General features: G+C 52.4%; 40 protein-coding genes and 1 tRNA gene (1 of these 41 only partly in view). 19 read left to right on the top strand and 22 right to left on the bottom strand.

Annotated elements, in window-relative coordinates; all coding sequences use genetic code 11:
- From WNY38_RS12960 to WNY38_RS12935, 6 genes are all read right to left on the bottom strand, one after another.
- The coding region (locus WNY38_RS12960) for an acetyl-coenzyme A synthetase N-terminal domain-containing protein (RefSeq protein WP_342857094.1) at positions 1–146 on the bottom strand (146 nt) is incomplete at its 3' end.
- An 85-nt stretch (positions 147–231) separates the two neighbouring features.
- The gene (locus WNY38_RS12955; protein ID WP_342857766.1) at positions 232–996 is read right to left on the bottom strand and encodes an ABC transporter ATP-binding protein; all 765 of its coding nucleotides are present in this window, start codon (positions 994–996) and stop codon (positions 232–234) included.
- An 11-nt stretch (positions 997–1,007) separates the two neighbouring features.
- Positions 1,008–1,769, bottom strand: coding sequence for an ABC transporter ATP-binding protein (locus WNY38_RS12950; protein WP_342857765.1), 762 nt, complete (start codon positions 1,767–1,769; stop codon positions 1,008–1,010).
- A gap of 13 nt (positions 1,770–1,782) precedes the next feature.
- Positions 1,783–3,006 carry a branched-chain amino acid ABC transporter permease gene (locus WNY38_RS12945; protein ID WP_342857764.1) on the bottom strand — a complete coding sequence of 408 codons (1,224 nt, stop codon included), beginning with the start codon at positions 3,004–3,006 and terminating at the stop codon, positions 1,783–1,785.
- Between the two features lie 3 nt (positions 3,007–3,009).
- Positions 3,010–4,041 (bottom strand): branched-chain amino acid ABC transporter permease, encoded by a 1,032-nt coding sequence (locus WNY38_RS12940; RefSeq protein WP_342857763.1) that lies wholly within the window; start codon positions 4,039–4,041, stop codon positions 3,010–3,012.
- Between the two features lie 182 nt (positions 4,042–4,223).
- Positions 4,224–5,567, bottom strand: a complete 1,344-nt coding sequence (locus WNY38_RS12935) for a substrate-binding protein (protein WP_342857762.1) — start codon at positions 5,565–5,567, stop codon at positions 4,224–4,226.
- Positions 5,568–5,838: 271 nt separating this feature from the next.
- Here WNY38_RS12935 and WNY38_RS12930 point away from each other — a divergent pair, with 271 nt between their 5' ends.
- The 9 genes from WNY38_RS12930 (at position 5,839) to WNY38_RS12890 (ending at position 16,758) form a co-directional block, all read left to right on the top strand.
- Positions 5,839–7,224, top strand: coding sequence for a short-chain fatty acyl-CoA regulator family protein (locus WNY38_RS12930; RefSeq protein ID WP_342857761.1), 1,386 nt, complete (start codon positions 5,839–5,841; stop codon positions 7,222–7,224).
- A gap of 200 nt (positions 7,225–7,424) precedes the next feature.
- Positions 7,425–7,835, top strand: coding sequence for a response regulator (locus tag WNY38_RS12925; RefSeq protein ID WP_342857760.1), 411 nt, complete (start codon positions 7,425–7,427; stop codon positions 7,833–7,835).
- Positions 7,828–8,154, top strand: coding sequence for a hypothetical protein (locus WNY38_RS12920; protein WP_342857759.1), 327 nt, complete (start codon positions 7,828–7,830; stop codon positions 8,152–8,154). The genes WNY38_RS12925 and WNY38_RS12920 overlap by 8 nt, the downstream gene beginning before the upstream one ends.
- Positions 8,155–10,860 carry an ATP-binding protein gene (locus tag WNY38_RS12915; protein ID WP_342857758.1) on the top strand — a complete coding sequence of 902 codons (2,706 nt, stop codon included), beginning with the start codon at positions 8,155–8,157 and terminating at the stop codon, positions 10,858–10,860.
- 165 nt (positions 10,861–11,025) lie between these two features.
- A complete protein-coding gene (locus WNY38_RS12910) occupies positions 11,026–12,162 on the top strand; it encodes a FliM/FliN family flagellar motor switch protein (RefSeq protein ID WP_342857757.1) in 1,137 nt (378 codons plus the stop codon).
- Positions 12,163–12,571: 409 nt separating this feature from the next.
- Entirely contained in the window at positions 12,572–12,760 is a 189-nt protein-coding gene (locus WNY38_RS12905; RefSeq protein ID WP_342857756.1) for a hypothetical protein, read from the top strand.
- 35 nt (positions 12,761–12,795) lie between these two features.
- A complete protein-coding gene (locus tag WNY38_RS12900; RefSeq protein WP_342857755.1) occupies positions 12,796–13,023 on the top strand; it encodes a hypothetical protein in 228 nt (75 codons plus the stop codon).
- 115 nt (positions 13,024–13,138) lie between these two features.
- Positions 13,139–15,244, top strand: coding sequence for an enoyl-CoA hydratase-related protein (locus tag WNY38_RS12895; RefSeq protein WP_342857754.1), 2,106 nt, complete (start codon positions 13,139–13,141; stop codon positions 15,242–15,244).
- Positions 15,245–15,780: 536 nt separating this feature from the next.
- Positions 15,781–16,758: a molybdopterin biosynthesis protein gene (locus WNY38_RS12890; RefSeq protein ID WP_342857753.1), complete on the top strand. Its 978-nt coding sequence runs from the start codon at positions 15,781–15,783 to the stop codon at positions 16,756–16,758.
- Between the two features lie 164 nt (positions 16,759–16,922).
- On the opposite strand, the gene infC is transcribed toward WNY38_RS12890, so the two are convergent.
- Positions 16,923–17,468 (bottom strand): translation initiation factor IF-3, encoded by a 546-nt coding sequence (infC, locus tag WNY38_RS12885; protein WP_342857767.1) that lies wholly within the window; start codon positions 17,466–17,468, stop codon positions 16,923–16,925.
- A 201-nt stretch (positions 17,469–17,669) separates the two neighbouring features.
- Between infC and WNY38_RS12880 the strand changes: the two genes are divergently transcribed.
- Positions 17,670–18,509: a translation initiation factor 3 gene (locus WNY38_RS12880; RefSeq protein ID WP_342857752.1), complete on the top strand. Its 840-nt coding sequence runs from the start codon at positions 17,670–17,672 to the stop codon at positions 18,507–18,509.
- 159 nt (positions 18,510–18,668) lie between these two features.
- Here the strand turns inward: WNY38_RS12880 and WNY38_RS12875 are convergent, their stop codons facing one another.
- The 5 genes from WNY38_RS12875 to WNY38_RS12855 all read right to left on the bottom strand — a co-directional run bounded on the left by WNY38_RS12875 (position 18,669) and on the right by WNY38_RS12855 (position 22,750).
- Entirely contained in the window at positions 18,669–19,502 is an 834-nt protein-coding gene (locus WNY38_RS12875) for a ferredoxin--NADP reductase (protein WP_342857751.1), read from the bottom strand.
- A 108-nt stretch (positions 19,503–19,610) separates the two neighbouring features.
- Positions 19,611–19,997, bottom strand: coding sequence for a DUF934 domain-containing protein (locus WNY38_RS12870; RefSeq protein WP_342857750.1), 387 nt, complete (start codon positions 19,995–19,997; stop codon positions 19,611–19,613).
- Positions 19,994–20,791, bottom strand: a complete 798-nt coding sequence (locus WNY38_RS12865) for a phosphoadenylyl-sulfate reductase (RefSeq protein ID WP_342857749.1) — start codon at positions 20,789–20,791, stop codon at positions 19,994–19,996. The genes WNY38_RS12870 and WNY38_RS12865 overlap by 4 nt, the downstream gene beginning before the upstream one ends.
- Positions 20,781–22,451 carry a nitrite/sulfite reductase gene (locus WNY38_RS12860; RefSeq protein WP_342857748.1) on the bottom strand — a complete coding sequence of 557 codons (1,671 nt, stop codon included), beginning with the start codon at positions 22,449–22,451 and terminating at the stop codon, positions 20,781–20,783. The genes WNY38_RS12865 and WNY38_RS12860 overlap by 11 nt, the downstream gene beginning before the upstream one ends.
- 2 nt (positions 22,452–22,453) lie before the next feature.
- On the bottom strand, positions 22,454–22,750 hold the full coding sequence (locus WNY38_RS12855) for a DUF2849 domain-containing protein (RefSeq protein WP_342857747.1): 297 nt from the start codon (positions 22,748–22,750) through the stop codon (positions 22,454–22,456).
- A gap of 142 nt (positions 22,751–22,892) precedes the next feature.
- On the opposite strand from WNY38_RS12855, the gene WNY38_RS12850 reads away from it, so the two are divergent.
- Positions 22,893–23,354 (top strand): Lrp/AsnC family transcriptional regulator, encoded by a 462-nt coding sequence (locus WNY38_RS12850; RefSeq protein WP_342857746.1) that lies wholly within the window; start codon positions 22,893–22,895, stop codon positions 23,352–23,354.
- 24 nt (positions 23,355–23,378) lie between these two features.
- Here WNY38_RS12850 and trpE read toward each other — a convergent pair whose 3' ends face one another.
- The 3 genes from trpE to WNY38_RS12835 all read right to left on the bottom strand — a co-directional run bounded on the left by trpE (position 23,379) and on the right by WNY38_RS12835 (position 28,047).
- Positions 23,379–24,893: an anthranilate synthase component I gene (trpE, locus tag WNY38_RS12845; RefSeq protein ID WP_342857745.1), complete on the bottom strand. Its 1,515-nt coding sequence runs from the start codon at positions 24,891–24,893 to the stop codon at positions 23,379–23,381.
- A gap of 32 nt (positions 24,894–24,925) precedes the next feature.
- Positions 24,926–26,776: a SurA N-terminal domain-containing protein gene (locus WNY38_RS12840; protein ID WP_342857744.1), complete on the bottom strand. Its 1,851-nt coding sequence runs from the start codon at positions 26,774–26,776 to the stop codon at positions 24,926–24,928.
- 74 nt (positions 26,777–26,850) lie between these two features.
- On the bottom strand, positions 26,851–28,047 hold the full coding sequence (locus WNY38_RS12835) for an aminotransferase (protein WP_342857743.1): 1,197 nt from the start codon (positions 28,045–28,047) through the stop codon (positions 26,851–26,853).
- 318 nt (positions 28,048–28,365) lie between these two features.
- On the opposite strand from WNY38_RS12835, the gene WNY38_RS12830 reads away from it, so the two are divergent.
- Positions 28,366–28,647, top strand: a complete 282-nt coding sequence (locus WNY38_RS12830) for a hypothetical protein (protein ID WP_342857742.1) — start codon at positions 28,366–28,368, stop codon at positions 28,645–28,647.
- Positions 28,648–28,766: 119 nt separating this feature from the next.
- Here WNY38_RS12830 and gpt read toward each other — a convergent pair whose 3' ends face one another.
- The 3 genes from gpt to fabI form a co-directional block, all read right to left on the bottom strand.
- A complete protein-coding gene (gene gpt, locus WNY38_RS12825) occupies positions 28,767–29,270 on the bottom strand; it encodes a xanthine phosphoribosyltransferase (RefSeq protein ID WP_342857741.1) in 504 nt (167 codons plus the stop codon).
- Positions 29,271–29,294: 24 nt separating this feature from the next.
- Positions 29,295–29,921, bottom strand: a complete 627-nt coding sequence (locus WNY38_RS12820; RefSeq protein ID WP_342857740.1) for a LysE family transporter — start codon at positions 29,919–29,921, stop codon at positions 29,295–29,297.
- A 103-nt stretch (positions 29,922–30,024) separates the two neighbouring features.
- Complete coding sequence (gene fabI / locus WNY38_RS12815; RefSeq protein ID WP_342857739.1) at positions 30,025–30,828, bottom strand: enoyl-ACP reductase FabI; 804 nt, start codon at positions 30,826–30,828, stop codon at positions 30,025–30,027.
- Between the two features lie 202 nt (positions 30,829–31,030).
- On the opposite strand from fabI, the gene pdxH reads away from it, so the two are divergent.
- The 6 genes from pdxH (at position 31,031) to WNY38_RS12785 (ending at position 38,014) form a co-directional block, all read left to right on the top strand.
- A complete protein-coding gene (pdxH, locus tag WNY38_RS12810) occupies positions 31,031–31,639 on the top strand; it encodes a pyridoxamine 5'-phosphate oxidase (RefSeq protein WP_342857738.1) in 609 nt (202 codons plus the stop codon).
- A gap of 154 nt (positions 31,640–31,793) precedes the next feature.
- The gene (locus WNY38_RS12805) at positions 31,794–32,375 is read left to right on the top strand and encodes a cold shock domain-containing protein (RefSeq protein ID WP_342857737.1); all 582 of its coding nucleotides are present in this window, start codon (positions 31,794–31,796) and stop codon (positions 32,373–32,375) included.
- A 118-nt stretch (positions 32,376–32,493) separates the two neighbouring features.
- On the top strand, positions 32,494–32,964 hold the full coding sequence (locus WNY38_RS12800; RefSeq protein ID WP_342857736.1) for a DUF192 domain-containing protein: 471 nt from the start codon (positions 32,494–32,496) through the stop codon (positions 32,962–32,964).
- Between the two features lie 41 nt (positions 32,965–33,005).
- Positions 33,006–33,082: transfer RNA gene (locus WNY38_RS12795), tRNA-Pro, on the top strand.
- A gap of 970 nt (positions 33,083–34,052) precedes the next feature.
- Positions 34,053–37,742 carry a vitamin B12-dependent ribonucleotide reductase gene (locus WNY38_RS12790; RefSeq protein ID WP_342857735.1) on the top strand — a complete coding sequence of 1,230 codons (3,690 nt, stop codon included), beginning with the start codon at positions 34,053–34,055 and terminating at the stop codon, positions 37,740–37,742.
- Positions 37,743–37,753: 11 nt separating this feature from the next.
- Positions 37,754–38,014, top strand: coding sequence for a hypothetical protein (locus WNY38_RS12785; protein ID WP_342857734.1), 261 nt, complete (start codon positions 37,754–37,756; stop codon positions 38,012–38,014).
- Positions 38,015–38,255: 241 nt separating this feature from the next.
- On the opposite strand, the gene WNY38_RS12780 is transcribed toward WNY38_RS12785, so the two are convergent.
- Positions 38,256–38,531, bottom strand: coding sequence for a hypothetical protein (locus WNY38_RS12780; RefSeq protein WP_342857733.1), 276 nt, complete (start codon positions 38,529–38,531; stop codon positions 38,256–38,258).
- A gap of 263 nt (positions 38,532–38,794) precedes the next feature.
- On the opposite strand from WNY38_RS12780, the gene WNY38_RS12775 reads away from it, so the two are divergent.
- Complete coding sequence (locus tag WNY38_RS12775; protein ID WP_342857732.1) at positions 38,795–39,643, top strand: helix-turn-helix transcriptional regulator; 849 nt, start codon at positions 38,795–38,797, stop codon at positions 39,641–39,643.
- An 88-nt stretch (positions 39,644–39,731) separates the two neighbouring features.
- On the opposite strand, the gene ilvN is transcribed toward WNY38_RS12775, so the two are convergent.
- The 3 genes from ilvN to WNY38_RS12760 form a co-directional block, all read right to left on the bottom strand.
- Entirely contained in the window at positions 39,732–40,298 is a 567-nt protein-coding gene (gene ilvN / locus WNY38_RS12770; RefSeq protein WP_342857731.1) for an acetolactate synthase small subunit, read from the bottom strand.
- Positions 40,299–40,309: 11 nt separating this feature from the next.
- Positions 40,310–42,058, bottom strand: a complete 1,749-nt coding sequence (locus WNY38_RS12765) for an acetolactate synthase 3 large subunit (protein ID WP_342857730.1) — start codon at positions 42,056–42,058, stop codon at positions 40,310–40,312.
- Positions 42,059–42,540: 482 nt separating this feature from the next.
- Positions 42,541–42,561, bottom strand: the final stretch of a protein-coding gene (locus WNY38_RS12760; protein ID WP_342857729.1) for a hypothetical protein. 105 nt of this gene lie beyond the right edge of the window; the window shows 21 of its 126 coding nt (coding positions 106–126); the start codon falls outside the window, past its right edge; its stop codon occupies positions 42,541–42,543.

Genomic DNA, 42,561 nt, shown 5'->3' with positions numbered 1-42,561 from the left:
TCGATCCAATCCAAGATTTTGCCCTGCTCGCCCCAAAACGCCTCAGGATCCGCCACAGACGCCGCATACATCGCATCGTATCCCGCGCGATCAACATAAGCAGACGCCGTAAATGCGGCATCAGGTGAATAAGTCTTCGTCGTCATGATCGTCCTCCCCAGAATATTGTTGGTGTGCACGGTGGCAGTGCGGTTTGCCCCGCCGACCAAACTATGGAGGGCAGGGCATTATTTAAATTGCGAGGTATTCAGCGCGCAGGGCCTCGTTTTCGAGCACCTCTTTGGCTGAGCCGTCGTAAACAACGGTCCCTGTGTCAAGGATGACCGCACGATCCGCAAGGTTCAATGCACGAACTGCGTTTTGTTCGACCAAAATCGTCGTGATGCCCTGCGCCTTGATGATCCGAAGCGTTTTTTCGATCTCATCGACGATCACAGGGGCAAGACCTTCATAGGGCTCATCCAGCAACAGCACCTTGATGTCGCGCGCCAAAGCACGGGCGATGGAGAGCATCTGTTGTTCACCACCAGACAGGGTCACACCCTCTTGTTTGCGGCGTTCGCGCAGGCGTGGGAACAACTCGTAAATGCGCTCCAAGGACCAACCGATGGGTTCGACGATTTGTGCCAGTTGCAGGTTTTCTTCGACTGTGAGCCCCGCGATGATACGCCGATCTTCGGGGACAAGACCAAGGCCTGCGATGGCCGCTTCATGCGATTTCATCGTGTGCAGGTGCTGATGATCAAGCCAAATTTCGCCATGGGTCAGCATCGGTTCATCGAGGCGGGCAATGGCGCGCAAGGTTGAGGTTTTGCCCGCGCCATTGCGACCTAAAAGAGCAAGAATCTCGCCCTCATGAACGTTGAACGAGATGCCTTGCACGATGTAGCTTTCGCCGTAGTAGGCGTGCAGGTCCCAGACCGAGAAATACGCAGGCGCACTTTCAGCATGGTTCGCGGCGATATTTGTGGCGGGTGTGTACTGTTTTTCAGCCATGATGAGCGCTCCTAAACTTCCTGCGTTTCGCCCAAGTAGGCTTCTTTAACCTTTGGGTGGCCTTTGATGTTGTCCGGCGTGTCCTCAACCAGAGGGGTGCCTTGGGCCAGAACGGTGATGCGGTCGGCAAGGGAAAAGACCACATGCATATCGTGTTCGATGATCGCCATGGTGATATCGCGTTCTTCTTTGATCTGTTTGAGCAGATCGATGGTGTTGTTTGTATCAGCGCGTGCCATGCCTGCTGTCGGCTCGTCGAGCAACAACAGACGCGGGTCTTGCGCCAGACACATGGCCATCTCGAGGCGACGTTTGTCACCGCGCGACAGGGATGAACCCTTCATGTGACGCTTGTCGATCATATTGACATCGATCAGCATTTGTTCGGCCTTGTTCATGATGTCTGGTTCTTGTTCGATGCTCTCATAGGCGTGCATCCGAAACGCGCCATCGCGTTTGGCAAAACAGGGGATCAACACGTTTTCCATCACCGTTAGATCGCCAAAGATCTCAGGGGTTTGAAAGACACGACTGATGCCCATCTGATTGATTTCATGCGGCTTTCGCCCCAGAACGGATTTGCCATCGAATGTTACTGACCCCGTATCTGGGATGAGTTTGCCGACCAAACAGTTGAGCAAAGTTGATTTGCCTGCCCCGTTTGGCCCGATGATGGCGTGGACTGTGTTCTCTTGCACCGACAGATTGACATCTCCCAAGGCTTGCAAACCACCGAACCGTTTTCCGACGCCTTTGACTTCAAGAATTCCCATATCTGATAACTCCTTAAACGACGGTTTTTGACGGTGTGGGTGTGTGCTCGGGGTCGGGGGCATCCAATTTGTCTTTGGGTTTGTCCCCGCGGTTGATCAGTTTTTTGATGCGCTTGATGCCCTCAACCAGACCACCCGGTAGGAAGGTCACGACCAACATAAAGGTCAGACCCAAAGTGAGGTGCCAGCCTTCGCCAGTAAAGCGCGCAAAGACCCAAACCACAACCTCTTCCAAACCATCAGGCAACCAATGGAACCAAGAATGCAAAACCGTCTCGTTAATCTTTGAGAAGATGTTCTCAAGGTATTTGATCACGCCTGCGCCCAACACCGGCCCCATCAATGTGCCAGCACCACCAAGGATCGTCATGATGACAACCTCGCCAGAGGCCGTCCAAAGCATACGGTCAGCGCCCGCCAAAGGGTCCATCGCCGCAAGCAAACCGCCAGCCAGACCAGCATACATGCCAGAGATCACGAAGGCTGCCAAAGTGTAGGGCTTGGTGTTCAGGCCCATGTAGTTCATGCGCTGTTGGTTGGATTTCACAGCCCGCAGCATCATCCCGAAAGGCGAGCGGAACAGGCGAATGGCAATGTAGAACGCGATGATCGCGATGACAGCACAGAAGTAAAAGCCAACATTGAAGGTGAACACGCGGTTCAGTGCCTCAAGTTTGTAAGAACTGTTCATCGCCAAACCAAACAGATTGGTTACAGGCAAAGAAGAACTTTCCGTGGCGCCATCCAAGATGCGCGGATCGCTCAAAGATAGCTGCAAGCCTGTTTCACCGTTGGTGATTGGTGTCAGCACGGAATAGGCCATCTTGTAGCACATTTGCGCGAAAGCCAGCGTCAGGATCGAAAAGTAAATCCCAGAGCGGCGCAGGGAGATGTAGCCAATGATCACAGCCAAAAGGCCAGAGACGATCATCGCCAAAAGAATGGCAGGGATCACGTTCATGGTCAGCAGTTTGAACATCCACACGGCCGAGTAAGACCCCATGCCCAAGAAGGCCGCATGGCCAAAGGACAGGTAGCCAGTAAGGCCAAACAAGATATTGAACCCAACAGCAAAGATGCCAAAGATAGCAACTTTTTGCATCAAATCAGGGTAGCCGCCGTTGAACTGGTCAAGACCAGAATCCGCTGCAAAAGGTTGCATCAAGAAGGGGGTAAACAAAGTCAGCAAGATGACAATCAGCAAGAACTTTGAGTCAGTTTTGTTTAATCCAAGCATGGTTTACTCCTCCATCACGCCGCGTTTGCCCATCAATCCGCGTGGGCGGGTCAATAGAATGATGATGGCGACGACGTAGATTACGATTTGGTCGATGCCGGGAAGAATGGATTTCACTTCGTTCATAGACGCAAAACTCTCAAGGATGCCAAGCAAGAACCCTGCGGCCACAGCACCAGGCAATGAGCCCATGCCGCCAACAACAACAACCACAAAGGACAGCACCAAGAAGTCCATGCCCATGTGATAGTTCGGCGACAAAATAGGCGCGTACATAACGCCCGCCATGCCCGCGACAGCGGCCGCCAAGCCGAACATGATGGTGAAGCGACGATCAATGTCGATGCCAAGCAAGCCGACAGTTTCGCGGTCTGCCATGCCTGCACGCACAACCATCCCGAAGGTGGTGAAGCGCAAGAAGGAAAATACGCCGCCGATCACAACAGCTGCAAACAGGAAATAGACCATGCGCCAGTAGGGGTAGATGATTGCGTTCGGATCAAATCCAAACATAACGCCAAAATCGAACGAGCCTTTGAACACTTCAGGGGCAGGGGTCGAAATGGGGTTGGCGCCGTAGAAGTACTTGATCACTTCTTGCAACACGATCGCCAAGCCGAAGGTCACAAGGATCTGATCCGCGTGAGGACGCTTGTAGAAATGCTTGATCAACCCGCGTTCCATGATGAAACCAACGGCAATCATAACCGGAATGGAAAAAATGATCGCAAGGGGCACAGCCCAGTCGATCAACGCACCACCAAATTCAGGGCCAAACCACGCCTCAACATAGGGTGTTTTGAATGTGGCAGGATTGCCAAGAAAGTCGGTCTTTGTCGGATCAATCGTTTCAAACGAAATCGACAAAATACGCGACAGTGTCACCGCACAAAAAGCCCCGATCATAAAGATCGCGCCATGCGCAAAGTTGACCACGCCAAGCGTGCCAAAAATAAGTGTAAGCCCAAGCGCAATCAGCGCATAGGCCGAGCCCTTGTCGAGCCCGTTTAGGATCTGCAGTAGGATGGCGTCCATGGTCCCCACCTGTTCATTTCTTCCGGCAAATTTCTCTCATTCCGCGCGGGAAAATGCCCCGTGCAGTGCGATGGAAAAGATCCAGATTTTGGTTGAGTTGTTGTCGTTGGGTCGCTTTTTATTATGTTGGCTGGGCGCGCAAGCCGCGCGTCCAGCCGAAACTTGGCAAAAACCAAAGTCCCTTATGCGCCTGGGTTACAAGCGCCCAATGCACCACCAGCAAACATCGGGTGGTCAGCAGGGTATGTAACTTGCGCCGCAGGTGTGACTTCCACAACTTCCAAAAGATCGAACTCGGATGTTGGGTTTTCTTTACCGCGCACAACCAGAACGTCTTTGAAGCACTGGTGATCGTCCGCACGGTAAAGTGTTGGTCCGTTGCCCAAACCGTCGAATTCGAAGCCTTCGAGCGCTTCGCCGACTGCACATGGGTTGAACGATCCGCCACGCGCCACAGCATCTGCGTAAAGTAGTGTTTGACAGTAAACGGTGTGTGCCGCTTGGGATGGTGGGAAACCGTATTTGGTGCCAAAGGATTTCACGAAAGCTTTGGATGCATCGTCTTGCAAAGACCAATGCCAGTTTGTGGATCCGTGGATACCTGCCACGTTTTTACCAGCACCGCGCGCCATGAGACGAGAGTAGAGCGGCACAACGATTTCGAAGTTTTTGCCGTTCACTTGCTTGTCACGCAGACCGAACTGCACAGCGTTTGTCAAAGAGTTGACCATGTCTCCGCCATAGTGGTTCAAGACCAAAACATCTGCGCCAGAGTTCAACACAGGCGCGATATAGGATGAGAAGTCACCAGCGCCAAGCGGCGTGCGCACTTTCTCAGCTGTTTTCCAACCCATTGCTTCGGTCGCGGCTGCGATGGATTCTTCTTGGGTCCAGCCCCATGAGTAATCGGCCGTCAGGTGGTAGGCTGTGCGATCTTTGCCGTAAAGTTTTTCAAGCACGGGGGCCAATGCTGCCGCAGACATGTAAGCGTTAAAGAAGTGGCGGAAGCCATTCGCTTTTTTGTCTTTGCCTGTTGTGTCGTTTGAGTGTGTGAGACCCGCCATAAAGATCACGCCAGCTTCTTGGCACAGACCTTGAACCGCAATCGCCACACCAGAAGACGAGCCGCCAGTGATCATCACTGCGCCGTCTTTTTCGATCATGGATTTTGCAGAGGCACGCGCCGCATCAGATTTTGTTTGCGTGTCGCCTGTGACGAACTCGACTTTTTTGCCAAGAATGCCGTTGCCTTCCAGCACTTTCGAGCTGAATGTATTGAGCATGCCGCCGTCGCCACCGCCGTTGAGGTGCTCAACTGCAAGCTCGTATGCACGCAACTCATCTGCGCCCTCATCTGCATAAGCACCAGACTGTGGCACGTTAAAACCAAGTGTGACAGTGCCACCCATTGGCTCGTTGGTGAACGCCGAGGCACCGGATGTGAAAATCGTGGGCAGTGCAAGACCCGCGCCAGCGACGGCACTTGTCTTTAGCAGACCGCGCCGCGTTAGAAGTGAATTGGACATGGAAATCCTCCCTTAGGGTTTCAGTCCGCAAGATCTGCGCCTCCTCGCGCCTATCTTGCGTTCCCTGCCGCGCCCTTAGCAAATGAGCTGTTAACAGGATGTCCAAGTATTGCGGGTGAAGTGAAAATGACTCAACAAGTGCTTTTGTTTAAAAGATTTTTTTGTTAACAAATACACAGATGACTTTATTTTGTTGTAAATTTATTTTCGCGCGTTCGCAGCATTGTCGTGTCGCGACTGCAGAAAACCATTGAAAGAACACGGGAAAACTATGCCACGCGCAGCGCTAACAGGAACACGCATTCGTGAACGACGGTCTTTAGAAGGCCTGAAACAGGCTGATTTGGCCCGAACAGTCGGTATTTCACCAGCATACCTTAACCTTATCGAGCACAACCGACGCAGAATCGGTGGCAAACTGCTTGTCGATTTGGCCCGTGAACTCAAAGTTGAAGTCTCTGCTTTAACCGAAGGTGCGCAGGCCCCTTTGATTGACGGATTGAAAAACGCGGTGGCTGAGAGCGGTGCGGTAAAGAACCCGATTGAAACCGACCGTATTGAAGAGTTTGCGGGACGGTTCTCGGGATGGGCTGGTCTTGTGGTGCAGCAACGTGAGCAAATCACCACTTTGGAACGACGTGTCGAGGCGCTCAGTGACCGATTGGCGCATGACCCGTTCTTGTCTGACGCCTTGCACGAGGTGATTTCGACCGTGACTGCGATCCGGTCCACTGCTGGGATTTTGAACAACGGTGGTGATATCGATCCCGAATGGCAAGTAAGGTTCCATCGTAATATGTATGAAGACAGCCAGCGTTTGGCGATGGGGTCGCAGGCATTGGTGAGCTATCTTGATACGGTCGGAAAAGTCGACGAAGCACCAAATGCGCCATTAGACGAAGTTGAAAGCTGGCTGGCCAGCACTGCCTATGCTTTGCCAGACATCGCAGCGCGTGATGATGCTCTCGATAATGTTGCTGAAACCTTAGAAGAAAGCGCAGATGTTGCACTGCAAAGCGACCTTTTGACCTCGCCTGCATCCAGATCTATGGCGGAGCGTTGGTTGACCCGCGCCCATGCTGATGCTGCCGTGATGCCGATTGAAGTCGTCGACGATGTCTTGGCCGCATGCGGTCCTGATCCGGCGGTCTTGGCGCAACGAACCGGTGCAGATTTAGCCGCCGCGATGCGTAGACTTGCAACACTACCGCCTGCCGAGGGGCGCGCCGATCTTGGGCTGGTGACTTGCGACGGGTCTGGAACTTTAACGTTTCGCAAGCCACTTGATGGATTTGCGCCTCCCCGATTTGGCGCAGCTTGCCCGCTTTGGCCGTTGTACCAAGCGCTGTTGCGGCCCTTGGCGCCTGTGCGGCGTGTGATCGAACAAATGGGTCAACCTCCGCGTCAATTTTTGGCCTATGCCGTCTGCCAGCCCGTCGTTCAATCTGGGTTTGATGCACCCGAGGTTGTTGAGGCTACGATGCTTTTTGTTCCATTGGATGTCGCGACTGCGACTTTGCCGAACGGGAAAAATTTGACGGCGTCTCAGATTTCTGGGGATGTCGTCGAGGTTGGCACCAACTGCCGTGTTTGCGCGCGTGTGGGCTGCCCTGCACGACGCGAGCCGTCCTTGTTGTTGGTCGAAAATAAAGCCTGAAAAGCGTCTTGGGCACAGATGTACAAGGCACAACACGCTTTGACATAACGCAGTAAGCGTCCTAAGCAGGATTAAATATACACTGTTTTTGACTCGATCTTTGGGAGAAGAAAGAGGCAAAGTGCTTGGATTAAAGCGAAGTGACACGCGATTTGAAAGATTTTTAGTCTTTGCAAACGTATTGGGAGAGGGGCAGTCAGATGAGCAAACGCGTCTTGCTGATCGAAGATGAACCAAACATTATTGAAGCGATTAGATTTATCTTATCGCGTGACGGGTGGATTGTGGAAACCCACTCAGACGGCTCTTCTGCAGTCTCTGCCGTGGTTAGAAAACGCCCCGACATCGTCATTTTGGATGTAATGCTGCCAGGCAAATCTGGGTTTGATATCTTACGCGAGTTACGTGGCTTGTCCGATCACGTGGACTTGCCGATATTAATGCTTACTGCGCGTGGTCAGAAAAAAGACCGTGACATGGCACAGGCCGTAGGTGTGTCGGCCTTCATGACAAAACCGTTTTCCAACTCAGATATGCTGGATGCTGTGAATGCATTGGTGCCATCACAGCCCGCGAAACCTCCGACTGCGGATGCGTCGAACGATGAATGAACCACGGCGTTCTCCGCTGTATTTAGAGCGTGCGTCTTACCGCAGACGGCGTTTGATCGATGCACAAAGACTTTTGCCTATCTTTTTGTTTTTATTATATTTAGTGCCGCTACTTTGGGGCGGAGCTGAAAGCGATGAACCCGTTGGCGGTGGCGTCCGAGGCTATGTGCATGTCTTTTCTGTTTGGATCGGTGCCATTGTTGCTGCGGGGTTGATTGCGCGTGCTTTGACGCGCGATGAAACGCCAGACCGTGATGACGCGCGGGGAAAACCTGCCGACCCTGCTCGCAGGGATGTTTCTGACGGCGGAAAATCTTAAATGTTGTCGTTTAACCTTCTTGTCTTAGCCTGTCTGAGTTATGCGGTTTTTTTGTTTGCTGTGGCATTTTGGGCTGAAAAACGCGCTGAGCGAGGACAACTTGGCTGGTTACGCTCTTCTGCCATTTATACGCTGTCGTTGTCGATCTATTGTACCGCTTGGACGTTTTACGGAGCCGTTGGCTATGCGGCGCGCTCGGGCCTTGAATTCGCGACCATTTACATGGGACCGACGATGGTGATGATCGGCTGGTGGTGGATTTTGCGCAAACTTGTGCGGATCGGACGCACGCAGCGGATCACCTCTGTTGCCGATCTAATCTCTTCGCGTTACGGCAAATCGACCACTTTAGGTGTTTTGGTGACAGTGCTGGCGGTGGTCGGGACCACGCCCTATATTGCGCTGCAACTTCAATCTGTTGCTTTGTCCTTTGCTGTTTTCGGCGTGGCCAATCCTGGTGGACTTGTTGTGCCTGATTTGAACAACACAGCCCTGTGGGTGGCCGCTGGGCTGGCGCTGTTTGCGATTTTGTTTGGGACAAGGAATTTGGACGCGAATGAGCGCCACCATGGAGTCGTGACGGCGATCGCATTGGAAGCTGTGGTTAAGTTTCTGGGCCTCGTCGGGGTTGGCATCTTTGTTGTGTGGGGCATTGGCGATGGGGTGGGCGATATGTTGACCCGTATTGATGCCTCGCCTGTGTCCAAGGTTAATATAAATGGAACAAGGTTTATCACGCTTACGATTTTGTCTGGAGCGGCTTTCTTGACCCTGCCGCGGATGTTTCAGGTCTTGGTCGTTGAAAACGCAGAAGAGCGGCATTTGTTTACCGCAGGCTGGGCATTTCCGCTGTATCTTTTCGGCATGTCATTGTTCGTGATACCCATCGCGGTGGTGGGGTTGGATGTGCTGCCCGCGACATCTAATCCCGATATGTTTGTACTGACATTACCGTTAAAGTATGACCAACAAGGCCTTGCAACACTTAGCTTTCTGGGTGGATTTTCATCTGCCACATCGATGGTCATTGTCGCGGCGATTGCGTTGTCGACCATGGTGTCAAACCACATCGTGATGCCCATTTGGCTGTCGTTTCGCAAGGACGGCGCCACGATGTCGGGCGATGTGCGCTCTGTGGTCTTGCTGTCGCGGCGGCTGTCTATTGCGGGTGTTTTGGCGCTGGGGTATTTCTATTTTCGCCTCTCTGGCGGCTCTGAGGCCCTGGCTGCGATTGGAATGATTTCTTTCACGGGTATCGCACAGGTTTTGCCTGCTATGCTTGGCGGCATTTTTTGGCGCGGCGCCACGCGCACAGGGGCGATTGCTGGGCTTTTGGTTGGTTTCACGGTCTGGGCCTATACGATGTTTTTGCCATCATTCGGTGACGCTGCCGGCTTCACCGAAACCCTGTTAGCCCATGGACCTTTTGGGGCTCGCCTTCTGCGCCCCCAAGCTTTGTTTGGCGTGATGGGCGTTGATCCTGTCGTGCATGCCGTTGTTTGGTCGCTTGCGTTGAACACAGGCGCTTTTTTATTGGGCTCGCTAGTGTCATTTCCGCGCCCTGTTGAGCGCTTGCAAGGGGCACAATTCGTCAATGTATTCGATCATTCGGGCTCCACGCGCAGCTGGACGCACGGTACAGCTGAAGCCGAAGATCTACTTGTGATGGCGCAGCGAATTATTGGCGCATTGGAAGCGCAAAAACTGTTTCAGGCCGAGGCAGAAGCCCAAGGAAAGCAAGGGTATCTGCCCGACGCCACCCCGCAGTTTTTGGAACGTTTGGAACGCGAACTTGCGGGCTCAGTAGGTGCGGCCACCGCTCATGCGATGTTGGGGCAAATCGCAGGTGGTATTGTTGTGTCGGTCGAGGATTTGATGGCCGTTGCAGATGAAACGGCTCAAATGTTGGAACACTCCAGCCAGCTTGAACAACAATCAGAAGAACTGGCCCGTACGGCACGCAAACTGCGCGAAGCCAATGATAAGCTCACCGAGCTATCGATTCAAAAAGACGCTTTCTTGAGTCAAATTTCGCATGAGTTGCGGACCCCGATGACCTCGATCCGTGCGTTCTCTGAAATCCTGCGCGATGGAGGGCAATCGTCTGAACCAATGGATTCTGAGAGTTTGACACGGTTCTCTGGCATCATTCACGACGAAGCGCGGCGTTTGACGCGGCTTTTGGACGACCTATTGGATTTATCAGTTCTGGAAAATGGCCAGGTCTCGCTTAACTGGTCCCGCACCAATTTACATGATGTGATCAAGCGCGCTTTGGAAGCTACGGCGCAAGGGCTCGAGGGACGAGATTTGTTGATAGAACGCAATGCGTTGAGTGAACATATTGCGATAGAAACGGACACCGATCGTCTGGCGCAGGTCTTCATCAATTTGATCGCCAACGTCCGCAAGTATTGCGCGAATGAGGTTCCGACGCTGCGCATTACTGTGCGGCGTTTGCTCAATGATCACATTCAAATTGATTTTTCCGATAACGGCATTGGTATCCCTGAGCACAAGCAAAGCGTCATTTTTGAAAAATTTTCGAGGTTGAGTGATAACGCCAAAGCGGGCGGCGCGGGGCTTGGTTTGGCAATTTGCCGTGAAATTGTGACCAACTTGGGTGGTAGAATTTCATATCTGCCCGGGCAAGGTGGGGCGGCATTTCGCATCGATTTGCCTCGTGTGCATCATAAAGGGCGTTGAGCGCGCGCTGGGATGCCTTCGTTGTGAATTAAAAATGACGCTAATGTAGATTTAGTGCTCTTCAATAAATGATTTATTTACCTCGTCTGGTCAAAAGTTAAAGAAACCCATTTGGGGACTTTGAATTGAGCATAGACCATATAGATACCCTAAAGTTGCATCCCGATGTCTGATGATGATCTCATTTCTGCGATGCGCCGCAAGGCTGGCGTCGGGCGTCCTCCGCCTGATGTAACAGCTATGTCAGCTGCTAAAGCACTGCGCCTGGCGGCTGCAAAAGCTGCTGAAGCCGGCACGGGAATGGTGATGCAGGTGACGAACGTGGTAGAGGAGCTGACGTCTACAAGTCGCTTACCGGATCAGATCCCTGACAATTCCCTTTTGGCTTTGCTTGAAGGGCCTGAAAACGCTTACGGTTTGGCTGTGTTTAGCCTCGCGGTCACCACATCTGTTGTTGAGCAGTTGACCACTGGGAACGTACAAAAACACGCGCCAGAAGAACGCAAGCCGACGTCAACAGATTCCGTGATGTGTTTCGAGTTGATTGATCAAATGCTCAAACACTTCGAGAAGATTGTTCAGGACGCAGCCGACCCACCTCAGGTTGATGGGTATCGCACAGCAGCGCAGCTGTCTGAGACGCGATCAATTCCCATTGCCTTTGATGACATTCGTTACAGAATGTTTAGCATTTCTGTTGATATGGGGCGCGGATTGCGGACGGGTGAAATCAAGTTCATCTATCCCGCGTTTCGCCCCAAGCCCAAGCCTGCTCCGGGAACGCAATCGGATTGGCAAAGAGACTTTAAAACCTCTGTGATGAAGACAAAAGCAAATCTCGATACAGTTTTGCATCGCGTATCTTTGCCATTGTCGGATGTGGCGAACTTGGCTGTCGGTATGGTAATTCCAATCCCGCATGAGGCGCTGATGCGTGTTGAGGTCGTGGCAGATGGACGTCGCGTGTCATTCGGTCGATTGGGGCAGGTGAACGGTCACCGTGCCATTCGCGTCGATCTAAATGCACCCGCCAGTTTTGATAGCGACTGCGACGAAGGGTCTGACTTGAGTGGCTTTGGCATGGCCGACATCGGAAATACGGGTTTTCCTGCGCTCGAGGAAGATGGTTTGTCCGACGACTTTGGGTCTGAGATTGCAAGTTTGGTTGATTTCCCTGCCATGGGAGATATGTCCGGTGATATGCCACCGCTTGGAGATATTGGGACTGATCTACCTTCTCTGGGAGATCTAGGTGATATGTCCAATTTCCCTGCTATGGGTGACTTGCCATCTCTTGATTGACCTGCATCAAGGCAGCCCAAATCATTTTGAGCGATCCTTTTCACAAAGGAGGGAGGCAACGGGCGGATTTTTAGAATCAAAAGCCACTTCACCATTGTTGGATTTAATGAAATCAAAAATGGTTTGAAATCAGAAAATTCAAAGGAATTCGAACTGCTTGTCACTGAAATCGGCCAAGCCGAAATGACGGAAAGCTTAAGGTCGGCGGGGCGCGCGTCAAGATCATCAAGAGTGATGCCGTGCTAAAGCCTATCAAAGCGACGACCGCGGTGTCTGCAAAACTTGTGGCGATGATATGGATAAGAAGTGCCGAGATGTTTTGCCCTATACTTCTGTTTTCAGCTTATGATCTGCCAAATTCGAAATGCATTGAGCGTTCAATTCAATTTAAACACTTCAGGAGGACATAATGTCCAATAAAACCGATGCCAAAATTGATCAAATTATCGATGAACTGGTGGTAAATGATGTCGTTGCCGAAAAGTTGAAATCCAAGTTGCACGAGCAGAACGGACACTTGTCCGGCGGGTTCTCCCAAACCCAAAATTCGGATGGTGGTGACAGTGAAGAAGACCTGTGGGACAATATCCCAGTTTAGTTAAACACATTTTACAAACTTAAAGGGAGGCTGTCATGGCATTCGAAGCGCTTAAAATCCAAGCCTATATGATCTTAGACGAAATTGCAGCGCGCCCCGCAGATCGGCATATTTTACAAGAGCGTTTGCGCGAAAAACTGTCTGAACTGAGTTCCATGGGCTTGCCCTTGCCGCAAGATCTCGTCGATCTAGAGCGCGCGCTGGAGCAAGGTGACGCTGATACACTATATCCCGCACACTCATCGAATGACACAAGCGATTGATCCAAAGGGTAAATTTGGCACAGGGTTGCGCAATTTTCCCACCAATCCAAAGGGTTCTTGCTTTTTGGCGTCACTCTCCGCAATGATGTAAGAAATTTGGAAGCGCGGAGAGGATATGATCACATCTGATGCGACATCTGCCGCTGAGCAGACACAGCGGCCTTTGGTTGAGACGCACCATGACGGCGGTATCGCTTATATTGTACTGTGCAATCCGCCTGTGAACGCTCTGACGCTTGATCTGCGACGCACCTTGCTAAGCAATTTACAGATCGCGCAAGACGATCCAAACGTAAAAGTTATTTGTTTGCGTGGAGAAGGCGCAAGATTTTCCACTGGGTTGCCCGCCGCTGAAATGTCTCAACTTAAAGCTGGAACATTGGAAGCCGCGCCAACTTTGGTCGAATTGTGCCGCACAATCGAAGAAAGTTCAAAACCGGTGGTCGCTGCCCTTCGGGGGTCAGTGTTTGAGGGCGGATTGGCTTTGGCGTTGGCCGCACACTATCGCATTTGTGGACCAAAAACACGACTTGGTGCACCGGAAATCACTTTTGGCATGGTGCCGGGAGGCGGTGTTACGCAGCGCCTCCCGCGTTTGGTTGGTGCTGCAGTGGCGCTTGAAATGATGCTATCAGGCAAGTCTGTTGCAGGTAAACATACCAAGTTACTAGGCCTGTGTGACGATGTCGTCGATATGCGCAATTCGCGTAACGTGGCTGCGTTTTGCCAAAAATTGATAAATGAAACATCCCCGCCGAGGCGCACATGTGATGTCGCCGCTGGATTGTCAGATGGTGCTGCCTATATGGCCACACTCGCTCAGCACCGTGAACGCGCAGACAAGTCACATATCAATGCATCTCGTTTGATCGTCGATTGTGTTGAGGCGGCTCTATTGTTGCCATTTGAAGCTGGCGTGTTTCGAGAAGATTCTGCGCGCTTAGATGTTTTGGAGTCATCACAGATTCGCGCGATGCGCCATGCCTTTTTCGCAGAGCGTCGCGCTGCGCGACCCGTTGGCCTAAATCTTAGCCAAGCACGCCCTGTGTCTGCTATTGGTATTGCCGGGGTATCAAGCATGGCGCTGGCCGTAGCGGCCGTCGCTCTTGATCATGGATTTGAAGTTGTGGTTTTTGCCTCAGACGCCGACCAAGTGGCTTTGGCGCAAAGCAAAATAGTTCGGTCGTATGATCAAGCCGCGCAGCAAGGCAACATCACACCGAATATGCGCGATAAAATATTGGCACGATTCTCGGGGGCATGCGAACTGCAGAGTTTGTCCAAATGCGATTTGGTTATTGACGCCACCTCTGGGTCAACGGAACGGCGCGCGCAAATTTTGTTAAGGATAGAAGAATTCGTGTCAAAAGACACAGTATTGGCGACTCTCAGCGATCGCGGATTTGAGCAAATGGCACGAGATTTGTCCCACCCAGAGCGGTTCTTGGGCCTTCATTTCTTTGCTCCTGCGCAAACGGTAAAGGTGGTGGAACTTGCGTGCACCGAAGGGCTGTCCGATGTTGCTTTAGCCACGGCACATGCCGTGGCGCACAAAATGGGTAAAGTTCCCGTTTGCGTTTTGGCACATGACGGGTTGATCGCCAATACGTTGCAAACCGCCGCTTGGGATGCTGTAGATGTATTGCTGCTTATGGGGGTCGCTCCGTCGCGCATTGACCATGCTATGGAAAAATACGGAATGCCGATTGGACCCTGCGCCAATATGGATCTGCTCGGATTGGAGCATTTTTCCGGCGTGGCAGTGACCGTTCTAAATGACGCAGGCCGGGCCGGGCGCGGGGGCAGCGGCGGATTTTACGATTATGTTTTGACCGACAAAGGCCCGCAACGCCAAGACGACCGAGCGGCGCTGGCGTTGATAGACACAGTGCGCGAAGATGCAGGGATAGATCGGGTGACCATGAGTGAGGTGCAGATAACTGACCGCATCATTTTGGCGCAGGCCAATGCTGGCGCACGCCTTTTGCAAAGTGGGTTGGCCAGACGGCCTCTCGATATAGATGCCATAATGCTTTTGGCTAAAGGGTTCCCGCGATGGCAGGGCGGACCGATGTTGGCCGCCGACGTTATGCGCCCCTTGGTGGTGCAAAAGAAATTGCGAGAATTCGCAGCAGAGGCACCCGACATTTGGGAACCTGCTCAAATTTGGGCTGAGCTCATAAAAAACGGCGATGATCTTGAGCAGCTAAATATCGTCTAATTATTTGTAAGATTTAAATTTTTGTCGTGTCAAAAAGAAATGTCGGCAGCTTCTAGGCGGATTAGTTCCAGCTTTGGTATTCGCGAAATATTTGATGCAGATCAAAGCTGCAGGCTGAGCGGTGTTGTATTTAACTTTATGAGCGTAATGCACCAACGATGACCTATTATCTGGTGGTGTTTTGCACCCTCCTGTGAATGCAACGCGCATTTACAACGTTGCCCACCTGTTGTGCGTGGGTCGGCAATGACCTAGGCGTCGCAGGGTGTGCGTTTCACCTGCGACGCCTTTTTTTGGGTTCGGCTCTGGTGGATCTCGTTCATATTGACCCAAAATTAAGATTTATGCTGACAACAGTTCAAATAGACAGTTCAAGGCTCCACCCTAGGTTGGTGTCAGTGTTGATACCTCACTTATGGCTGGTTTTGAGTTTTAGTGTCTCAGTTCTCGCGTGAAAGCGCGTTGGTCTTGTTTCTGTCTCGCATGGCTGAAAGCAAAAGGAATTTTGCGCTAACACATAGAAATATGAGATAATTATGTTTTTTGGACCACGTGAGACGACCAAATCTAAGGGTGCGATCTTGGCTGAAGAAATCGCATTGGCTGAAGGTAAAGTGTTGGAAAAAGGAACGGTATTGGGGCCGCAAGAGATCGCTCAGCTGACGATGGCAAATATCAAGGATATCACCGTGGCCGCCCTTGAAGGGCATGATGTCGACGCGTCAACCGCTGCGCTGAAGATCGCGCAAGCGATGGTGCCGCATCTAGATGATGCTTTGGTGCGTATTGTTGTTGGTCCGCGAGGGCGCGTCAGTTTGGTGGCCAACTTGGCTGGGGTTGTCGGCATCGACACAGCCGCATTGATGCAGATGAATATGGTCGAGGGCGTGATCTCCATCGTGACGGTCCCTCAGCTTTATAGGGTCGCGAAAGGTGACGAAATCGCGCAAGTTAATATTTTGAGCTACGGTGTGAAACGGTCAAGCATGGGGCGCGTGATCGCCGAGGCGCATGACGTCATTTATGTCCGCGGTGCCATCGCGCGCACTGCAAGCTTGGTTCAAACGGTGGTGCAGGGCGCACCAGACCCCAAGGGTGAGGCCGCCATCCGAATGCGCTTGGATCGACTTGGGGTGAAGCTGATCCAAAGCACTCTGGTATCGCATTCGATGCAAGCCTTGGCAGAAGCCATCATCGAGGTGGAAGGCGACGTTTTGTTGATCATGACCGCGACGCCGACACAAGACATTAAAGATATTGCACCGCGTGCGATTGTGGCGGCTGGGGGCGTGATGACGCGTCTTGGGTTGCCCGCCGCACCTTGGCCGCATTTTTTCGCAGGCGGGTTGGGAGCCGTACCCATTTTAGGATTGCCAGACTGTATGCGCGATCCAGATCATTGCGGTGCTGATTTGGTTTTGGAACGTTTGATCTGCGGTGTGCCGATCACCGATGAGGACATTGCGCGCCTGTCTATTGGTGGTTTGGTCGCAACTCGGTCGGGTGCCGCCTAGCACGGAGGCTGCAATTTCATATGTTTCAGACAAAATAATACCCCCGAAGCCTGACGCTTCGAGGGTAACCCTGTCAGACTTGGTCCTCTTTTATAGAGGGCGTCTGATAGTGCCGCCCGATTGGTCCGGGCGTGCGACCGTTTTATGCGTGTTTGAGCGATGCCTTATTTTGGCAGCGGGCCGACCATCATAATCATCTGACGGCCTTCCATTTTTGGCATGCTTTCAACGCGGCCAATTTCTTTCACGTCAACGGCAACGCGTTCCAAAAGCTGACGCCCCAAATCTTGATGCGCCATTTCACGACCACGAAAACGCAAGGTGACTTTAACTTTGTCGCCTGTACCCAAGAATTTCAAAACATTGCGCATTTTGACTTGGTAGTCATGCACATCTGTCCCTGGACGGAATTTGACTTCCTTGATTTCGATAATCTTTTGGTTTTTGCGTGCTTCAGATTCACGTTTTTGCTGTTCGTATTTGAACTTGCCAAAATCCATGATCTTACACACGGGCGGCGCCGCGTTTGGAGAAATTTCCACGAGGTCGAGCCCTGCTTGGGCTGCGAGATCCATCGCACGCGCAGGCGTGACGACTCCGACATTTTCACCCTCTGCACCGATCAGGCGAACCTCTGGGCAACGAATAGCTTCGTTCGTCCGAGGTCCGGTATCGCGTTGGGGCGGGGCATTGTGAGGTCTGCGGGCTATGATAAGCTCCTATAAGCTGTTGATGATATCTGTGCGAAAAGTAAGTCTTTTGGGCGGCGCTTACAACCTCAATTTCGGCAATGATGCGCTTGTTTCCCTTTATGGGGACTTTTGCGCCTTTTGACACCCTTTTCTTTGAACATACAGCATGTCATATGGCCTGTAATGAAAGAGTTAACCTGTTTTGGTAAGGATTAAGATATGACCAATCGTTTTGTGACTGCTGCTGTAGCAACTGGCCTGGCGTTCAGCTTGGCGGCTTGTAAAGAAGAAGAAAAAGCGGCTGAGGCAACATCAGCTGTTGTCGAATCTGTAGCGGAAACCACTGAAACAGCAGGCGATGCAGTTGCTGACGCAGCAGGCGCTGCACTTGACGCTGCAAAAGATATGGCAGCAGATGCGACAGCTGTGGTCGAAGGCGCTGTAGAAGGTGCGACAGAGATGGCAAGCGACGCAGCTGATGCGGTCGCTGATACTGCGACTGACGTTGTTGATGGCGCTACCGAAATGGCGACAAAAGGGGCCGACATGGCAACAGAAGCGGCGACTGATGTTGTTGAAGGCGCGACAGACATGGCAACCGATGCGGCTGATATGGCAACCGACGCAGCGACGGATGTTGTCGAGGGCGCGACAGACATGACGTCTGACGCAACTAACATGGCCACAGATGCAGCGACAGACGTCGTTGAAGGCACTACAGGCATGGCAACGGATGCGACAGACATGGCGACGGATGCGACAGACATGGCATCCGATACAGCTGAGGCGACAACAGAAATGGCCACTGAAGCGACAGCGGAAATGGCTGCGGATGCAACAGACGCCACCGCTGGCGTGACTGAATTCGACGCAGAAGCTGCAAGCGAAGCATTGCAAGTTGAAGGCTTTGATCTTGAGACCGCCCAAGGCTACATCGCCTTGGCGCCAATCGGTGACGAAGCAAAAGCAACTGTAAATACAGCCCTTGAGCAAGCGCAGAACAACCCAATTTTGTTGAATGCTGTTTTGGAAAAAGCACGTACGCTTCTCGGTCTCTAAGCCTTTGCGATAAAACGATTTTAAATCCGTGCAGGGCAATCCCGCGCGGATTTTTTTTATGAGGATATGTCCCTAAAATATCTTAAGCGGACATGTCCGTTCAAAGAAAAACCCCGCCCGTTAGGGCAGGGTTCTTTATGGATGAACAGGTTGAAATTTCTAGTCTACAAAGGCTTTTTCAACCACATATTCTTTCGGCTCAGAGTTGGCACCTTCGCGCAGGCCAAAGCCATCCAGAATGGCCATAATGTCTTTGTTGAATGCCAAGTTGCCACAAACCATGCCGCGATCTGTTTCAGGGTTCAGCGGTGGCACGCCCAAATCTTTGAACACTTTGCCTGAGGTCAGGTTGTCGGTGACGCGGCCCATGTGATGGAACTCTTCACGGGTTGTGGTCGGATAATACCGCAGCTTACCCGCTTCGATTTCCGACATCATCTCGTCGGATTTGATGTGCTCTACAAGCTTGCGCCCGTATTCCAACTCACCAACTTCGCGACAAGTGTGCATCAAAATGACTTCGTCGTATTTTTCATACACTTCTGGTTCGCGCATCAGTGATGCAAATGGCGCGACGCCTGTGCCTGTTGCGAACATCCACAAACGCTTTCCTGGCAAAATCGCGTCAGTGACCAGCGTGCCAACAGGTTTAGGGCGCAAAATAATTTCGTCGCCCACCTTGATGTGCTGCAAACGCGAGGTCAGCGGGCCATCAGGCACCTTGATCGAATAGAATTCAAGCTCTTCATCCCAAGAGGGGGAGGCGATTGAGTAAGCACGCAAAAGCGGTTTTTGCTTGCCTGTGGCCGGATCAGGATCGCCCATCAGTCCGATCATCACGAACTCACCAGAGCGAAAGCGCAAGGTCTGCGGACGCTCAACTTTGAACGAAAACAAACGGTCCGTCCAATGGGTCACTGCGGTCACTTTCGCCGCGTTTGGCAAGGTTGGAACCGCTTTGGGTTTGTCTGTTACAGCTGTTTGGTCTGTCATTTGATCACTCAATGCCCATGTCTGTCGGGCCCTCTATAATAAGTTATGCCCATATAACTTTGATTTCTGTCCAAGGAAAGGCGTCATGACGCCACTGCCTTGACCGTCTCATTCGCTGGTTTTGGCAGCGGCACGTAGACGCGCTTGATAATCATGCGCTTGCCAATCTGCGCGGGCCAACCATTGATCTGCAGGTTGGCGGGCTGCCAAATCATCGGAAATGGACACTTCGTCAAAGCCAGAGCGGCGCGCCATGGCATATTGGTCTGCAATCACATGACCATTGGCACGCAAACGGCCTTTAAAGCCCGCAAGGCGCAACAATTTGGCCAAGGTGAACCCGCGCCCATCCGAAAAGGCAGGGAAATCAATGCGGATCGACGCGACGCCTGAGAATTGCGCCAAAGTTGACGGATCGGTGTCAGAGGGCAAATCAAGCCACTCACCAGTGAAATCTTCAGCCACAAAGCCGCTGTCTTGTACAATCACGCTCATGCTGCGTCTCCTTTTTTGGTGTCTGCCACGCTGTCCGTTTTGGGCAGCGGGCCGCGCACCATTTTGCCATCCACGAAGTGAATGCCACATTCAATTTTTTCCTGACCACGCCACCGTCCCGCACGGGGGTCTTCGCCGTCTTTCACCGGTGATGTGCAAGGCGCACAGCCAATCGACGGGTAGCCCTTGGCCACAAGCGGGTGACGGGGCAGGCGGTTGTTGATCATATAGTCTTTGACATCCTCAGGCGCCCAATGGGCCAAAGGATTGATTTTAATCCGTGTATTAAGCTCGTTCTCGAAAAAATCCAGTGCCGCGCGTGATCCCGCCTGAAAGCGTTTGCGGCCTGTGATCCACGCGTCATAGCCGTCCATCGCTTCCTGCAAAGGCACGGTTTTGCGCAAGTTACAGCAAGCATCTGTGTCGCGTTGATTGAGTGTCCCGTCGGGGTCAATCCTTGCCACAGCCGCAGGTTTGGGCTGAATGCGGCGCACATCACGTAAATCGAGTTTCTCGATCAGCTCCAGTTGGTAATCGATGGTCTCTTGGAACAACATTTGCGTGTCGATGAACACCACGGGCGTTGTGGGCTTGATCACCGAAATCATGTGCAACAGAACCACTGATTCAGCACCAAAGGAAGAGACCAAAGCAATTCGGCCCAACTCTGCGTCACGCAAAGCCAGTTCCAGCACGGATGTTGCGGAATGGTTTTTGTAGCGCGCATTCAAGCGCGCCACACGTTCATCCACCGTGCCGAATTCTTCCCTTAGCCGCGTGGCCTCATGCGGCATCAGCTTGGCCCTCTTTGGCCGGATACAGCGCCTCTTTGAACGGAGCCATGCCCAAACGACGGTAGGTCGCCAAGAATGTTTCATCGGCATCAAAACGCAGATCCAAATAGGCGTATATCAAACGTTCAATCGCAGGAATGATGTCGTCATAGGCGAAACCCGGTCCCGTGCGATCGCCAATCACTGTGGTCTCAGTGCCATCACCGCCAAGGGTGATTTGATAGTTTTCGACGCCAGCGCGATCCAAGCCCAAAATGCCGATGTGCCCCACATGGTGGTGGCCACAGGCGTTGATGCAGCCCGAAATTTTGATCTTCAGTTCGCCGATGTCTTGCTCAAGCTTCAACTCTTCAAAACGTGTGGCGATGCCTTGCGCGACAGGGATAGAGCGCGCCGTTGCCAACGCACAGTAATCCATGCCGGGGCAGGCGATGATATCAGAGATAAGGCCCACATTGGCCGTCGCCAGCTCATTGGCCTTTAAAACGGCATGCACAGCAGGCAGGTTCGATTTGTGCACATGCGGCAAGATCACATTTTGCTCGTGCGAGATGCGCAATTCATCGTGCGCATAGTCGCGTGCCAGCTGCGCCAAAGACCGCATTTGGTCCGCTGATGCATCACCAGGTGTTGCCCCCGGTTTCTTCAACGACACAGTGACAATCGCGTAATCAGCGTTCTTGTGGTCTGCCAAGTTGGTGTCAGCCCATGACCGGAAAACAGGATCGTTTTCATAGGCACGGGTGTAGGCATCCACAGGTTTGTTCGCAAAAATTGGAGAAACAAAGAATTCTTCGATCTGAGCGAGCATCTCCATATCAATGCCGCCGAAAGTTGGCTTGATTTGCGCAAAACGTTCTTCGACACGGGCACGAATGTCTTCCAAACCGTGCTCGTGAACTGTGATTTTGATCCGCGCTTTGTATTTGTTGTCGCGACGCCCCAAAAGGTTCCAAACGGACACTGTCGCCTCGATGTAGGGCAGCAGATCGTTGAGGGGCACAAAGTCGGACAAGGTTTTGCCAACCATCGGCGTGCGGCCCAAGCCGCCGCCTACGATCACTTCAGCACCTTTGACGCCGTTTTGTTCTTTCAAAACGATGCCAATGTCATGGGCCCGCACGACAGCACGGTCATGCGCGGCACCTGTCACGGCAACCTTGAACTTGCGTGGCAAGAACTGGAACTCTGGGTGGTCCGTGGACCATTGGCGAATAAGCTCAGCCACGGGACGCGGATCAAAGGCTTCATCAGCAGCCGCCCCAGCAAAGTGGTCAGCGGTCACGTTACGAATGGTGTTGCCCGAGGTCTGAATGGCGTGCATTTCAACATCGGCCAGCGCTTCAAGAATGGCCGGCACATCTGGCAATTTTGGCCAGTTGTATTGAATGTTTTGACGCGTGGTGAAGTGGCCGTAACCCTTGTCGAACTTTTCCGCAATCATCGCCAGCTGATCCATTTGATCAGGATTCAACGTGCCATAAGGGATAGCAACGCGCAGCATGTAGGCGTGCAACTGCAAGTACAATCCATTCATCAAGCGCAAAGGGCGGAATTCTTCTTCGGTCAAAGAGCCATCAATGCGGCGCGCCACTTGGCCAGTGAACTGTGCCACGCGTTCGCGTACGAAAGCTTCGTCAAAATCATTGTAGGAATACATGTTTAAAGCTCCGCCTGTTTGCCGTGATTGTGGTTGGAAGGTCCGGTGCGACGGAAATCTTCACGAAAATGCGTTGGTTCTGGACCGTTCTCGCCTGCAACCGCATCAACAAGATATGCGCCAACGGCAAAACCGTCTTTGGCAGCAAAGGCAAGGCGCTCTTCTGCGTTGTCTTGCGTGTCAAACAATGCAGCATCGCTTAAAGCGCGCACCCAAGTGCCAGTTTCAGACAAATAGATAACGTCCCCTTCAAGAAGGGCGTTTGCGGTGACAATCTTGGGCGTAAAAGGGCGGGCCATGTGCGATCCAGACTTGTGTAATTTCTCTTCTTATTTAGAACATTGTCCTATGAAACTGCTATAGGGTCTGAGGAATAAGGATGTTTGTTCCATTCCACGGGCTGCACAGGGTGCTGGTTCCACAAATAAGGAGAAAACCGAAATGGCAGTCCAATTGGATGCAATGGATCGGAAAATTTTGGGCGAGTTGCAGGTCGACGCAAGCCAATCTTTGGACGAAATCGCTCGAAAAGTGGGGTCTTCTAAGACGCCAGTGTGGAATCGCATCCGTAAAATGCGCGAAAACGGCGTCATTGGTCAGCAGACGGTCATCCTTGACCCTGAGGCACTTGGGCTTGAGGCGTGCTTCTTTGTTTTGGTGAAAACCAACGCGCACGAGGCGGATTGGCAGGAAAAATTCCTGCAGGTGCTTAAACGTCGCCCCGAAGTTTTGGAGGCGCACCGTTTGGCCGGCGAAATTGACTATATTCTCAAGGTGCGTGTTTCAAACGCCAAGGCCTATGACGCGTTTTATCAGGCTCTGATCAAAGAAGTGAACATTTACAACGTCACCGCATTGCTTTCGATGGAACAAATCAAATCGACCACCGAATTGCCGCTTTAGGCAAGGGGCCGAGATGCGTGGCATTCAGGAGTTTCCAGCCTTGGCGAACATCCCAGCATCGCGTGCCGCCATGCGCAGGGCGTTGGATTTGTTGACCGTTTCCTCGAATTCAAGCTGTGGGTCACTGTCATAGACAACACCACCGCCCGCTTGGATGTACAGCTTCTTGTCTTTCAACACGCCAGTGCGCAGCGCGATACAGATGTCCATATCGCCGCCAGATGAGAAATACCCAACACCGCCGCCATAGACGCCGCGTTTTTCAGGCTCAAGCTCGTCGATGATTTCCATTGCGCGCACTTTTGGCGCCCCAGAAACGGTGCCCGCAGGTAATCCTGCTAGCAAAGCTGACAACGCATCGTGATCGTCAGACAGTTCGCCCACGACGTTTGACACGATGTGCATCACGTGGCTGTAGCGTTCGATGGTGAACTCTTCGGTGGGATGGACGGTGCCGATCTTTGACACCTTGCCGGTATCATTACGGCCCAAGTCTAGCAGCATCAAATGCTCTGCCAGTTCCTTTTTATCCGCGAGTAAATCAAGCTCAAGCGCTGTATCTTCCGCAGGCGTGGCGCCGCGTTTGCGGGTGCCCGCGATGGGGCGAATGGTCACTGTACCTTCTTTAACCTGCACCAAAATCTCAGGCGATGCGCCGATGATTTGAAAGCCGCCAAAGTTGAAAAAGAACATATAGGGCGACGGATTGGTGCGGCGCAAAGAACGATAAAGCGCGAATGGGGGCAGCGGGAAGTCTTGGGTCCAACGCTGCGAAGGGACAACCTGAAAGATGTCACCCGCTTTTATGTAGTCTTTCGCCTTATCAACGGCTTGCTTATAGCCTTCATGGGTGAAGTTCGACACGGCCTCAGGGGCTTCAAAGCTTTCACCTAAATCGTGCGAGGTGCCTTCTGGCGCACGTTCCAAATCGCGCAGCGCATCCATGACGCGCTCTGCCGCTTGGGCGTATGCTGCGCGGGACGACTGGCCGGATTTCACCCAAGCAGGCGAGACCACGGTGACTTCGCCTTTGACGCCATCAAGCACCGCCACAACAGTGGGGCGCATCATCAGCGCATCTGGGGTGCCGATGGGATCAGGGTTCACATTGGGCAGGTGTTCGACATGACGGATCATGTCGTAGCCAAGATAGCCAAACAGCCCCGCAGAAGGGGACGGCAGTTCAGCTGGCAGATCGATTTTGCTTTCCGCGATCAAGGCCCGCAAAGACGTCAATGGATCAGCTGTCTCAGGCGTAAAGGCAGTGGAATCAAAGCGCGCATCGCGGTTGATCTGCGCTGTCGTGCCATCACATTTCCAAACCAGATCGGGTTTCATACCGATGATGGAATGACGACCACGCACTTCGCCACCGGTCACTGATTCTAGGATAAAACTATCCGCACGCGCGCCCGCCAGTTTGAGCATGATTGACACAGGCGTGTCCAAATCGGCAGCCACTTTGGCGTAGACCACTTGGTTTTCACCCGCCGCGTAAGCGGCATCAAAGGCGTCAAACGAGGGGATGATTTTTGCCATTTGGTATGACCTTTTATTTTGTTTTTAGTGTCTTACGGCAGCTGGATGTGAACCGCATCAACCGCTGTTTGGTTGATGGAGATCCCTTCACGTGTGCGAAGCGCACTTGAGAAGGCCGCGATCACGTCTTGTGCAGCGCCTTGCGCAGCCGAGGCGATGTAGCTGTCAGCGATGGCAGTGTTGTCAGCGGTGTTCTCAGGCGGCAAGACCGCATCAATCATTGCGATTACAACGCGTCCGTCGCCTTCGATCAATGTTGTGGCTCCCGCGGCCAGACCTGGCGCGAACACCACGTCGATAAAGCCTTCGGGCATTGTTGAGATGAAGTCTTGGCGCGTGATGGCCTCAAACGTTTCAATCGGCAGGCCTAGGTCGGCAAGCGGCGTGCCCGAGGCGACTTTGCTTTCCAGATCTTGCGCACGCACCAACATTTGACGAGCCGTTTCGGCAACTTCCCAATCGGCTGCGACTTGATCACGCACGTCCTCAAGCGGGCTGAGCGTGGCTGGGGTCACAGAATCGAGGCGCATGGCAAAGATACCGCCGTCTGACAGTTCAACGATTTCAGGGAAATCGCCCACTTGGGCGGCTCTGACAGCTGTGACAAAAGCAGAATAGGACGCGATGCCGTCTTCTGATGCCGTGGTCCAACCCAGTTCGCCTTGCTCCATGCGGGTTTCAGAGGCGACTTCTTCAAGGGTCGCACCTGAGGCCAAAAGGTCATCAAGGTCTTCGATCATGTCGGAAATATCGCGGCGCGCGGCGTCGGCGGCCATCTCGACCGACAGGTCTGCGCGGGCATCTTCAAAGGATATCTCAGAAGCTTCCAAGATGCCGTTCACTCGGAAAATTGCAGGGCCGATATCGGTATTGATCACATCAGAGACGCCAGAGACATCAAGTGCGAAGACAGCGTCACCTGCAGCCCCAAGGTCGCTCAGCGCAACATCACCCATGTCTGCATCGACGATGTCCAAGCCGCGCGAGGCGATTTCGTCTTCATATGTGGTCTCGCCAGCTGTCAAGCGCGCTGAGGCAGCAGTCGCTTCCTCAAGGGTGCCAAAGACCAGACGTTCGACCAAGCGACGCTCGGCTTGCACGAATTGACCAATGTTGTCGTCGTACAGTTGACGCAGGCTGGCTTCATCCAGCTCAACCTCGTCGCTGATCATAGCTGGTGTGAGCCAGACATAAGTCACATTGCGTGTTTCGGGCGCTGTATAGGCGTCGGGCGTGGCCTCATATTGGGCGTTAATGTCTGCCTCTGTTGGCACAGGCACGCCGGTCGACAGGGCCTCATCGCCCATGGTCGCGACTGAAATTGTGCGACGTTCGCCAATCCATTCGACAACAACATCGCCGTAAATGTCTGGCATGGTCACGCCTGTGGTCAAAGCGCCTTGCAGCAAGGTCCGTGCCAAATCTTCGCGCAGCCCCTCTTCGAATGACGATGGGTTTTCACCAATACGGCTCAAGGACGCTTTGTAAGTGTCGGCGTCAAAGGTGCCGTCCAAGCCTTGAAACGCTGGGATGGACAAAAGCTGTGTGCGCACAGCAGCGTCGCCAACTGACAGGCCAAGGCGCGCCGTTTCGCCGTCAAGCGCCGCTTGGTTGAACAATTGGTTCAAAACGCGGGCAGGGATGCCAATTTGCTCAGCTTGTGCAATCGACATCTGCTGACCGATTTGCTGCTCAAAGCGGCTGATCTCGCCAGACAACGCGTTGGCGTAGGTGTTCACATCGATATCTTTATCTCCGACAGAACCTACATTGCTGACCGAGCCGCCAAAGTTGGCCGTACCAAATCCGCCAAGACCTACGACCAAAAGACCGAGGATACCCCAGACAACCATTTTCTTGCCTGCACCGTTTTTGCTCGCCATGTCGATCTGTCTCCCATCAAACTGCGAAATGTCTAGGAGGTTCGGCGGCTGCTCGCAAGGCAGATCGGGACACTTTAGGGCTCAATTTGTGCCAGACGTTCAAAAAGCTGCGAGATTTGCGTTAGATCGGCATTGGCAAAGGCGATACGCAGGTGTTTCTCGCCGTCCTTATGTCCCTTTGGCATAAACATCGTGCCGGGTAAGACCAAGAAAGATGCGTTTTTGACCAACCAAGGGGCAAGCTGTGACGACGGCATATCGAAAGGGTGTTCGACATAGGCAAAATACGCGCCGCATCCACGCAAACGCCAGCCTTTGTCTGACATTGCTTTGAAGCCGTCTTCAATAGCTGCACGCCGCGCGAGAATTTCAGCGCGTTCAGCAGCAACCCAATCGGACAGATTTTGCATTGCCCAAAGGGCTGTTTTTTGCGCCAATTGATTGGGGCAAATGGTGACTGTGTCTAAATATTTTTCAACCTGCACCAGCCGCGCAGGGTTGGCGACAATCGCGCCTACGCGGTGCCCCATCATGCGGTAGACCTTAGAAAAGGAATAGAGTTGTACAACGGTGTCGCGCCAATCGGATTGTTGGAACAGATAATGCGGTACGCCGTCACGCGCGTCAAAATCACGATAGGTTTCATCGATGACCAAAGCGATCCGACGGGCCTTGGCAAGCGCGTAAAACTGCGTGATCAGCTCGGCTGGGTATTCGACGCCGCTAGGATTGTTGGGGCTGACCAAAACGATGGCGCGGGTGCGCGGGGTGATCAGTTTTGCTGCAGATTCCAAATCGGGCAGTAAATCTGGTCCTGTCATCAAGGGGGCGACTGAAACGCCATTCATATCGGCCCACATTTTGTGATTGAAATACCAAGGCGTGGGCAAAATGATCTCGTCGCCTGCCGCGCACAGCGTCGACATCACAGCTGTAAACGCTTGGTTGCAGCCTGATGTGATGGCCACGTCATCAGCTGTGATTTGGCCGTGATATTTATCGCTCCACTGCATGGCAATTTCACTGCGCAATTCTGGCAAGCCCAAAACGGGGCCGTAGTGATGCGCTGTATCGTCCTCGACAGCGATCCGCGCCATTTCACGACGCAACGCAAGGGGCGGGGCCTGTGTGGGTGCCGCCTGCGACAGGTTGATCAAGGGCTTGTCTGCGGGGAACAAGACGCCCTCTAGCCAACCCGCGGCTTCCATAATCGGCGGCGCCATCGTGTTTTGCATGAGAGCGGATAGTGGCAGAGGCAAGGAGGATGACATAGCTTGTCCTTTGACGGCGTGTCTTTAGGGGGGCGATTGCACTAGCCAACAGCTAATGCTCTAAAAGTGGATTTTCAATTGCTCCAATGTAGATCAAACTACCGCAGTGTTCGCAATTTAATTCACGCTCATTTTCGCAGCAATTGCAAACGGATGCGGCGTAAATTTGATCGCATGATCAATTTGAATGTTTCGAGGCGTAGTTGATAGCATGACGTTAACTTTTCGGAGGCTTATTTGAGTGATGATCAATATGTTGCCGGCACGTGTTTTGAGGCGGCGACCAATTAAAATTTTTTATCGAGCTTAATGAGGTCCATGATGCTTACAATTCAATTGATCGAGAAACTAGAATTCGCGCTGGCTTACGCAAAAGCCCATGAATTTACCTTGATGGAGGCTCTCTTAGATGAGGTCCGCGATGGGTCATATGATATCACGCCGCGACAAAGTGCGTTTCTTATTCGAACGGCCTGTGCGGCTGTGGAGCATGTCGCCAGCGCTTTTGATCCATTGTCGAGCGCAGAGACTGCATTGGCCGCAATCGCGAGGGCAAAAGGCGCTGGCCAGTTTGACAACGCTGGCCTGAGTGCTGCTTAACCTGAACTGAGTATCTCAGCCTCTATAATGGGCGCTGCTCAAAGTCGCGTGATTTTAAAACGCCCTTGAGGGGCGTTCTAAATTTTGTGACGCTTAGGTCTAAATTAGTTAGGTCTAAATTAGTCTTTACCGCGGTAGGGCTGAACATATTGCAGCGCCATATCCCACGGGAAAAAGATCCAAGTGTCTTGCGAGACTTCAGTGATGAACGTGTCCACCTGAGGCCGACCTTGGGGTTTGGCATAGACAGTCGCAAAATGCGCATTCGGATACAGCTCGCGGACCAATTCAAGGGTCTTGCCGCTGTCCACAAGGTCATCAATGACCAAAATACCCGTGCCATCGCCCATCATGTCGCTATCCGGTGCCTTCAGAATCTGGGCCGAGCCCTGGGATTGGTGGTCATACGATTTGACCGAAATCGTATCGACTGTGCGAATGTCCAACTCGCGCGCAATGATCATCGCTGGAGCCATACCCCCACGGGTGATGGCGACAACAGCGCGCCATGCGCCACCGTCTGGACCTTTACCATCCAAGCGCCATGCCAAAGCGCGGCTGTCGCGGTGAATTTGATCCCAAGAGATGTGGAATCCTTTTTCGTGGGGCAGGCGGTCTGTCATAGGTCAATCTTTCGCTTCGCGCCGCTAACCTGCGGCAATCTTGAGTCCAAAGAGGGCAATCATGCCACCAAGTACGCGGTCGGTCCAGAGCTTGGCCCGTGCATAAAGGTCTCGTGCCTTTTTGCGCGAAAACACCGCAGCTACAAACAGATACCACATAGTTTCGTTAATAAAGACCAAAAATAGCAACGCTGCCAGCGTGAAAACGGATGTTTCAGGTGGAATAAGCCCAGCAAAGACAGCACCAAAGAAAATAGCGGGCTTTGGATTGGCCAATTGCGTCAAAAGCCCCAATCGTACGGCGCTGGCGATGGTGCGCGGTGCGGCGATATCGGTGACTGTAAGGCTGGCAGTGGGCAGTGGGTCTTTCGCGTGCAAGATCGTCTTGATCCCCACCCAAGTTAGAAACAAACCGCCTGCGATTTTAAAGCCCAAATAAGCTGTGGGCAGAAGCTCGAAAATCAACGCCAATCCGAACAGGGCCGCTAAGGCCCAAATGATGGCCCCCAATCCGAAAGCGGCAGCCAAACCTGCGGCGGGGCGAAACCCTTCCGAGGCAGCTGTGCGCACAGACACGACAAAAGAGGGCCCAGGCGAAATCGCTGCCACCAAATGCAATGCTAGGATTGAAAGGAAAATTGTGAGCGACACGGCGCACTCCGATTTTGGGCTGTTGTTTGGGGGTTCGAGCTTTGGGGGGCAATGAAAACGAGGGCACAAGGCCCCCGTTTCGCTCTATATAGTCGGCTAGGGTCTAGCCCTTGGTGATGTCAGGCGCGTCGACGGCTTTCATGCCCACAACGTGGTAGCCTGCATCAACGTGATGTGTTTCGCCTGTGACGCCTGATCCCAAGTCGGACAAGAGGTACAAAGCAGATCCGCCCACATCATCGATGGTCACATTGCGACGCAGCGGTGAATTGTATTCGTTCCATTTCATAATGTAGCGGAAATCGCCAATGCCAGAGGCCGCGAGCGTTTTGATCGGACCCGCAGAAATGGAATTGACACGAATGCCGTCTTTGCCCAAATCTTCGGCCAAGTAGCGCACGGAAGCTTCCAAAGCGGCTTTGGCAACACCCATCACATTGTAATGCGGCATCACGCGTTCTGCACCATAATAGGTCATGGTCAGCATAGAGCCGCCATCTGTCATCAACTTCGCAGCGCGCTGAGCAACAGCCGTGAAGGAATAGACAGAGATATCCATGGTCAGATTGAAGTTGTCGCGGGTGGTGTCAACGTAACGCCCACGCAATTCGCCTTTGTCTGAAAAACCGATGGCGTGCACGACAAAGTCGATTTTGCCCCATTTTTCTTCGATCTGCGCAAAAAGTGCATCCACTGAGGCGCCGTCAGACACATCACAAGGGACGACAAAATCAGAGCCAAGTTTTTCGGCCAGCGGATCAACACGTTTTTTGAGTTGTTCCCCTTGGTATGAAAAACACAATTCAGCGCCATGTTCTGCCAGTGCTTTGGCAATGCCCCAAGCGATTGATTTATCATTGGCGAGGCCCATAATCAGACCACGTTTTCCGTCCATAAGTTTTGTCATGGTCGGTTCTCCCACCTATATGCTGCGTTGGGTATAGGCTTTATGCGGTTTGGCCTGCGCTATCAAGCCTGTGGTTTTGTCACATCACTGACATATATATGTGCGTTTAAGTATGTTCTATTTCTTCCGGCCTTGATCGATCCCCTTGTTGGGGCAGGGGCGACACGGTATTTCATACGTGTAATGCAAAGGAGATCAGCGCATGGATGTCAAACGCAGTGGTATTTTCAAAGGCGATAACCCGTTCGATATCGCGCGTGCTTGGCTTGATGAGGCCACCGTCACTGAAGTGAACGACCCCAATGCTATCGCTTTGTCGACAGTGGATGCAGATGGCATGCCCAACGCACGTATGGTTCTTCTCAAATCGATTGAAGCAGACGCTTTTGTGTTTTTCACAAATTATGAAAGCGCCAAGGCCAATGAAGTTGAAGCAGCTGGAAAAGCAGCCTTTGTGATGCATTGGAAGAGCTTACAACGTCAAATTCGGGTGCGCGGAACGATTGTGCGTGAAAGTGACGAGGCCTCTGACACCTACTATAAATCGCGCGCCCTTGGCAGTCGTATTGGTGCTTGGGCTTCCGCACAATCGCGCCCCTTGTCATCGAAAGGGTCCTTAATGGAAGCTGTCGCTAAAGAAGGCTTGAAACATGGCCCAAACCCCAAGCGACCACCGTTTTGGGGTGGCTACCGTATCCTGCCAGTTGAAATTGAATTTTGGGCGGCTGGCGACTTTCGTTTGCATGATCGATTCCGCTGGACGCGGGCGTCACAAGGCGCACCTTGGTCAATTTCGAGGCTGAACCCTTAAGTTGACGTAAGGTAATGCGCCTGTTTGCATAAAAAGACAGGTCGTTCCCACCTTGATCCTCAGCGCAGTTTGCCGCACGTTATCGATGGGATGAGGGGCTAGTGCCCCAAGTATTTGAAGAGCGCTTGTTGCGCCTTCAAAAGAGATGGGAAATATGAGCGACAACAATTTAGAGAAAACGGTTGCCGGACAGGTTAAATGGTTCGACCCCGCAAGAGGTTTTGGTTTCGTCGTTTCAGATGAAGGCGGACCGGACATTCTGTTACATGCCAATGTCCTTCGGGTGTTTGGCCAAAGCACCGTGGCAGATGCCGCCAATATACGGCTGACAGTGCAAGAGACAGATCGGGGCATTCAAGCGATTGAGGTTCTGTCGATCGAGCCCCCTTTGGCGCCCTTAGGGCCGTCTCTGGAAGATCTTGAACATCTGGAAGACGCAGACCTGAACGTGCCGCTTGAGCCTGCAAGGGTCAAATGGTTCGACAAAGGAAAAGGATTCGGTTTTGCCAACGTCTTTGGCAAATCGGATGACATCTTTGTCCATGTCGAAGTCTTGCGCCTCTCAGGTCTGGCCGATCTTATGCCCGGCGAAGCCGTGGCACTGCGTGTCATAGATGGACGTAGAGGACGCATGGCAGCGCAAGTTATAGCTTGGGATGTGGCCGCACGTGATGACGATAATGGGGCAGGCTACACTGACGAGGTCCCGCAGCAGTTACACGCCGATGCTGAATAGATTTGATAGACATAAAGGGGCTGCACGTTGTGCGGCCCTTCTTTTTGTACGGTCGGCGCGTAGCTGGCTCAAACACCACCGTGTGACGTTGACGTCTTTCAGGCCCGTGTCGGCTTGTATGTGTCTTGCTGTCTTGACCGTGACTGCGGCCAGTACAGAGCGGGCAGAGGCTCTGTCATGCCCCGACGATCAAGTTGTCATACAGACCCAAGGCGGCGGCTCACATGTGTTTTATGTCGAAGTGGCTGATGATGGGCCAGAACGGGCCCGTGGGCTGATGTTCGTTGAGGCGATGGATGAGGATGCAGGCATGCTTTTTGTCTATCCCGATCCGCGGCCTGTGAGCTTTTGGATGAAGAACACGTTGATTCCCCTCGATATGATTTTCACAGATGAGCGCGGCGTCATCGTCTCGATTCATGAAAATGCGATTCCTTATGATGAAACTGCAATTTTTGGGGGAGAGGCCATTTTTTCTGTTTTGGAGCTAAATGCCGGTGTTTCTAAGGCCAAAAGCATCGAAATTGGCGACGTGCTTTTGCACCCAGCTTACGATTTTTACACTTCTTTGCCCTGTGATGCGAAATAGGGGTTTTCATCCCTGAACAGGGCCCTTATAGAACCCTCAGTCGGGGCGTAGCGCAGCCTGGTAGCGCGACGGTTTTGGGTACCGTAGGCCGCAAGTTCGAATCTTGCCGTCCCGACCATTTACTAATTACACGATATGCAAAGCGCATTGGCCCATAGTGGTTCAAGGCGCTTTTTGCGTTTTGGGCCTCGGTCCACACCATATGCTGTGGTCATAGCTGGCGCCCTATCTCTGTGACCGTCAAAGAATCGTTACATTTCGAATCTTCGATTCGGCAAAAATCATTCAATTTAAGGTTGTGGGGGTCTGGTTTCGAGAACCGCAAAAAAATGGCTGGGTTTTGGGTGATAAATGCTCGTTTTTCCCGTAATTCTAGGAAATTCAGGGTCTTGCAGCGCCGCCCTCACCACATATGGCTACCACATGTAGTGTGTAGGTGGATTTTACAACATATGGTTGTTTTGACCCCAGCTATCCTTTTTTTATCCCATGCACTTATCCACAAGCATTCAGTCAATTGGTTAAGCGGTGTCGGCAAAGCTTTAGAAATAAAAGAGATTTGTATTAACGCAGGCAGTTACGAATCGGCGCGCCCTGTGGGTGAAATCCGTCAATAAGAAAGTGGTTACCCAAGTGATAATTTTGACGTTGACCGAACGGGGTATAACGCTGCACATTGTGTTAGTCGGTTGGTGAGGTACTACATTTAGTGGCTCAAAGGCGGTCAAGGACAAGAGGCGATCAGACGTATCTTTGAAACGATAATCTATACGGTGGGGTTCACGATCCGTGGCGCATTGAAATAGGTACAGTCAAAGATTTAGGCGTATTGGACGATACTCGGACATAATACCCAAAGGCTTGGGCCTTTGACTGGGTTTGCGATATCCGCATTTCCAGCGCGTGATCGCTTTGCCGATTTTCGCGATGTTTCCCTGATGCTTTTGGCCTGTGTGTTTCCAATCGACGGCAGATCGAGCTGCTATAGCTCTACGGTATCAAATTCAGGGCCAAAAGGCCCGATGCACACGCGCTCAAAAGGCGCTGGTGACGCGTAAAACAGTAAGTCGAACACGGGGTAGTTATTCATGAAAATCGAACGCAAATTCACCAAATCTGGATCTGACGCATATGCCGACATGGCATTTCAAAAGACGTCTTCGGAAATCCGAAACCCAGACGGTACCGTTGTGTTCAAACTTGATGATTGTGAAATCCCAGCCAGCTGGAGCCAAGTGGCCTCAGACGTTATTGCGCAAAAATACTTTCGCAAAGCGGGCGTGCCTGCAGCATTGAAGCGGATCAAAGAAAAAGGCGTGCCTTCGTTCTTGTGGAAATCTGCGCCCGATGAGGATGCCCTTGCGAAATTGCCAGAAAGCGCGCGCTTTGGTGGCGAAACCTCGGCCAAGCAGGTGTTCGACCGTTTGGCGGGCGCATGGACGTATTGGGGCTGGAAGGGCGGTTACTTCACGAGTGAAGACGACGCCAAGGCTTACTTCGACGAAATGCGTTACATGTTGGCAGGCCAAATGGCCGCGCCGAACTCTCCGCAGTGGTTCAACACAGGCCTGCACTGGGCTTACGGCATCGACGGGCCGGGCCAAGGCCACCACTATGTGGACCATGAGACTGGCGTTCTGACGCGCTCCACCTCTGCCTACGAGCACCCACAGCCACATGCCTGTTTCATTCAATCCGTGTCCGACGATCTGGTCGGCGATGGCGGCATTATGGATCTTTGGGTGCGTGAAGCGCGCTTGTTCAAATACGGCTCTGGCACTGGCACCAACTTTTCATCCCTGCGTGGCTCTGACGAGAAGCTCTCAGGCGGCGGCAAGTCCTCTGGCTTGATGGGGTTCCTGAAAATCGGTGACCGTGCGGCAGGGGCGATCAAATCAGGCGGCACAACGCGTCGGGCGGCCAAGATGGTCATCTGTGACATGGACCACCCCGATGTGGAAGAATTCATCAACTGGAAGGTCATCGAAGAGCAAAAAGTGGCGTCCATCGTTGCTGGCTCTAAAATGCACGAGCGTCAGTTGAACGAGATTTTCGACGCGATTGGAACATGGGATGGCGCCGAGGAAGACGCCTTTACCCCTGCGAAAAATCCTGCGTTGAAAGCGGCGATCAAAGACGCGAAGAAAGTTTTTATTCCAGAGACTTACGTCAAACGTGTTTTGGACTATGCCAAACAGGGCTACGCTAAAATCGAATTTCCGACATATGACACGGATTGGGATTCTGAGGCCTACGCGTCAGTGTCTGGTCAAAACTCGAACAACTCTGTGCGGGTCACGGATGCGTTCTTGAAAGCTGTCAAAGAAGACAGCGATTGGGAATTGATCCGCCGCACGGATGGTTCAATCGCCAAAACAGTGCGCGCACGGGACCTGTGGCAAGACGTCGGTCACGCGGCTTGGGCCTGTGCTGATCCGGGCATCCAGTTCCACGACACAGTCAACGCTTGGCACACTTGCCCGACCGACGGCGCGATCCGTGGATCAAACCCGTGTTCTGAGTACATGTTCTTGGATGACACGGCCTGTAACTTGGCCTCGATGAACCTTTTGACATTCCTTAAAAATGATCGGTTTGATGCGGAAAGCTACATGCACGCCACACGCCTGTGGACGCTGACGCTTGAGATTTCTGTGATGATGGCGCAGTTCCCATCCAAAGAGATCGCGCAGCGTTCCTATGATTTCCGCACGCTGGGTCTTGGCTATGCCAATATCGGCGGGTTGTTGATGAACATGGGCTATGGCTACGATTCATATGAAGGCCGCGCGCTCACTGGCGCTTTGACTGCGATCATGACCGGTGTATCTTATGCCACTTCGGCTGAGATTGCCGGCGAGCTTGGAGCCTTTGCGAAGTTCGAGAAAAACCGCGAGCACATGCTGCGGGTCATCCGCAATCACCGCACGGCGGCTTACGGAAAATCCACTGGTTATGAAGGTTTGGACATCAAGCCTGTGCCATTGGATCACGCCAATTGCCCCGACGCGTCTTTGATCGAGCTGGCCAAGATGTCTTGGGACGAGGCGCTTGAGCTTGGGGCCAAGAACGGCTTTCGCAACGCGCAGGTGTCAGTGATTGCGCCAACCGGCACCATCGGTTTGGTGATGGATTGTGACACCACAGGCATCGAGCCAGATTTCGCCTTGGTGAAATTCAAAAAGCTCGCTGGCGGTGGTTACTTTAAAATCATCAACCGGTCCGTGCCTGCCGCTTTGGCCAAACAAGGCTATGCGTCAAATGAGGTCGAAGAAATCGTGTCCTACGCGGTTGGGCATGGGTCCATCGGCAACGCGCCTGGTATCAACCACACGTCTTTGATTGGTCACGGGTTCGGCAAAGAGCAGATCAACAAAATCGAAGCCGCTTTGCCATCCGCTTTTGACATCCGGTTCGTGTTCAACCAATGGACCTTGGGCGAAGATTTCTGCACCGGTACGCTGGGTATTCCTGCGGCAAAACTCAATGATCCGTCTTTCGACTTGCTGCGCTCGCTTGGGTTTAGCAAGGCCGAGATCGACGCGGCCAATGACCATGTGTGCGGGACGATGACCTTGGAAGGCGCGCCGCATTTGAAACAAGAGCATTACAGCATCTTTGATTGTGCCAATGCCTGCGGTAAAAAAGGTAAGCGATATCTGTCGGTTAATAGCCATATCACCATGATGGCTGCCGCGCAGTCCTTTATCTCTGGCGCGATTTCCAAAACCATCAATATGGCCAATGACGGCACGATTGAAGACTGTCTTGCGGCTTATGAGCTGTCTTGGTCTTTGGGTATCAAAGCCAATGCGCTCTACCGTGATGGATCGAAACTGTCCCAGCCTTTGGCCGCCGCTTTGATTGAGGATGACGAGGAAGCCGAAGAAATTCTGGCCTCTGGATCTGTCCAAGAAAAAGCGGCTGTTTTGGCTGAAAAGATCATCGAAAAAGTGATCATCAAAGAAATCGCGCGTGGTCGTGAAAAATTGCCACAGCGTCGCAAAGGCTACACGCAGAAGGCCGTTGTTGGCGGACACAAAGTGTACCTGCGCACCGGTGAATACCAAGACGGCAACCTCGGTGAGATTTTCATCGATATGCACAAAGAAGGCGCTGGCTTCCGCGCGATGATGAACAATTTTGCCATCGCGATCTCTGTTGGTCTGCAATATGGCGTGCCGTTAGAAGAGTTCGTTGATGCCTTCACCTTCACCAAATTCGAGCCAGCTGGCATGGTGCAGGGCAACGACAGCATCAAAAACGCGACGTCGATTTTGGACTACATCTTCCGCGAATTGGCTGTGTCTTACTTGGATCGCACCGATTTGGCCCATGTGAAACCCGAAGGCCATGCCTTTGACGATCTGGGACGTGGCGAAGAAGAGGGTGTGTCCAACGTGCGCTCTCCATCTGAGAATGCCTCTGCAAAATCGATTGAGGTGCTCAAACAGATCTCCTCGACCGGTTACTTGCGCAAACGCATGCCACAAGAATTGGTCGTGCTGCAAGGCGGGGCAGGGATTGCTGCGTTTGACAACTCCATTAATCCAAATGTGGCGCTCAGCACTTTGGTGCCAGAGGTGACAACATCGCCAGCTTCAAGCACCGCTATGTCTTCGGGCACAGTGAGTGCCACGTCGCTTGATCTGCGCTCTAAGGCGAAGATGCAGGGGTATGAAGGCGATCCATGTGGCGAATGCGGCAACTACACACTGGTGCGCAACGGCACCTGTATGAAATGCAATACGTGCGGCGGCACCTCGGGCTGTAGCTAAGGAATATGATGATGGAATTGGTTTTTGATATCGCTGGACAACACTGTGTTGCCGATCGTGTGCAAATGCGTGGCAACACCATCGAGGCAAATTTTGCCGCGGGTGTTGAGGCGACATTGGCAGATGCTTTTGCCGGCAGCCATACCGTTTCAATCATGGGATTTCCTGCGATGTCGGTGACCTATTCTGTCCAAGACTTTCAGTCCGACGGTATTGATGGCTGCACGGCTGTCTTTGCAGTGAACAGCAGCGCAGGACGCGTGCTGCACTGATATGAAATTCGCTGTGCCGTCTGTTGATGGCACAGCAAGGTGGGGGATTTTCGGACTTAATTGACCGCCCCCATCATAGGGTCACTTGCCCCCAGTTTCCGGAGCGGATGCGTTCGCTCCCGGCGTCGATCAGGCCACAGGCAAAAACACTATAGGGCAGTAATCAATGATGAGCCTGATCAGCGAACCTCAGGGGGGCCGAAAGGTCCCCCTTTTTTTGATTTTTTTTAAAGGGTGCCAGCTAGGCTCTGATGGCGCGCATTTTCTGGGGTGCGCTGGCCAGCAGCGATCTGGAAATTTCTGGTGCATTCTGTGCTTCGACAAGTTTGAGATTTATACAACCACGAAATTCGCCGAATGTGACGATGTCAAAGGTGACCAAATCGCCAACTTCAAGTGTCTCTGTTGCGCCAAGTGTTATATCTGTGGACGATGCATATGCTAATTTATCGCTGTCGTCGCACCACACGATGGCTTTGTTTTTTTCGGGATCATACCAAAGAATTAATCCATACATACACTGTGTTCCAATACGTTACGCAAAATACTGCACCAAGTTTCGCATACGCCAACGGTGCACAAAATGACCCAAAATGTATCTTGCCGCAACGACAGTTGACGCTGTTTGGCGTCAGTTTGGGCCATTGCGCATGTCATTCTTGATCTTTTCCAAAGTTGCCGTAAGGTGAATTTATTGGGAAAAGACTTTTTGACTATAGGTTAGTCGTACCCGCGTCAGTTGACGGCTCGGAAAGCGTTTTTAGCAGTGGAGGGCATATTATGCCTGACAAGACACATGACAAGCTGTCGAATGCATCAAGACAGCGTACTGATCCAATGCAGTTGCGCGCGATCTTTGGTTCAAATCTACGTGCCTTAAGCGCAGGTGCCCCATCCGTTGCAAGGTTGTGTCGAGATCTTGGAATCAACCGTACGCAATTTAACAGATATCTGGGTGGTGAGGCGTTTCCGCGACCTGATGTCTTGGATCACATTTGTCGTTTTTTTGGTGTTGATGCGCGGATCTTGCTTGAACCGATAAAAATGATATCGGATGAAACGAAGCAAGACTTCGGTCTGGTGCCGCTTGATCAAATTGGCAAAGATCGGTCTGACCAAGCGCGGGCAGTTCCCGCAATAGATTACGCGCGCATGCCGCTGGGAGCCTGTTTGCTTTATCGGCGCTCGTTTCTAAATAACGAGTTACTTTCTGTCAGTATGGCCTCAAGCGTGGTGCGATCTGATGGAAAAATGGTCCTGACTGTGATCATGCCGCGCGACTTAGCGCAGGCTTTGGGTCTTTCATTGAAGCTGAAAGATCGCCGCTGTATCGGCGAAATATATCAACATCCCACGGGTATTTCTTTTGCACTTCAAGATGCATCTTCGGGCATTTCGCATTTTGCATTCATGGAATACAGCTATTTGAGCAATTCAAACCTATATGCTGGCGAATGCCTCAGCACGATACGATTGGGGCGCCCTGGGCGGATCACAGATCTTATTTTGTTGGAACGCCTCACGCCAACACGTGCTGCGATGCTCGCTGCTCGGCATCAAACAGGCTACAAATGCATCACAGATATGAAGCCCGTCGTACAAGGATATTTTACGCAAACGGATGTCTAAGGCTTGGTCTTGTCTCTGCAAAAAGGCGCGCATCACATGTGTGGTGCGCGCCTTTTTAAAGCTTATAGTTTTGAGTGACTGCGTTATGTTACGCGTTGCCACCACGTCCAAGGGCTGCCACACCTGTGCGCGCGATCTCGATCAAACCCAAAGGCCGCATCAAATCGGCAAAAGCGTCGATTTTCTCAGAGGTGCCAGTCATTTCAAACACAAAGCTCGCCAAGGTGCTGTCAACAACATTGGCACGGAAAATTTCCGCCAAACGTAGTGCTTCGATCCGTTTGTCGCCGGTGCCGCTGACCTTGAACAAGGCCAGTTCGCGCTCAACTGACGCGCCCTCAACCGTCAAATCATGCACTTCATGCACGGGCACGATACGGCCCAATTGGGCTTTGATCTGGATGATCACATTTGGCGTGCCCGTCGTGACGATGGTTATGCGTGAGCGATGACCCTCTTGGTCCACTTCGGCCACGGTGAGGCTTTCGATATTGTATCCACGGCCGGAAAACAGACCGATCACACGCGCAAGAACACCGGGTTCGTTTTCGACCAAGACGGCCAATGTGTGTTTCTCAATGATCTCGCCATTGGGGTCACGCAAGTCGTAGGCGGAATGGCTTGTTGAGCCTTTTTTGATGTGAAGTGCAGACATGTGGTTTCTCCTTACACCAAAACCGCGCCGTCGGATTTGATGGCGTCCGCAGTGGACGCATCGCCGAGCAGCATTTCATTGTGGGGTTTGCCTGATGGAATCATCGGGAAACAATTTTCATGTTTCTCGACCAAACAATCCATAATCACCGGACCATCATATTTAATCATGTCCATCAACGCATCGTCCAAATCTTTGGGGTCAGACACGCGAATGCCTTTGGCGCCAAAGGCTTCGGCCAATTTTACGAAATCGGGCAGGCTTTCAGACCAAGAGCTGGAATAGCGTTCGCCGTGCAGCAGCTCTTGCCATTGGCGGACCATGCCCAGACGTTCGTTGTTCATGATGAACTGTTTAACAGGCAGGTTGTACTGCATCGCTGTGCCCATTTCTTGCATGTTCATCAACCATGACGCTTCGCCCGCCACGTTGACAACAAGGCTGTCAGGATGCGCCATTTGAACCCCAATGGAGGCGGGGAAGCCATAGCCCATCGTGCCCAAGCCACCGGATGTCATCCAGCGATTGGGGTCTTCAAAGTTCAAATATTGCGCGGCCCACATCTGGTGCTGACCCACTTCTGTGGTGATGTAGCGGTCCATGCCTTTGGTCAGCTCTTCAAGACGCTGCAACGCATGTTGCGGCTTAATGATCGAGCCGGTTTGGGTGTAAGACAGGCAACGTACGTCACGCCATTCGCCAATTTTTTTGGTCCACTTGCCGATGTTTTGTGTTTTGCGCCCGCGTGATTTCCACACTTTGAGCACGTCTTCCAAAACATGCGCCACATCGCCAAGGACGGGCAGATCGACTTGGATCACCTTGTTCAAAGACGAAGGATCAATATCAACGTGGATCTTTTTGGAATTCGGTGAAAACGCGTCCAAGCGGCCGGTGATGCGGTCATCAAAACGCGCGCCGATGTTGATCATCAAATCACAGCCGTGCATCGCCATGTTGGCTTCATAAAGCCCGTGCATACCCAGCATACCCAGCCAATGTTTGCCAGACGCAGGGTAGGAGCCAAGGCCCATCAGGGTGGATGTGATCGGAAAGCCCGTCGCGTCAACAAGTTCGCGCAGCAATTGAGAAGCCGCCGGACCAGAGTTGATCACGCCACCACCAGTGTAGAACACGGGGCGTTCGGCTTTCTCGATCATCGCAACCAAATCGTTGATGTCTTCGATAGGGGCTTTTTTCTTGGGTTGGTAATGGCTGACGCGGGCTTTGGCAGGGCTCACATAAGCGCCATCCGCGAATTGCACGTCTTTGGGCAGATCGATCAAAACCGGACCTGGGCGACCGGAGGTCGCAACATGAAACGCTTGGTGAATGGTGTCAGCCAAGGCATCCGTGTCCTTCACCAACCAGTTGTGTTTGGTGCAAGGACGGGTGATGCCAACGGTGTCGGCCTCTTGGAACCCGTCTGTGCCGATCATAAATGTAGGCACCTGACCCGAGAAAACAACCAACGGAATGGAGTCGAGCAAAGCGTCCGTCAAACCGGTCACAGCATTCGTGGCACCAGGACCAGAGGTCACCAGCGCGACTCCAACTTTGCCAGTGGAGCGTGCGTAGCCTTCGGCTGCGTGGATCGCAGCTTGTTCGTGGCGCACAAGCACGTGTTTGATGTCGTTTTGCTGAAAAATAGCATCGTAAATCGGAAGCACAGCGCCCCCGGGATAGCCAAAGATTGTGTCCACACCCTGATCTCTCAGGGCTTGAACTACCATTTCCGCTCCGGTCATTTGCCGTGTCATCGTATTCTCCGTATTCCGCGTCTTAACGTTGCATTCGTCATTCTAAGTGTCTGGCTTAGTCAGTGAAGTGTCTTGTCGGTGTGGGTTCTGGTCCGCGCCCCGTATTTTGCATGGGTCTAAGGCATCGCGGGTCCAGATTAAACCCAAAGATATCCCATAAAAAAACCCCCGAAATTCGGGGGCGCATGGGAACCTATATGGTCAACCGTTACCGGCCCATGCGCACACTTCCCACGACGACTAGAAGAAGATTGTTCATCTTACTCACTCCAAATTGACTTTAGGGGACATTAGGAGTCCTTTTCCAAGGCGTCAACCGCGAAATCCGCATAAAAGGCATCTTTTGGTGTGATTTTTTGAAACAATATTGCGCGAGGTGGTCTTTTTCGGGTATATTTGCAATTCTAGCAGTCCACGCGCGGCAAAAAATAGAAAAAACCATCTTGCCTCCTTTGGGACGTCGCGGGTGGTGTCGCACCATTCTAAACGGTCATTTCATATCT

It is taken from the genome of Pacificibacter sp. AS14, assembly GCF_038899935.1.
Lineage (GTDB): Bacteria > Pseudomonadota > Alphaproteobacteria > Rhodobacterales > Rhodobacteraceae > Celeribacter.
This window is presented reverse-complemented; position numbering and strand designations above follow the sequence as displayed.

What these genes read in the sequence shown, in the direction of transcription:
- WNY38_RS12950 (WP_342857765.1), bottom strand. Translation starts at nt 1,769, where the DNA reads ATGGGAATTCTTGAAGTCAAAGGCGTCGGAAAACGGTTCGGTGGTTTG.
- WNY38_RS12930 (WP_342857761.1), top strand. Translation starts at nt 5,839, where the DNA reads ATGCCACGCGCAGCGCTAACAGGAACACGCATTCGTGAACGACGGTCT.
- WNY38_RS12935 (WP_342857762.1), bottom strand. Translation starts at nt 5,567, where the DNA reads ATGTCCAATTCACTTCTAACGCGGCGCGGTCTGCTAAAGACAAGTGCC.
- WNY38_RS12790 (WP_342857735.1), top strand. Translation starts at nt 34,053, where the DNA reads ATGAAAATCGAACGCAAATTCACCAAATCTGGATCTGACGCATATGCC.
- WNY38_RS12920 (WP_342857759.1), top strand. Translation starts at nt 7,828, where the DNA reads ATGAATGAACCACGGCGTTCTCCGCTGTATTTAGAGCGTGCGTCTTAC.
- fabI (WP_342857739.1), bottom strand. Translation starts at nt 30,828, where the DNA reads ATGACAAAACTTATGGACGGAAAACGTGGTCTGATTATGGGCCTCGCC.
- WNY38_RS12915 (WP_342857758.1), top strand. Translation starts at nt 8,155, where the DNA reads ATGTTGTCGTTTAACCTTCTTGTCTTAGCCTGTCTGAGTTATGCGGTT.
- WNY38_RS12785 (WP_342857734.1), top strand. Translation starts at nt 37,754, where the DNA reads ATGGAATTGGTTTTTGATATCGCTGGACAACACTGTGTTGCCGATCGT.
- WNY38_RS12945 (WP_342857764.1), bottom strand. Translation starts at nt 3,006, where the DNA reads ATGCTTGGATTAAACAAAACTGACTCAAAGTTCTTGCTGATTGTCATC.
- WNY38_RS12860 (WP_342857748.1), bottom strand. Translation starts at nt 22,451, where the DNA reads ATGTATTCCTACAATGATTTTGACGAAGCTTTCGTACGCGAACGCGTG.
- WNY38_RS12900 (WP_342857755.1), top strand. Translation starts at nt 12,796, where the DNA reads ATGGCATTCGAAGCGCTTAAAATCCAAGCCTATATGATCTTAGACGAA.
- WNY38_RS12880 (WP_342857752.1), top strand. Translation starts at nt 17,670, where the DNA reads ATGACCAATCGTTTTGTGACTGCTGCTGTAGCAACTGGCCTGGCGTTC.
- WNY38_RS12955 (WP_342857766.1), bottom strand. Translation starts at nt 996, where the DNA reads ATGGCTGAAAAACAGTACACACCCGCCACAAATATCGCCGCGAACCAT.
- WNY38_RS12775 (WP_342857732.1), top strand. Translation starts at nt 38,795, where the DNA reads ATGCCTGACAAGACACATGACAAGCTGTCGAATGCATCAAGACAGCGT.
- WNY38_RS12875 (WP_342857751.1), bottom strand. Translation starts at nt 19,502, where the DNA reads ATGACAGACCAAACAGCTGTAACAGACAAACCCAAAGCGGTTCCAACC.
- WNY38_RS12800 (WP_342857736.1), top strand. Translation starts at nt 32,494, where the DNA reads ATGTGTCTTGCTGTCTTGACCGTGACTGCGGCCAGTACAGAGCGGGCA.
- gpt (WP_342857741.1), bottom strand. Translation starts at nt 29,270, where the DNA reads ATGACAGACCGCCTGCCCCACGAAAAAGGATTCCACATCTCTTGGGAT.
- WNY38_RS12765 (WP_342857730.1), bottom strand. Translation starts at nt 42,058, where the DNA reads ATGACACGGCAAATGACCGGAGCGGAAATGGTAGTTCAAGCCCTGAGA.
- WNY38_RS12925 (WP_342857760.1), top strand. Translation starts at nt 7,425, where the DNA reads ATGAGCAAACGCGTCTTGCTGATCGAAGATGAACCAAACATTATTGAA.
- WNY38_RS12830 (WP_342857742.1), top strand. Translation starts at nt 28,366, where the DNA reads ATGATGCTTACAATTCAATTGATCGAGAAACTAGAATTCGCGCTGGCT.
- WNY38_RS12905 (WP_342857756.1), top strand. Translation starts at nt 12,572, where the DNA reads ATGTCCAATAAAACCGATGCCAAAATTGATCAAATTATCGATGAACTG.
- WNY38_RS12890 (WP_342857753.1), top strand. Translation starts at nt 15,781, where the DNA reads ATGTTTTTTGGACCACGTGAGACGACCAAATCTAAGGGTGCGATCTTG.
- WNY38_RS12865 (WP_342857749.1), bottom strand. Translation starts at nt 20,791, where the DNA reads ATGCCGCATGAGGCCACGCGGCTAAGGGAAGAATTCGGCACGGTGGAT.
- WNY38_RS12805 (WP_342857737.1), top strand. Translation starts at nt 31,794, where the DNA reads ATGAGCGACAACAATTTAGAGAAAACGGTTGCCGGACAGGTTAAATGG.
- WNY38_RS12895 (WP_342857754.1), top strand. Translation starts at nt 13,139, where the DNA reads ATGATCACATCTGATGCGACATCTGCCGCTGAGCAGACACAGCGGCCT.
- ilvN (WP_342857731.1), bottom strand. Translation starts at nt 40,298, where the DNA reads ATGTCTGCACTTCACATCAAAAAAGGCTCAACAAGCCATTCCGCCTAC.
- WNY38_RS12835 (WP_342857743.1), bottom strand. Translation starts at nt 28,047, where the DNA reads ATGTCATCCTCCTTGCCTCTGCCACTATCCGCTCTCATGCAAAACACG.
- WNY38_RS12910 (WP_342857757.1), top strand. Translation starts at nt 11,026, where the DNA reads ATGTCTGATGATGATCTCATTTCTGCGATGCGCCGCAAGGCTGGCGTC.
- WNY38_RS12780 (WP_342857733.1), bottom strand. Translation starts at nt 38,531, where the DNA reads ATGTATGGATTAATTCTTTGGTATGATCCCGAAAAAAACAAAGCCATC.
- WNY38_RS12940 (WP_342857763.1), bottom strand. Translation starts at nt 4,041, where the DNA reads ATGGACGCCATCCTACTGCAGATCCTAAACGGGCTCGACAAGGGCTCG.
- trpE (WP_342857745.1), bottom strand. Translation starts at nt 24,893, where the DNA reads ATGGCAAAAATCATCCCCTCGTTTGACGCCTTTGATGCCGCTTACGCG.
- WNY38_RS12840 (WP_342857744.1), bottom strand. Translation starts at nt 26,776, where the DNA reads ATGGCGAGCAAAAACGGTGCAGGCAAGAAAATGGTTGTCTGGGGTATC.
- pdxH (WP_342857738.1), top strand. Translation starts at nt 31,031, where the DNA reads ATGGATGTCAAACGCAGTGGTATTTTCAAAGGCGATAACCCGTTCGAT.
- WNY38_RS12870 (WP_342857750.1), bottom strand. Translation starts at nt 19,997, where the DNA reads ATGAGCGTGATTGTACAAGACAGCGGCTTTGTGGCTGAAGATTTCACT.
- WNY38_RS12850 (WP_342857746.1), top strand. Translation starts at nt 22,893, where the DNA reads ATGGCAGTCCAATTGGATGCAATGGATCGGAAAATTTTGGGCGAGTTG.
- WNY38_RS12855 (WP_342857747.1), bottom strand. Translation starts at nt 22,750, where the DNA reads ATGGCCCGCCCTTTTACGCCCAAGATTGTCACCGCAAACGCCCTTCTT.